Raw genomic sequence first — 53,261 nt, 5'->3', positions numbered from 1 at the left:
GGCCGAGGCGGAGCGCCGGCTTCCGGCTCTCCTGTCCGTACCGGCAACCCTGCACTTCCTCTCCTGCGAGCCGCTGCTGGGCCCCGTAGACCTCTACCGTGTCGCCGAGGGGAACGGGTGGATGCGCGACGCCCTGGTCGGGATGCGCTGGCATCCCGGCGCGACGGCGGACGTGCGTCAGGGCTGCCGATCCGAGGGGCACGCCCGTGTTGGCTGGGTGATCGCCGGCGGGGAGAGCGGGCACAGGGCCCGCCCAATCGAGCCCGCCTGGGCTCAGGCACTCCGCGACCGGTGCGACGCGGCGGGCGTGCCCTTCCACTTTAAGCAGTGGGGCGGCCCCAACCCGAAGGCGGCGGGCCACCTTCTGGACGGTGCTGAGCGCTTGGCGGTGCCGGCATGACCGTCTACGTCGACGATATGCGGGCGCGGCTGGGGAAGATGATCCTCTGCCACATGATCGCGGATACGGATGAGGAGCTGCACGCCATGGCAGCCCGCATCGGCGTCTCCCGGCGCTGGCACCAGGCGCCGCCCCAACACGACAGCCACTACGACGTTGCCCTCAGCAAGCGCGCCCTGGCCGTGGAGGCCGGGGCCGTCGAGGTCCCCATGCGCGAGCTGGTGGACATGCTGATCGAGCGTCGCAGGACGGGCCGCCTGACACGCCAGAGCGAGCGGGTGAGCGCAGCATGAATGCGTGCCGCATCCGGCTTTCGCGCCGTCCGAACTGGAGCATGCCGCCCCAGAGCATGTCCGTCGCCCGCCCGCACCGCTGGGGCAATCGCTACAACGTCGGCCTGGTCTTCACGGCGGCCGAGGCCGTCAGCCTGCACCGGCAGGACGTGGAGGAGCGCCTCCGCGGTCCCTTTGCCGCGCGCTTTGCCGGCGAGCTCGAGCAGCTCCGGGGCAGAAATCTCGGCTGCTGGTGCGCCCTCTGCCCCGACCACCAAGCCGGGAAGCCGTTCGGTGTCGCCTGCGCCGCCTGCGCGCCCTGTCATGCCGACACATTGGGGGAGCTCGCGAACGCCCCCCTCACCTGCGAGGCCGTCCATGCCTGACTTCTCTGCCCAGATGAGGGACAGCACCGCCGAAGAGCGGGACCTGATGGGCCAGTTCATCCCCATCCTGGCCAGCAGCCCCTCACCCACCGTGACCAGTGTGGTGCTCGCCAAGCTGCTGGGGACTTCGATCGGGGGCTTCTACGAGAACCAGCATCAGGACAGGGTCGCTGAGCAGCTATTCGACGTGACCCGGGAGGCTATGCGGAAGATGCGAGAGGCCGTTCCAAGCCTGGTCGCCATGCACACCGCCCTGAGAGCGGCCGGTCTCTCCGACGAGGATATCGCCCGCCTCTTTAAGCCCCATGGTGGCCAGCGTGGCTGACGCTATCCCCGAGGGCGCCCTGGAGAGCAGCCTTGCCATCGTGGGTCGCAGCGGCAGCGGGAAGAGCTACGCCGCCCGCGGCGCGGCCGAGCGGCTCCTCGATCTGGGCCGGCAGCTGGTGGTGCTGGACCCCACGGGCGTGTGGTGGGGGCTCCGTGCCGCCGCCGACGGCAAGAAACGCGGCTTCTCCGTCGTCATCCTCGGCGGCGACCATGGCGACCTGCCCCTCCCCCACACCGCAGGGGACGCCCTGGCCCGCCAGGTGGTGCAGGGCAGCCTCTCCTTGGTGCTGGACACCAGCGGCTTCACCATGGGGCAGCGCCGCGTCTTCTACGCGGCCTTCCTCGAGCGCCTCTACGCCGACAACCGGCAGGTGCTCCACCTGGTGGTGGACGAGGCGGACGAGCTCGCCCCGCAGAACCCGCAGCCGGACCAGACCGTGGTGCTGCACCGCCTGGACCAGATCGTCCGCCGCGGCCGGGTAAAGGGCTTCCGGGTGATGCTCATCACCCAACGGCCCGCGGTGCTGAACAAGAACGTGCTCAGCCAGGCGGGCGCGCTGCTGGCGCTGAAGCTCCCCTCCCCGCAGGACCGGAAGGCAATTGCGGGGTGGATTGAGGGGCAGGCGGACCGGGCCGAGGCGAAGGCGCTGATCGACAGCCTCCCCAGTCTGCCTGTCGGGGAGGGCTGGGTCTGGTGGCCGGAGGGTGACCGCGCCCCCCGGCGGGTCCGCTTCCCGAGGATCCGCACCTTCGATTCGGGGCGTACCCCTGCCCCAGGCGAGGCGGCGCCGGCGGCGCGCGTGTCCGGCGCAGAACTGGACCTCTCCGGGCTGCGTGCGGCGCTGCAGGCCGCGGAGGAGGTGCCGAAGCCCTCTCCCAGCAGGCCAGATTTGACCGCTGCCGCGGCGTCTCGGCAGGTCCAGGACCTTGAGGCGCGTGTCAGGGAGCTGCAGGCGATCGTGGATTGGCAGGAAGCCACCCTCGATGGCCTCAGGCGGCTGCTGGCGCAGCCCGTGCCCGCTCCGGCCCTCATCTCTCCGCCGGCGCCCGCACCGGCCCCGAGGGGGGCCAGGAAGCCGGGTACGCATGCGCCGGACGCCCCGCCAGCTGATGGCTCGCTGCGCCGCCCCGCGCTGCGCCTGCTGGAGGTCCTCGCGTCCCGTCATCCAGCTCGGATCACGGAGCCCCAGTGGGCGGCGCTGGCCGGGCTGAGGCGCAGCGGGGGCAACTGGCGCAACCTCGTGTCGCAACTCCGCGTCGCCGGCGTGCTGACGGAGGAGGGCCGCACCTTCGGCGTCAGCTCCGCCGGCTTCGCTCTTCTTCCGGGAGGCGGGCCGCCCCGGCCGAAGGCGCCGACGGAGATCCGCGCCATGTGGGCCCGGGCTCTCGGCGGGACGGCGGCGCGGATGATGGAGGCTCTCCTGAAGGCCGGCGCCGCCGGGCTTACCAGGCTGGGCTTGGCCGAAGCGACCGGCATCGAGATCTCCGGCGGGAACTTCCGCAATAACCTAAGCAAGCTGCGCACGGCGGAGCTACTGGTGGAGGAGGCGGACAGCCTCTGGCTGGTGAAGGAGCTGCGCGATGCCTGACGGCGACCGCATGCCGCACTGGCCGCCCCTGATGAGCGAGCAGTTGGCGGCCGACTACTGCGGGCAGATGTCGGTCGGGCTCTTCCGGAGCGTGGTGGTACCAGAATGCCCGGCCGTCCCTCTCTCCATGCGTCGCGTGGCCTGGGCGAAGGAGGACCTGGACCGCTGGATTGCTCGGCGGCGCGGCGTCGTGGCAGCGTCCGAGGAGAAGAACCCCTGGGACCCCGAGTGACCGTTTTCCGGCTGAAGCACGTCCAGCGGTTCAAGGATCGTCACGGGAAGGTCCGCCACTACCTGCGCCTCCCCGGGGTCTCTCGAACCCCCCTCCCCGGCCTACCCGGGTCGGAGGAGTTCATGGCGGCCTACAACCGAGGCCTGGCCGAAGCGAAGACGCGACAGCCAGTCGGCGCGGCCAAGGTGCTCCCGGGCAGCCTCGATGCTCTCGCGGTCATCCTCTACGATTCGCAGGACTTCCGCGCGCTGCGCCTGAGCACCCAGGCTACCTACCGTCGCATTATCGAGAGCCTCAGGGAGAAGCACGGCGCTAAGCCCGTGAGGCTGATGGAGCCGCGCCACATCAAGCCCATCATGCTGGAGGCGAACGGACCGACGGCGGCGAACCACCGGCTGAAGGTGCTGCGCCTCCTCCTCCGATTCGCGGTCGAGCTCGGCTGGCTGAAGATGGACCCCACCCGCGACGTGAAGCGGGTGAAGCACAAGACCAAGGGCTACCCCGCCTGGACCCAGGAGATGGTGGACGCCTACCGGGCCCACTGGCCGAGCGGGTCCATGCAGCGCCTAGCCCTCGAGCTCCTCTTCCACACCGGGCAGCGCAAGTCGGACGTGGTGCTCATGGGGCCTAAGCACCTCCGGAGCGGCGTGCTGAGCCTCACCCAGGTGAAGACGTCGGAGGACGTCGCCATGCCCCTGCACGCCGAGGCCGCGATCGAGATCGCACTCCTGCCGCTCGGGGACCGGGAGACCTTCCTCCAGACCGCCTATGGCAATTCGATCTCGGTCAAGGGCTTCTGGGCATGGTTCCGGAAGGCCTGCGACGCCGCCGGCATCCCGAAGGGCTACAGCGCCCACGGGATCCGCAAGAGCATGGCGGCGCGGGCGGCGGAGCGCGGCGGGTCCGTGAAGGAGATTGCCGCTTTCACCGGGCACAGGACCCTGGGCGAGATCCAGCGCTACACCGAAAGCGCCGATCGGGTCCGCATGGCGAAGCGGATGGCGGCGAAGATGAAGGGCAAATCGCGGAGCCGGGCTGTCAAACCCACTCGGGAGAAACTGTCAAACCCGGCGAAAAAGGCCTGAAATACGGGAATTATTAAGTCAGGTGGCGCACCCTGAGGGACTTGAACCCCCAACCAACCGGGTAGAAGCCGGTTGCTCTATCCAGTTGAGCTAAGGGTGCTTCACCGGGCGGACCGGCGGCTCAGTGAGTCCAGTTGGACAGCCGGTCCGTGCGGAAGTTGTCGGCATAGGCCTTTGGGCGGATGGCCGGGCGCTGGCGGCGGGCCTCCACCTCGTAGGTGATATCCTCCGCCTTCGCGTAGGCCTCCGCGTCCTCCAGCGTGTCGAAGCGCAGGCGCACCTGGCGGCCGGTGTCGCCGGAGCCGTACCAGCCGGTCTGCGGGTCGATCAGCTTCCGCTCGCTGAGGGCGAACTCGAGCACCCACTCATCCGTGCGGCCCTGGCCGGACTGCATGGCGCTCTTCGGCGGCGAGTAGATGCGGGCGAATCTCATGCCAGGCACTCCGGAGGGCGGGTCACGCCAGAAGGGTGAAGCCAGAAGGGTCTCGTCAATTCGGGGCGGCGGGATTCGAACCCACGGCCTCCTGTACCCAAAACAGGCGCGCTACCAGGCTGCGCCACACCCCGCGAGACCGCCGCAACCTATGGTCGCCCGGCCGCGGAAGCAATGGCCGGCGTCCGCTTCAGGCGACCGCGATGACCTCCGCCCCGCCCATATAGGGGCGCAGCACTGGCGGAATGGCGATGGAGCCGTCCGCCCGCTGATGGGTTTCCATCACCGCGACCAGGGCGCGCCCCACCGCGACGCCGGAGCCGTTGAGGGTGTGAAGGAAGACGTTGCCCTTCCCCTCCCTCGGCTTCATGCGGGCGTTCATCCGGCGGGCCTGGAAGTCCCGGCAGTTGGAGCAGGAGGAGATCTCCCGCCAGGCGCCCTGGCCGGGCAGCCAGACCTCCAGGTCGTAGGTCTTCGCGGCACCGAAGCCGGTATCTCCCGCGCAGAGGAGAATTCGCCGCCAAGTCAGGCCAAGTTCCGTCAGCACCCGCTCCGCGCAACGGGTCATGCGCTCCTGCTCCTCGGCGGAGGCGTCCGGGGCGGTGATGGAGACCATCTCCACCTTGGAGAACTGGTGCTGCCGGATCATGCCCCGCGTGTCCCGCCCGGCCGAGCCCGCCTCGGACCGGAAGCAGGGAGAGAGGGCGGCCAGGCGGATCGGCAGCGCCGCCTCCGGCACGATCTCGTCCCGCACCGTGTTTGTCAGGGGCACCTCGGCGGTCGGAATCAGCCAGCGGTCGTCGGTGGTGCGGAACAGGTCGTCGGCAAACTTCGGGAGCTGGCCGGTGCCGTACATGGTGGCGTCGTTCACCAGCAGGGGTACCACCGTCTCGGCGTAGCCGTGCTCGTCCACCTGCAGGTTCAGCATCCACTGGCCGATGGCGCGCTCCAGCCGGGCCAGGGGGCCGCGCAGCACGGTGAAGCGGCTGCCCGCCAACTTCACGGCGGTAGCGAAGTCCAAGCCGCCGAGCGCCTCGCCGAGCTCGAAGTGCTGCTTCGGGGCGAAGGGCAGGTCCGGGATCTCGCCGTGCTGGTGCAACACCACGTTCGCGGACTCGTCGGCGCCTTCCGGCACATCGGCGTCCAGGATGTTCGGCAGGGCTTCCAGGATGCGGGCCTGGGCCGCCTCGGCCGATGCCGCCTCGGCGTCCAGCCCCTCCATCCGGGCGCGCAGCCCCGTCGCCTCGGCCTCGAGCGCGGCGGTGTCGGCGCCGGCCTTCTTCCCCTGCCCGATCTCCCGCGCCAGGGCGTTGCGGCGGGCCTGGGCCTCCTGCGCCGTGGTCTGGGCGGCGCGGCGGCCGGCGTCCAGCTCCAGCAGCGCCGCGGAGACCGGGGCCAGCCCCCGGCGGGCGAGCGCGGCGTCGAACGCGGCCGGATCGGCGCGGACGGCCCGGATATCGTGCATGGGGGTCGCCTTACGTGACGGGAGGCTTGGGCTTCGGCGTCATCCAGACCGCCGCCAGGATGGACAGCTCGTAGAGCACGATCAGCGGCACGGCGAGGCCGATCTGGCTGATGACGTCGGGCGGCGTCATGACCGCCGCCGCGACGAACATGCCGACGATGGCGTAGCGCCGGCCCCTGCGCAGCTGATCCACGCTCACGATCCCCACCCGCGCCATGAGCGTCAGCAGCACCGGCAGCTGGAAGGCGATGCCGAAGGCCAGGATCATGTGCATGACGAGGGAGAGGTATTCCGACACCTTCGCCTCGAGTTGCACGGGCAGCCCGCCGGCCCCCGTCGGCGTCTCGAAGGAGATGAAGAACTGCCATGCCAGGGGGAAGATGAAGTAGTAGGCGAGCGCCGCGCCCGCGACGAAGAGCACGGGGGAGGCGACGAGGAAGGGCGTGATGACCTTCTTCTCGGACCTGTAAAGGCCGGGGGCGATGAACAGCCAGAGCTGCGTCGCCCACATCGGGAAGCTGAAGAAAATCGCCCCGAAGAAGGCCACCTTCAGGTAGGTGAAGAAGGCCTCGTAGAGGGCGGTGAAGATCATCCGCCGCTCGCCGCCGCCCTGCTGCACCAGGATCTCGGCCAGGGGCCGGGCGAGGAAGCCGTAGATCTGAGTGGAGAAGTAGTAGCAGACCGCGAAGGCGATCCCGAACGCGCCGATCGACCACAGAAGCCGCGTGCGCAGCTCAAGCAGGTGGTCGATCAACGGCATGGGCTTGTCGTCGATGATGTCGTCCGGTTCGCGAGGCACTGGCGGTCGGGCTTTTCTCGGTCAGGCGGTGTGGACGGCGGGGCGGGGCGGCGTCTCGCCCGCAGGGCCCGGCCCCGAGGTCGGCTGAGCGGCCGGCTGAGCGACCGGGCCGGGCGGCGGAACGGGGTCCGGGGCGGCCGATGCAGCCGCGGGCTCCGGCAGGGGCGAGAGGCCGGAGGCCTGCACCACCTGTCCGTCGGCCGGGATCGGCCCCGGCGGGGTGGCTTCCGGCGTGTCGGCGGCGGCGAGGGTGGCGGTCACCTCGGGCGCCGGGGCCGTGGCGTCGGCCGGCGGCGGCGCGTCCGGCAGCGTCGCCCCCGTGCCTGCGGCGGGCGCCGCGTCGGAGGTGGGCGGCGGCGGCGCGCGGAACGGGTCCTCCCGCATGGTGCGGGTCAGCGAGCCGTCCTCGTCCACCGCCTTCTCGATGGTGGACTTCAGGTCGAAGTTGCGGATGTCGCGGATCTGGTCGCGCACGTCCTCCAGCTTCGCCTCGCGCACCACCTCGTCCAGGTGGCCCTGGAACTCGCCGGCCATGCGGCGCAGCTTCTGGATGCCGCGGGCGACGCCGCGGACGGCGTCTGGAAGGTCCTTTGGACCGATCACCACCACCGCGACGACGGCGATCAGGGCGATCTCGGACCAGGCGAGGTCGAACATGTCTCTCCGATCACCCGGGGCAGGATACCGGCGAACCGGTCCCTCGCGGGGGCCGCCTCCGTTAGCAGAACTCGCCCGCGGGACAAATGGGGCGGTCCGCCGAAGATGGGCCCGCCGGGGCCCGGATGGAAGCCGCGACGCGCTCCGTTACGGAGCGGGCGTCCCGGCGGGGGCCTCGGCCTCCTCGGCCGGTGCCTCGTCCCCGGTGGCGGGGGCGACCTCGATGGCGGCGTCGGGCGGCGCTGCGGGCATGGCGAGCGGCAGGCCGGGATCGGGCATCAGCTCCTCCCGCTTCGGCAGGTCCCGCAGGGAGGCGAGGCCGAACTGCTCCAGGAACTTCGGCGTGGTGCCCCACAGGGTCGGGCGGCCCGGCGCCTCCTTCTTGCCGCGCGGCGCGATCAGCGCGTTCTCCAGCAGGATCTCCAGCGTGGTCTGGGACAGGGCGGTGCCGCGGATCTCCTCGATCTCGCCGCGCGTCACGGGCTGGTGCCAGGCGATGATGGCCAGGGCCTCCATGGCCACGCGCGGCAGGCGGCGCGGCACCTCCACCACCCGGGTCAGGACCGGGGCCAGGTCCTCGGCGGTGCGGAAGGCGTAGCCGCCGGCCACGTTCACCAGGACCACCCCCCTCCCCTCATAGGCGCCAGCCAGCGCGGCCAGGGTCTCGGCGGCGCCGATGCCTGGTGGCAGCAGCGGCGCGAGGCGGGCGGCGGTGACGGGGGTGGCGGAGGCGAAGACGAGGGCCTCGGCGAGTCGGACGGCCTCGGGCGGGACCGGGGCGGACGACTCCGCCGTGACGTCCTGCTCCGCGATCGGGGGCTCCTCTCCCTCGGCGCCATCCGAGGCGGTCGGCGCAGGGTCCGGCGACCCGGCCGCCGCTTCCGGGCCCTCGCTTGGTGCGGGCTCGCTTAGGTCGTTGTCAGTCGGCCCAAGGTCAGGATCAGGGTCAGGCGGCATCGGTTGTCTCGGCGCCGGGGCGCAGCAGGATCGGGGCGAAGGGGGCGTCCTGGCGAAGCTCGGCCAGGCCGGTCTTCGCCATCTCCAGCCCGGCGATGAGGGTGCTCGCCAGGGCGGCGCGGCGCTCCACCGGGTCCATCTCGGCCTCCGGCAGGAAGCGGGAGAGCTCGGCCCAGCCGGGCGTGGCGCCGACCAGCCCGCGCAGGCGCGCCAGGGCGTCCTGCACCGTCCAGAGCCGGCGCGGGCGCGGGCGGTAGGGCCGGCGGGCGGCGGCGCGGCGCAGGATGTCCCCGTAAGCGCGGAGAAGCGCGGGCATGTCGGCGGCGAGCGCGGAGCGGTCCTCCAGCACGAGGCTCTCCGGCGCGCCGCGGCCCATCACGTCGCGGCCGAGGAAGGGGCGGCGAAGAAGCCAGCCGGAGGCCTCGCGCATCCGCTCCAGCTCCCGCAGCCGGTCGGCCAGGGCCTCGGCCAGAGCCTCCGCGTCCTCCTCCCCGGCGGGATCGTCCGGCAGGAGAAGGCGGGACTTCAGCCAGGCGAGCCAGGCGGCCATCACCAGCCAGTCCGCCGCGATCTCCAGCCGTACCCGCCGCGCGCCCTCGATGACGGCGAGGTACTGGTCCACGAGGGAGAGGATGGAGATCTTCGCGATGTCCACCTTCTGCGCCCGGGCGAGGTCCAGCAGCAGGTCCAGCGGCCCCTCAAACCCCTCCAGCGTGACGACGAGGGCCGGCTCGGCCGCGCCGCTCATCCCGCGTGCCCGGTGATGTCGAGGATGCCGCGCGCGACGGGGAAGACCACCCGCGAGACGAGGCTGCGGAGCGGGTCGAACTCCGGCACCAGCATCGGCAGGAGGAAGATGAGGCCGAGCACGATGAAGAGCCCGAACCGCTCCAGCCGCAGGTAGGGCACCCCGATCGCGGGCGGCAGCAGCCCGCCGAGGATACGGCCGCCATCCAGCGGCGGGATCGGCAGCAGGTTGAAGGCGGCCAGGACGAGGTTGCCGATGAGGGAGAGGAGGAGAAATCCCTCCACCCAGTCCAGCACGTTGTCCGTGCCCACCCCTCGGAGGGGGTGCAGCAGGATCGCGGCGACGAAAGCGATGGCCACGTTCATCGCGGGCCCGGCGGCGGCCACCAGCACCATGCCGAAGCGCGGGTTGCGCAGGCGGCGGATGTCCACGGGCACGGGCTTGGCCCAGCCGAACATCACCTCGACCCGCCCGACGGCGAGAAGCTGGGAGAGGAGAAGCAGGCCGGGCACGATCAGCGTGCCCACCGGGTCCACGTGCCGCAGCGGATTGAGGGAAAGGCGGCCCAGTTGCGCCGCCGTGTCGTCGCCCAGGGCGCGGGCGGCGTAGCCGTGGGCGGCCTCGTGCAGGGTGATGGCGAGGATCGCGGCGAGCGCGGCCGCCGCGAAATCCGGGAGCCAATCCATTGCGGGGTCCGTCCGGGGCTGCGCCGCGCCGTCAGGCGTCGGTCAGGGCGTGTGGGGCGGCGGGGGCCGGCTGCCCGCCCATGTTCAAGTGGGCCGCGGCGCGGGCCGGCGGGCGGGAGGCGAGCATCGCCGCCCGCGCCGCCGCCATCCGCTCCTCGGCCCGCTCGGAGAGGGGCGGGCAGTCCCGCAGCAGGGCCGCCGTATCGTCCAGCACGCCGTTGCAGTGGAGCACGAGGTCGCAGCCCGCGCTGATGGAGGCCGCGGCGAGGTCCGGGCCGAAGCCGCCGAGCGCGCCCATCATCAGGTCGTCCGAGACGAGCGGGCCGTCGAATCCGATCTCGCCGCGGATGGTGCGGCCGATTACCGCGGAGGAGAGGGTGGCGGGCAGCATCGGGTCCAGCGCCGGGTAGGTGACGTGCGCCGTCATCGCCCAGAGGTGCCGCCCGGCATCGCGGGCGCAGACGGCGCGGAAGGGGGCGATGTCCGCCTCCAGCGCCGCCCCGTCTGCCTCCACCCGGGGCAGCGACTCGTGGCTGTCGGCGGTGGCGCGGCCGTGGCCGGGGATGTGCTTGACCACGGGGATGCAGCCGGCGGCCATCAGCCCCTCGATCCAGGCCTCGCCGAGCCGGGCGACCTCGGCCGGGTCGGCGGAGAAGGAGCGGTCGCCGATCACCCCGTGCGCGCCGGGCAGCCGCAGGTCCAGGCAGGGAGCGCAGACCACGTCCAGCCCCATGGCGGCGCAGTGGGCACCGAGGAGCGCGGCATTCGCGGCGGCCCGCGCCTCCGGCCCGCCCTCGAAGGTGGCGGGCGGCGGGTAGGAGGGCCAGTAGGGCGGGCGCAGCCGGGCCACCCTGCCCCCTTCCTGGTCCACCAGGATCGGCGCCTCGCCGCCCAGGATGTCGCGCACGGCGGAGGTGAGATTGGAGAGCTGGGAGGGGTTGTTCACGTTCCGGCGGAACAGGATCACCCCCGCCGGGGGAGTGGCGCGCAGCAGCGCCGCCTCCTCCGGCGTGAGCGAGAGGCCGGAGAGGCCGGTAATGGCCGCGCGCGCCCTCATCCGCCGATCACGGCGCAGGGCGCGCCCTTGGCCTTGGCCGAGGTGCAGAGGGCCTGCGCGGCCTTGTCGTCGGGCAGCCCACCGGTGCGGATGCGCCACATGGGCGGCAGGTCGCCGCGGTCCACGCGGGTGATCTGCGGCTGGCGGCCGGCGAGCTCGGGGATGCGGCCCTGCAGCCGGGCCCACTCGCCCTGCGCCGCCTCCTCCGAGGTGACGGCGCCGAGCTGGACGACGAAGCGGCCGCCGGCGCGGGCCGGCGCGCCCGCCGGCATGGGCGGCGGGGTGATCGGCGGGGTGGCCGGGGCCTGCGCCTGCTGCGGCGCGGGCTGCGGTCCAGGGGAAGGCTGCTGGGCCGGCTGCTGCGCCGGCGCAGCCGGGCGCGAGGCGAGCTGCTGGCCGATACTGGGGTTGAGGAGCGGCGGCCGGGACGGCGCCGTCTCCGGCTGGGCTGCGGGGGCTGCGGTGGGCTGCCGCGCGGCCTGGGCCGCCTGGGCCTGCGCTGCCTGGGCCTGCGCCTGGGCTGCCTGGGCAGCGGCAGCCTGCGCCGCGGCCGCCTGGGCGGCCTGCTCCGCCTGCTGCGCGCGGATCGCCGCCTGGCGCAGCGCGTTGACGTCCGGCCGCTCCGCCTCCGGGGAGAGCCTCGCCGGCGCACCGGGTGCCGCGCCGTTCCGGCGCTGGCTCTCGAAGATCCGCTCGTCCTGGTTCGCCACGCGCAGCCCGCCGGGGTCGTCCGGCCTGATGCGGATCGGCCGCGCGTCGGCCTCGATGGTCGGCACGGCGCGGTTCACGGCGCGGGAGATCCCCCAGACCGCACCGCCCCCCACCGCCGCCGCCGCGAGCACGCCGCCCGAAAGGGCCAGCATGCGCCAGGGCACCTGAAATCCGGTCCGCTGATGACGGACCCGGTAGCTCGGAACAGTCAGATCGCTCACCGCATCTCCTCGACGGGCGTCACCCCCATCACCGCGAGGCCCGAGCGGATGACCGTGGCCGTGGCCGCGACGAGGGCGAGCCTCGCGCGGGTGGCCTCGGGCTCATCCTCTCGGATGAAGCGCAAGGTCGTGTCCTCGCGCCCCTTGTTCCAGAGTAGATGAAAGTCGGCCGCCAAGTCATGGAGAAAGAACGCGATCCGGTGCGGTTCCCGCGCCAGGGCCGCGCCCTCCACCGTGCGGGGCCAGGCGCTCAGCCGGCGGATCAGCGCCAGCTCCGTCGGGTCGTCCAGCGCCTCCAGCGGTGCCCCCGCCAGGTCGGCCGCCGTGGGGTCCCCGGCCTGGCGCAGGACGGAGCGGCAGCGGGCATGGGCGTACTGCACGTAGAAGACCGGGTTGTCCCGGCTCTGCTGCACCACCGCGTCCAGGTCGAACTCCATCTGGGCGTCGGCCTTGCGGGTCAGCATGGTGAAGCGCACGGCGTCGCGGCCCACCTCCTCGATCAGGTCGCGCAGCGTCACATAGGTGCCGGCGCGCTTGGACATGCGCACGGGCTGGCCGCCCTTCACCACCTTCACGATCTGCGTCAGCACCACGTCGAAGGAGACGGGCCTGTCGCCGGAAAGGGCGGCGACCGCGGCCTTCATGCGCGGCACGTAGCCGCCATGATCCGCGCCCCAGACCTGCACCAGCTCGTCGAAGCCGCGCGCGATCTTGTCGGCGTGGTTGCCGATGTCGTTCGCGAAGTAGGTGTTGCTGCCGTCGCTCTTGCGGAGCGGGCGGTCCACGTCGTCGCCGAACTCGGTGGAGCGGAACAGCGTCTGCTCGCGCGCCTCCCAATCGTCCGGCAGCTTGCCCTTGGGCGGCTCCAGCACGCCCTCGTAGACGAGGCCGCGGGCGGTGAGCGCGGCGATAGCCTTGTCCGCCTCGCCGCTCCTCACGAGGGACGCCTCGCTGATGAAGACGTCGTGCGTCACGCCGAGCGCGGCGAGGTCCTCGCGGATCTCGTCCATCATCGCGGCCACGGTGAACCCGCGCACCGTATCCAGCCAGAGGGAGGAATCGGCCGGCACGCCGCCGGGCGCCAGCGCGTCCCCGTGCGCCTGCTGCAGCGCGTGGCCGACGGGGACGAGGTACTCGCCCCGGTACTGCAGCCCGCCGGGGATGGCGGCGGAGAACTCCTCCTCCGTCATCGGCGTGCCGAGGGCCTGGAGGTAGCGCCAGTAAGCCGCCCAGGCGAGCGCCTGTACCTGCGCTCCGGCATCGTTGATGTAGTACTCCTTCGTGACGTCCCAGCCCGCCTTCTCCAGCAGGTTCGCCAGCGCGTCCCCCACCACGGCGCCGCGGCAGTGGCCGACATGCATGGGGCCGGTCGGGTTGGCCGAGACGTACTCCACGTTCGCGCGCCGCCGCCCGCCCGTCGCGCCGTTCCCAAAGGCCTCGCCCGCGCGCAGCACGGCCGGAACCTGGGCACGGATCGCCGATTCGGTCAGGCGCAGGTTCACGAAGCCCGGGCCGGCGGGCGCGGCCTCCGCAATGTCCTCCCGCGCCACCAGCCGGGCGGCGAGGTCCTGCGCCACCTTTTGAGGCGCCATGCGGGCGGGCTTGGCCACCAGCAGGGCCGCGTTGGTGGCCATGTCCCCGTGGGTGGGATCGCGCGGCGGCTCCACCAGCACGCGGGCGAGCACGGCCTCGTCCAGCCCGGGGATCAGGGCGCGGAGCTCGGCCACGACCGCCTCGCGGATCGTGCGGAAGATGTCGTCTGTCATGGGTCTGGTCAGCCGGGAGTGTGGGGGTCCGTCAGGCGACGGTGCTCTTCGAGCGCGAACTTGTCGGTCATGCCCGCCAACCAGTCGCAGACCGTGCGGGCGGCCTCGGGAGAGCCCGCATCGCCCGCGCGGCGCGCCCAGGAGGGGGGCAGCATGTCGGGCTGGCCGTGCAGCAGGGAGAACATGACCTGCAGCACGCGCTTGGACTTCAGCGTGGTGCGGTTCACGCGCCAGTGCCGGTACATGCGGTCGAACAGGAAGTCGCGCGTCTCCTGGTTCAGGGCGCGCATCCGCTCGGAGAAGAAGACCATCGGCCGTTCCGCACGGCGGATGTCGGAGACGTCCTTCGGGTTCAGGGCCGCGATCCGGCGGCGCGCCTCCTCCGTCACGTCCACGATCATCAGGTTGATCACGCGCCGGATGATCTCGCTGCCAAGCCGGTCCGGCGGGGTGTCTGCGGGGACGGAAGCCATGGCCAGGTCGCGCGCCTCCGCCACCAGCGGCAGGCGGCAGGCTTCCTCGAGCGTGAAGATGCCGGCGCGCAGTCCGTCGTCCAGGTCGTGGTTGTTGTAGGCGATGTCGTCCGCGATCGCCGCCGCCTGGGCCTCGGCGCTCGCGTGGCAGTGCAGCTCCAGGTCATGCCGGGCGGAGTACTCGGCGATGTAGGGCGGCGGGCGGCGCAGGGGGCCGTTGTGCTTCGCCAGCCCCTCCAGCGTCTCCCAGGTCAGGTTCAGCCCGTCGAAGCCGGCGTAGCGGTGCTCCAGCAGGGTCACGGCCTTCAGGGACTGGGCGTTGTGGTCGTAGCCGCCGAAGGCGCGCATCACGCCGTTCAGCGCCTCCTCACCCGCATGGCCGAAGGGGGGGTGGCCGAGGTCGTGGGCCAGGGCCAGGGCTTCCGCCAGGTCCTCGTCCAGGTGCAGCTGCCGCGCCAGGGAGCGGGCAATCTGCGCCACCTCGATCGAGTGGGTCAGCCGCGTCCGGAAGGCATCGCCCTCATGGTAGATGAAGACCTGGGTCTTGTACTGCAGCCGCCGGAAGGCCGTGGAATGGATGATCCGGTCCCGGTCCCGCTGGTAGGGGGACCGGCCCCCTCCCCCGTCCTCGGGGTGGAGGCGCCCGCGCGAGGCGCCGGGCTGGACCGCCCAGGGCGCCAGATCCGTGCGCGCGAAGCCCGGCCGCGCCGGATCCGGGCGGGCCTGCTCGTGCGGGCCGCGCGCGGCGGCAGGGGTCTGGGGGGCGTCCATGGCGTGCGGCGGGCCGTAGCACCCGCCCCGCGCGGGCGGCAAGGCTGGCGCGCGTTGGAACGGGCGGGGGAAGCGCCTATCTTGGGGGTGAATCGCCAGCTTTCCCCGAGGTTTCCATGCCCGACGGCAGCCCCCAGCCCGTGCCTTTCTCCGTCAGCCCCTCCGCTCTGGCGCAGGTGGCCGAGATCGCGGCCGCCCAGGGGCGCCCGGGGGCCGGGCTGCGCCTGGCGGTGGAGGCCGGGGGGTGTTCCGGCTTCCAGTACAAGTTCGACCTCGCCGACGCGCCGGAGGCGGAGGATCTGGTGGTGGACGGGCGGGTCTTCATCGACCCCGTCTCGCTGGACCTCTTGCGCGGGGCGGAGCTGGACTGGGCGGACGAGCTGATCGGCGCGCATTTCCGGGTGCGGAACCCCGTCGCGGCCTCCGGCTGCGGCTGCGGCGTCTCCTTCTCGGTCTGACCGCCCTTTGCGCCTCTGCACCTTCAACGTGAACTCGGCGCGGAAGCGGATGCCGCATCTGCGCCGCCTGATCGAGCGGCACGCGCCGGACCTGATCTTCCTGCAAGAGCTGAAGTGCCGGACGGAGGAGTTTCCGGGCATGGAGGTGGCCGACCTGGGCTACCGCGTCCACGCCGTGGGGCAGCCAGGCGGGCGGAACGGCGTGGCGGTGGTGGCCCGCATCCCCTTCGAGGTGGTGGACGAGGCGCTGCCGGACGGGGATGACGATACCCATGCCCGTTTCGTCGAGGTGCGCGCGGCCGGGGCCAACATCGCCGGCATCTACCTGCCCAACGGCAATTCCGGCGGGGATGCCGGTTACGCGTACAAGCTGGCCTGGATGGCCCGGCTGCGGGAACGGGTGGCGGAGAGGCTGGGTTCCTTCACCCCCTATGCCGTGCTGGGTGACTTCAACGTCTGCCCGACCGACGCCGACTTCTTCCCGGGCTCCATGCCACCGACCGACGCGCTGGTCCGGCCGGAGACCCGCGCGGCCTTCCGGGCCATCACCCATCTCGGCATGACAGACGCGCTGCGGGCCCTGCACCCCACGGACGCGCCCTGGACCTACTGGGATTACGGCCCGGCTTTCGAGGCGAACAGGGGTCTGCGGATCGACCATGCCCTGCTCTCCGCCGAGCTGGCGGAACGGCTGACCGGGGCCTTCGTGGACCTTGCGGCGCGGTCGGAGGAGACCCCCTCCGACCACGCGCCGGTGCTGTTCGATCTCGCCGAGTAGGGGCGGACTAGGAGCGCCGGAAGGTCACGACCAGCACGTCCCGGTGGCCGGGGCGCGCCGGGTCGATCGGGTGGATCGGGGTCACCCCGTGCTTCACCCGGTTGTCGTCCAGCAGCACGGCGTCCATCGGTTCGGAAAGGGTGAAGCTCGCCGCCTCGCGCCCGTCGATCTCGATGCCGGTGACGCCGCCCGCCACGTTCTCGCGCCCGACCATCATCACCATCACGAAGTCCACGCCGTCCGAGTGCATCCCCTCCGGCGTGGGCTTGCCCGCCTCCTCCGTCCGTGCCTCGATGCGGAACTGGTGGATCTCGACGTGCCAAGCCGTCTCGGGCGAGAGGCGGTCGAAGACGCCCCGCGCGCCCTCCACCAGGGTGCGGAGGACCGGGCCGGACCAGACCTCGTCGGCCACCGGCTCGAACCAGCGGTCGATGCCGCCGTTCAGGGCGTTGTGGCGCGTGGCCTGGAAGTGCGGGCCGTGCGGGGCACGGACCGCAGGCTCGCCGGGCGCGGCGCGGAGGATGGCGTGGCGGCGCAGGCGGTAGCGGCCGCCATCGGCCATGTAGGCGTCGGGGCGCAGATCGTCCCAACTGGCGGCGAAAGCGGACCAGCTGCCGGCCGGCATCAGGGAGCCGGCAGGATCGAAGAGGCGGCGGGCCTCCCCGGCAGACAGGGAGACGTAGCCGATCCCGGCGACGGCGGGGGCGGGGGCGCTCATGGCCGTGCCGCCTCCATCACCTGCCGCATGCGGGCCACCGCCGGGCCGAGTCCGTCGAAGAGGGCCTGCCCCATCAGGAAGTGGCCGATGTTCAGCTCCACCACCTCCGGGATGACGGCCAGCAGCGGCGCCGTCGCGTAATCCAGCCCGTGGCCCGCGTGGCACTCCATCCCCAGCGCGGCCACCTGCGCGGCGGCGGTGCGAAGCCGGGTGAGTTCGGAGTCCCGCCGGGGCCCCGGCGTGGCCTCGCAGAAGGTGCCGGTGTGCAGCTCGACGGCCTTGGTGCCAAGGCGGGCGGCGGTCTCGATCTGCCGGGGTTCGGGATCGAGGAAGAGCGAGACGCGGATCCCCGCTGCCACGAGCGCGGAGACCACGGGCGCCAGCGCGGCCTCCTGCCCCGCCACGTCCAGCCCGCCCTCGGTGGTCAGTTCTGCCCGCTTCTCCGGCACGAGGCAGCAGGCATGGGGGCGCAGGGCGAGCGCGATGGCCTGCATCTCCTCCGTCGCGGCCATCTCCAGGTTGATCGGGGCCGTGATGCCGGCCTTCATGGCCACGCAATCCGCATCCCGGATGTGCCGCCGGTCCTCGCGCAGGTGGATGGTGATGCTGTCGGCGCCGTTCGCCAGGGCCAGGCGGGCGGCGGCGACGGGGTCGGGATGCACCCCGCCGCGGGCGTTGCGGAGCGTGGCGACGTGATCGACGTTGATGCCAAGGCGGATGGGGCTCATGCGGCTGCCTCTGGAGAGCGGCGCGCGGCCATGTCGGCCGCGAGGCGGAGGGCGGCGATCAGGCTGCCCGGATCGGCGATGCCCTGGCCCGCGATGCCGAAGGCGGTGCCGTGATCCGGGGAGGTGCGGATGATCGGCAGGCCGAGGGTGACGTTCACGCCGCCATCCATGTCCAGCGTCTTGATCGGGATCAGCGCTTGGTCGTGATAGAGGCAGAGGGCGGCGTCGTAGCCCGTGCGCGCGCGCGCCGTGAACATGGTGTCCGGCGGCAGGGGGCCAAAGGCGTCCACGCCCTGGGCGCGCAGGGCATCGATCGCCGGGACGACGAGGCGTGGTTCCTCGTCGCCCATCGCGCCCTCCTCGCCGGCATGGGGGTTCAGCCCGGCGACGGCGATGCGCGGGCTCTCGATGCCGAAGCCCTCCCGCAGCCCGCGGTGCAGGGCGAGGCCGGTGCGGATGATCTCCGCCGTGCTCAGCGTGTCCAGGGCGCGGCGGAGGGAGACGTGGATGGTCACGGGCACCACCCGAAGCATGGGGGAGGCGAGCAGCATCACCGGCGGCTCGGCCGTGCCGGTCAGGGCCCCCAGGAACTCGGTATGGCCGGGAAAGGCGAAACCGGTGCGGTAGAGGGTCGCCTTGCTGATGGGGTTGGTCACGACTCCCCCCACCCTCCCCGCCTGCGCCATGGCAACGGCCCGCTCGATGGAGCCGAGCACCGCCGGAGCGTTGGCCGGGTCCGGCGTGCCGGGCACGCTGGGCATGGGCAGGCGGATCGTCATCACGGGAAGGCGGTCGGCGAAGACCGCCGCCGCCTCCTCCGGGCCGGAGACCGGGGCGACCGGCACGTCCCAGCCCAGCCGCGCGGCCAGGGCCACAAGGCGCGCGGGGTCATCCAGCGCCAGGAAGGCGGGGCCGGAGGGGCGCAGCCGCGCCCAGGCGGCCAGGGTCAGCTCCCCGCCGATCCCGGCGGGGTCTCCCATGGTCAGGGCGAGAGGCGACTTGTTCATTCCCACGAGACTGGCACGGCGCGGCCGGTTGCCGCACCGCGCCACCAGATCATGGCTGCCCCGTGCCGATCAAATGTCGGCGTAGACGTGGGTCTCCGCCTCGCCGCCCGGGTGCGTCACGGCGCCGAGATGGGCCGGGCCGACGAGCTGGGCGTACTTCCACAGCGCGCCGGAGTTGTAGTCCGTGGACCGGGGCTTCCACTCGGCCCTGCGACGGGCCAGCTCCTCCTCGGAGAGGTCCACGTCGATCGTGCCCTTGCCGGCGTCGATCACGATGCGGTCGCCGTCGCGGAGCAGCGCGATCGGGCCTCCCACGGCCGCCTCCGGCCCGACATGGCCGATGCAGAAGCCGCGCGTGGCGCCGGAGAAGCGGCCATCGGTGATCAGGGCCACGTCCGCCCCCGCGCCCTGGCCGTAGAGGGCGGCGGTGGTGGAGAGCATCTCCCGCATGCCCGGGCCGCCCTTCGGCCCCTCGTAGCGGATGATGATCACGTCGCCCTTCTTGTAGGCGCGGGCCTCCACGGCGGCGAAGGCGTCCTCCTCGCAGTCGAAGCAGAGCGCGGTGCCCTCGAAGCGCAGCTCCTTCATACCGGCGATCTTCACGATGCCGCCGTCCGGGGCGAGGTTGCCCTTCAGCCCGACGACGCCGCCCGTCTCCGACAATGGGTTGGACACCGGGCGGATCACGTCCTGATCCTTCGGGAAGATCACCTCGCGGTGGTTCTCGCCCAGGGTCTTGCCGGTCACGGTCATGCAGTCGCCGCGCAGAAGCCCGGCATCGAGCAGCGCCTTCACGATCACGGGGATGCCGCCGACCTTGTAGACGTCGAAGGCCACGTAGCGGCCGCCCGGCTTCAGGTCGCCGATATACGGCGCCTTCCGCATGATCTCCGCCACGTCGTGCAGGGTGAACCTGATCCCCGCCTCATGCGCCATGGCCGGCAGGTGCAGCCCGGCATTGGTGGAGCCACCCGTGGCGCCCACGATCAGGGCCGCGTTGTAGAGGCTGTCCATCGTGACGATGTCGCGCGGGCGGATGTTCTTCCGCAGCAGCTCCATCACGGCCTTGCCGGATTCCACGGCCCACTTGTCCCGGTCCTCATAGGGCGCCGGGGCGCCGGCGGACCCGGGGAGCGCGAGGCCGATCGCCTCGGACACGGTGGCCATGGTGTTCGCCGTGAACTGGCCGCCGCAGGCGCCGGCGCTGGGGCAGGCCACGCATTCCAGCTCGTGCAGCTCCTCGTCGGACATGCGGCCGGCGGCGTGCATGCCCACCGCCTCGAACACGTCCACCACCGTCACGTCGCGGCCCTTGTAGGTCCCGGGCAGGATGGAGCCGCCGTACATGAACACGCTCGGCACGTTCAGGCGCAGCATCGCCATCATCATGCCGGGCAAGGACTTATCGCATCCGGCCATGCCGACCAGCGCATCGTAGCAGTGGCCGCGCATCGTCAGCTCCACCGTGTCCGCGATGGCGTCGCGGCTGGCGAGGGACGATTTCATGCCCTGGTGGCCCATGGCGATGCCGTCAGTCACCGTGATGGTGGTGAACTCGCGCGGGGAGCCGTGGGCCTCCCTCACGCCGGCCTTCACGCTCTGCGCCTGCCGGCTGAGGGCGATGTTGCAGGGCGCGGCCTCATTCCAGCAGGTGGCGACGCCGACCAGCGGCTGGGCAATCTCCTTCTCCGTCATGCCCATGGCGTAGTAGTAGGAGCGGTGCGGCGCGCGCTCGGGACCGACCGTCACATGGCGGCTGGGAAGGCGGGACTTGTCCCAGGTGTTGTCCGGCATGGCATTTTCCTCTTCGACGGGCTGTATCCCGCAACATTCTGTTCGTCGCAACCGCGCCGCGCGCAATCCAGCTCCGCCGAGGCACGGCGCCGGACCCTATCCCGGCCGCGCCAGCGCGGCCCGGACACGGTCGCCCATGCCGCGCCACAACGCCATCTCGCGCCGCGCATCGGCGAGGGCCCGGTGGGCGGGATCGGCCGCCCGGGCCTCCTCCGCCGCCTCGGCCAGAACCGTCTCGAGGAGCCTGTCATCGGCCCCGCGCCCACCTTCGGCCAGGGCCTGGATCGCGCTGTCCCGCCGGGCTTCCTCGGTGTCCCGCAGCCGCAGCGCGTGCCTCGGCAGCCCGGCGGCGCGCAGCAGCCGGCTGAGCCACTGGCCGTCCCAGGAGGGGGCCGAGGCGAAAAGGGCGTGGCCGTCCAGCCGCTCCACCATGCGTCGGGCCACCGCGTCGTGTGGCTCGCCCTCCCGCGCCAGGGTCTCGCGGGACAGGCCGTGGATCCGCTCCGCGGAGGGATCCCACTCCTCCCACTCCGGGGCGGGACGGATGAGATGCGCCTCCTCCTCCCCGCTCTCGAAGACCCAGCCGACCTCGATCGGGAATCCGCGTTTCCCCAGGCCGCTCGCCTCGAAATCGAGGAAGACGATCACCGACGCCTCAGCGGTACAGCACGTAGCGGTAGACGTAGAAGCCCGAGAGCAGCAGGGCGACGACGCAGCCGATCGTCACCGCCTGCCGGTCCGTGATCGGCGGCTCCCGGTTCAGCTGCGGCAGGCGGGACCGGCACCACAGGATGGGCACGGCCACCAGCACGGTGAGAGCGAAGAAGTCGAAGAAGCGCATCAGGCCGCGATTCGCGACAGGGCCGCGGCCAGGCGCGCCGCCTCGGCCTCGGCGCCGGCGAGGCGCTCCCGCGTCTCCTCCACCACCTCCTCCCTGGCGCGGCTGGTGAAGTCCGGGTTCGCCAGCTTCTGCGCGATCTTGCGCGCCTCTGCCTCCACCTTGGCGTGCTCCTTCGAGAGGCGCGCGCGCTCCGCGGCGAGGTCCACCACGCCCTCCAGCGGCAGCATCACCGTCGCCTCTCCCACCACGGCCTGGGCCACGCCCGCCGGGGCCGCGCCCTCGTGCGACACCACCTCGGTGGCGCGGGCCATGCGGCGGATCGGCTCGATCCAGCGTGCGGCGCGGTCCATCGTCTCGGCGGAGGCGCCCTGCAGCAGCAGCGGCACGGTGACGGAGGGCGGCACGTTCACCTCTGCCCGCACGGTGCGGACCTCCGAGATGAAGCCCACCAGCCATTCCAGCTCGGCCCGGGCCGTGTCGGCGCCCACCACGGCGACCGGCTCGGGCCAGGAGGTGCGGATGAGGCTGCCCTCCGGCCCGTAGCCGAAGCGGTCCCAGAGCTCCTCCGTGACGTAGGGCATCACGGGGTGGGCCAGCCGCAGGATCAGGCCCAGCACGTGCTGCGCCGCGCCCTTGGCCTCGTCCTTCTCCGGCCCGTCCGGCCCGGTCAGGGCGGGCTTGGCGAGTTCCAGGAACCAGTCGCAGAAGCTTCCCCAGGTGAAGCGGTAGAGGGCGGCGGCGTAGTCATCCAGCCGGTAGCTCTCCAGCGCCGCCGTCGCCTCCGCGATGGCCGCGTTCCCCGCGTCGATGATCCACCGGGCCAGCGGCGTGGTGGCCTTCATCGGGTCGAAGACGCGGTCCGGCGCGATCCCGTTCATCTCGCAGAAGCGGGCGGCGTTCCACAGCTTCGTGACGAAGGCGCGGTTGCTCTCGACCTTCTGCCGGCCCAGCCGCACGTCGCGCCCCGGGCCCGCGAAGGAGGCCAGGGTGAAGCGCAGGGCGTCGGCGCCGTAGGCATCCGCCAGCTCCAGCGGGTCCATGACGTTGCCCTTGGACTTGGACATCTTCTGCCCGCGCTCGTCCCGCACGAGTCCGTGGATGTTCACGGTCCTGAACGGAACGTCGCCCATGAAGTGGATGCCCAGCATCATCATCCGGGCGACCCAGAAGAAGATGATGTCGAACCCCGTCACCAGCACGTCGCCGGGGTAGTAGCGGGCCAGCTCGGGCGTCTGCCGCGGCCAGCCGAGGGTGGAGAAGGGCCAGAGGCCGGAGGAGAACCAGGTGTCCAGCACGTCCGGGTCGCGGGTCAGCTCCCGCTCCTCGCCGTAATGGGCGCGGGCGGCGGCCTTGGCCTCCGCCTCGGTCCGCTCGACGAAGATGTGCCCGTCCGGCCCGTACCAGGCCGGGATCTGGTGGCCCCACCAGAGCTGGCGGGAGACGCACCAGGGCTGGATGTCCCGCATCCAGGCGAAGAAGGTGTTCTCCCACTGGCGCGGCACGAAGACGGTCTTGCCCGTCTCCACCGCCTGGATGGCGGGCTTCGCCAGGGTCGCGGCGTCCACGTACCACTGCCAGGTCAGGCGCGGCTCGATCGGCACGCCGGAGCGGTCGCCGTGGGGCACGGCGTGGGCGTGCGGCTCGATCTTCTCGATCAGCTCCAGCCGCTCCAGCTCCGCCAGGATCGCCTTGCGCGCCTCGAAGCGCTCCATCCCCGCCAGCGAGGACAGGAAGGCCGGGTCGGCGATGCCGGGCTCCGCCCTCGCCTCGCCCTCGATCTCGGCGAGGAGGACCCGCCCCTCGGCGTCCAGCACGCTCGGGGAGGGCAGGTCGTGGCGCCGGCCCACCTCGAAATCGTTGAAGTCGTGCGCGGGCGTGATCTTCACGGCGCCCGAGCCCTTCTCCGGGTCGGAGTAGGAATCGGCCACCACGGGGATGCGCCGCCCGACGATCGGCAGGATCACGGACTTACCGACGAGGTCGCGGAAGCGCTCATCCTCCGGGTTCACGGCCACCGCCGTATCGCCCAGCATCGTCTCCGGCCGCGTCGTGGCCACAACGAGGAAGCGGCCGGGCTGGCCCTCGACCGGGTAGCGCAGGTGCCAGAGGCTGCCCTTCACCTCCTTGCTCTCCACCTCGAGGTCGGAGATGGCGGTCTGGAACTTCACATCCCAGTTCACCAGGCGCCGGTCGCGGTACATCAGCCCCTGGCGGTGCAGGGTCACGAAGACCTCCCGCACGGCCTCGGACAGGCCCTCATCCATGGTGAAGCGCTCGCGCGACCAGTCCAGGCTGGCGCCCATGCGGCGGAGCTGGCGGGTGATGGTGCCGCCGCTCTCGCCCTTCCACTGCCAGACCCGGTCCAGGAAGGCTTCCCGCCCCATCTCGCGCCGGTCCACCCCCTCCGCGGCCAGGAGGCGCTCCACCACCATTTGCGTCGCGATGCCCGCGTGGTCCGTGCCGGGCTGCCACAGCGCGTCCCGGCCCTGCATGCGGCGGAAGCGGATCAGCGTGTCCTGGATCGTCACGTCCAGGGCGTGGCCGACGTGCAGGCTGCCCGTCACGTTCGGCGGGGGGATCATGATGGTGAAGGGCGCGGCGTTCGAGGCCGGATTGGCCGCGAAGGCGCCGGACCCCTCCCATCCCTCGTAGAGGCGCGGCTCGAAGCCGGCGGGCGAGAGCGTCTTGTCGAGCATGGGCGGAGGCGTGGCGCAGCGCCCGCCCCCGCGTCAAGGCCCGATCGGCGCCCCCCTGCCCTGCCCTTTCGGACTGGTCCCGGCCTCAGCCCAGGGACCGGCTGACCACCCGCTCGATCTCCGCTCTCACCAGCCGTTCCACCAGGGCGGGCAGGTGGGCGTCCATCCAGGCTTTCAGCACCGGCCGGACCTCCTCCCGCACTACGTCCTCGATCGAAGGACCACCGCGATACACCGGTGCGGCGCGCTCCGCCGCCACGGTGCGGGCGAGCTGCCCAATCAGGGCCGCGGCGGCCGCGGCCGTCGCGGGCGCCACCAAGCCTTCGCCCAGCCCCTCCGGCACCTCGGGATCCGGCGTCGGCGGGGGCATCGGGGCCGCCGCCGGCGCGGGCGGCTCGGGCGGTGCCTCCAGCGGCGCCGTGGCGGGCGCCGGCGCCGGCGCCGCGGCGGGCGGGGCCACCAGCATCGCCTCCGTCAGCTCCAGCGGTTCCGGCTCCAGTTCCGGCGCGGGCTGCGGCGCCGCAACCGGCGCAGGGTTCGGCCGGCCGGCGGGCGCTGCCTCCGGGGGAGGCGCGGGCTCCTCCTCGTTCAGGATCTTGCGGATGGAGGCGAGGATGTCCTCCATCGACGGATCCTGGCCGGGTGGGGCGGCGCCGGACATGCGGGGCTCCTACTGCTGGACGGGCTGTGGCGCGGTGTAATCGCCGAGCCCGGCCCAGCGGTCGCGCACCGCCCTGTAATAGGCCTCCGTGTCGTAGAGCGCGACGGGAAGGCGCAGGTCCCGCGCCGTCAGCCGCCCCACCGCCTGGGCGAGGGAGTGGCTGGCGGTGACCACGTTCGTGAGCGCGCGCACGAGGGAGACGCGGGCGTTCAGCAGCTCCTGCTCGGCGTTCAGCACGTCCAGGGTGGTCCGGCTGCCCACCACCGCCTCGCGCTGCACGCCGTCCAGCGCGATCTCGGAGGCGCGGATCTGGGCGCGCACGCTGTCCACCGTGGCGCGGGTGCTCTGCAGGGTCTCCCAGGCCTGGACGGCCTGGGCAGAGGCGGTGCGGCGCTGGTCGTCCACCACCTGCCGCAGCCGGGCCGCGTCCTGCCGGGCCTGCCGCACCAGCGCGTACTCCGCGCCGCCCTGGTAGATCGGCACGGTCACGGTGGCGACGATCTGCTCGCCCGTGCTGCGAAAGCCGGGCAGAGTCTGGTTGTCGCTGCGCAGCGCCTGGCCCTGCAGGCTGGCCTGGGGCAGCAGGGCGCCGAGCTGGACGTCGATGAAGTCGCGCGCCGCCGCCTCGTCGAACAGGGCGGCGACCACGGCGGGGTTGTTCAGCGCCGCCACCTGGGCCGCGTCCTGGTTGGTGCGCGCCGCGGGCGAGAGGGGCTGGGGCGCGGTGAGCCGGGCGGGGGCGGAGCCGATCACGCGCTGGAAGACGGCGCGGGCGTTCTGGAGCTGCCCCTCCGAATCGGCGCGGGACGCGCGGGCGCCGGCCAGGCGGCTCTCCGCCTGCGCCACGTCCGTGCGGGTGATCTCGCCCACCCGAAAGCGCTCGTTCGTCGCATCCAGCTGGCGCTGCAGCACCTGGGCGTTGTTCAGGTTGAGGCGGACCTCCTCCTGGAACCGGATAACGTTCACGTAGCCGGAGACGGCGTCCTGCAGCACTTGCTGCTCAGTCGCCAGAAGGCGGGCGCGCTGCGCCATGACCTGGTTCTCGGCCCGCCGCGTGGCGGCCACGGTGCGGCCGCCGCGATAGAGCGGCTGGGTGACGGTGGCCTGGACGGAGCCGATGGCGCGCTCCGTATCCGTGGTCACGCCAACGCGCTGGCCGAAGTTGTTGGCGGCGAGCTGGCGGGTGCTGCCCGTCCCGTAGCCGGCGCTGCCGGTGACGGAGACGGTGGGGCGCCAGCCCGCCAGGGCCTGCGGCACGTTCTCGTCCACCACGCGCAGCTGGGCGCGCGCCGTGGCGAGGGTGGGGTTGTTGGCGTAGGTCTGGGCCAGCGCCTCCTGCAGGGTCTGGCCCCGTGCCGCCGCGGGGGCGAGGGCGGGCGCCGCGAGCACGGCGAGGCCGAGCGCCGGGGCTAGCCAGGCGCGCGGCGCGCGGCGCCCCGCCCGGTCAGGCGCGTGGGCGGGCCCTTGGGCGGGCTCGCGGCCGGGCGCGCCTGCGGCAGGTTCCCGGCGGCGCGGGGCATGGCTGCGGATCATCGGCTGCTTTCCCTCATGGCCGCCCGCGCCCCCCGGGCACCAGGCCTGCCACCCTGTCCTGGTTCCCATGTAACCGCCCCCCTTCGCGGCAGGGCAGGATGGCGGGGGAACCCTTTCCGCCTCCTGAACCCTGCGGGGCCGCCCCTTCAGGCCAGCACGAAGCCCGGCTTCGGCGCGAAGGCCGGGATGGCCGTGCCGCGCAGGTCGAAGGCCTCCTCGATCCGCAGCCCGCCCCCCGCGCGGCGGCCGAGGATGGCCGAGCCCGGCTCGCCCGGCGCCATGCGGATGGCGACCACGCGGCCGCCTTCCGTTAGCTGCTCGACGAGGGCCGGCGGCACGGCGGGCACGCCACCGTCGAGGAAGATCAGGTCGTAGGGGCCGCCGGCGGGGAAGCCCGCCGTGGCGGCGCCCGCCTCCTGGCGCAGCGATCCCGGCGGCAGGCCAGCGGCGGCGATCGCGGCGGCGCCGAGGCCCGAGAGCCCTGGATCCTGCTCCAGCGCGATGACCTGCGCGCCCATGTGCGCCAGCAGGGCGGCGGCGTAGCCGGTGCCGGCGGCGGGGACCAGCACCCGCTCCCCCACCCGCGGCGCGGCGAGCTGGAGCAGCCGCGCGACGGTCATGGGCTGCGCCAGCGCGCGGCCGTTCCCCAGCGGCAGGTCCTCGTCCGACAGGGCGCGCGCGCGCATCGCCTCCGGCGCGAAGAGCTCGCGCGGGACCTCCTGCATCGCCAGGAAGATCCGCGGATCCGTCACCCGGTTGGGCTTCACCTGCCCGTCCACCATGCGCCTGCGCGCCTCGGCGAAGTCCATGCCGCCCGCTGCCCCATCAACTGAACCGATCGGTTTTATAGGCGCGTCGCCCCCGGCTTGGAAGCGCGCTCACGGTCCCGCGCGCGGGATGGTGCCCTGCTGTGGCCAAAGAGCTTGGGAAGGAATGGACGACGCCGACGCGGGTTGACCGGAGGGGCCGGGAAGGCGATATGCGGCGGGCGTGCCGGCCTGATGGCAGAATGGTGATGCAACGGACTGCAAATCCGTGAATGTGGGTTCGATTCCCGCTCAGGCCTCCACCGCCTTCCCCTGTGGCGCTTCCTTCGGGAAGGCCTCTTGCAAAGGGGGGAAGGAGGCGGTATCCGGCGCGCCCCGCTGCCCCTCACCAGGGGGTGGAGAACGGGTCTGATCCCCGATAGCTCAGCTGGTAGAGCACGCGACTGTTAATCGCTAGGTCGTTGGTTCGAGTCCAACTCGGGGAGCCATTTCAGGAGGGGGAGGCGCCGCACGGCGCCTCCCCCTCCGCCGTTTCAGGCATTCGGTACCGCATCCCGCCGCGTCTCCTCCACCAGCACCTGAACGCGCCCGGCCGCGTAGCAGGCGAGGGTGAAATCCACCGGCCGTCCCTGCATGTCGATGTTCACCGCCTCGCTCGCCAGAACGGGGCGGGCGCGGGACTGGCGCAGGCGCGCCGCCTCCTCGCCAGTCGGCAGGCGCGCGGTGATCCGGGTGCTGGCGCGGCGGTAGTCGGCCACGCCGCAGGCGGCCAGCGCGGCGGTGATGGAGGGGGCGGCGCGCAGCGCGGCCTCGGCCCCGGCGAAGCGTGGCAGCGGCAGATGGTGGGTGCCGAGCACGAGCGGCCGCTCGTCCGCGAGGCCGAGCCGCTCCACCCGCAGCACGGGCAGGCCGCGCCCGATCCCGAGCGCGGCGGCCACCGCGGGCGCCGCCGGCATGGCGGCCAGGCGCAGGATCCGGCTGTCCGGCTGCCGCCGCTGCGTCCGGATGGTCTCGAAGAGGCGGGTGCGGCCGTGCAGCGGGTAGTCCATCACCTCACCCGCGACGAAGCTGCCCCTTCCCTGCTCCGTGCGGATCAGGCCGCGACGGGCGAGCGACTCCAGCGCGCGCCGGACGGTGTGGCGGTTCACCCCGAAGCGCGCCGCCAGCACGCCCTCGCTCGGCAGGCGGTCCTCCGGCGCGTGCTCCCCGGCGGCGATGGCCGCCTCCAGCGAGGCCGCGATCTGCCGCCACAGGACCATCGCTCCGGCGCGGGCCCCTCTCGTCCAGTTCCCCTCCTCTGATCCGCCTTGCGCCATGCCGCCCTCCCCTGCGCGATCCTGCGCGCCCTTCTCCTGTCTAGACAAGTAGGCAGGGTTGTGGACTTGCCCTGGCGCGCGGCTCGGGCAGAAGGGGGGCATGAACCAAGAGACGATCCTGACCAACGCCCGGCTGGTGCTGCCCGACCGGGTGCAGGAAGGCACCCTTCTGCTGCGTGACGGGCTGATCGCCGAGGTGGCGCCGGGCCGCAGCGCCGCGCCCGGCGCGATCGACCTCGGGGGCGACCACCTCATCCCCGGCGTGGTGGACGTGCACACGGACAACCTGGAGCGCCAGGTCCTGCCCCGCAGCATGGCGCGCTGGCCCTCCGTCTCCGCCTTCCTGGCGCATGACGGGCAGGTGGCGGTGGCGGGCGTGACCACGGTGCTGGACGCGCTCTGCCTCGGCGATCTCGGCTTCGACGAGAGCCGGCTCCAGACGGCGCGGGACGGCATCCGCGACCTCGGCGACCTCACCGCGGCCGGCGTGCTGAAAACGGAGCACTTCCTGCACCTGCGCTGCGAGCTGCCGGCGACGGACATGCTGCCGATGCTGGAGGAGTTCCACGACGACCCGCACCTGCGGATGGTCAGCCTGATGGACCACACCCCCGGCGTCGGCCAGTACGTGAATGCCGAGCACTACAAGAGGATGCGCGTGAAGGCCGGGCGCACCCCGGAGGAGGTGGACAACCGCATCGCCGAACTGACGGCGCAGCGGGAGCGCTTCGCGGAGGCGCACCGGCGTGCGGTGCTGGCGCTGTTCGAGGGGCGCGGAATTCCGGTGGCCATGCACGACGACTGGGATGCGGCGGTGGTGGCCCGCAATGCGGCCGACGGGATCGAGATCAGCGAATTTCCCGTGAATTTGGAGGCGGCCCGCGCGGCCCGGGCGCACGGCATGGCCGTGATCGCGGGCGCGCCGAACCTCGTGCGCGGGGGCAGCCACTCCGGGAACGTCGCCGTGGCGGACCTCGCGCGGGAGGGGCTGGTGGACATCATCGCCTCCGACTATGTGCCGCCCGCCATGATCGAGGCCGCCTGGCGGTTGACGGAGGTGGCGGGGATGTCGCTTCCCGCGGCTGTGGCGACGGTGACGGATAATCCCGCCCGGTCGCTTCACCTGGACGACCGCGGCCGGATCGCCCCGGGCCTGCGCGCGGACCTGGTGCGGGTGCGGGAGTTCGGCGGCATGCCCGTGGTGCAGGCCGTCTGGCGTGGCGGGGCGCGGATCGCTTGAGCGGCGCCGGAACCGGGCCGATGCGCGCCGCCCTCTACTGGGCACCGGAACTGGACGACCCGCTGCACCGGCTGGGCAGCACGTGGCTGGGGCGGGATGCGGAGACGGGCGCCGTCATCCCCCAGCCGGCGCTGGCCGGGATGGACCTGCCGGCGCTGACGGCCGATCCGCGCGGCTACGGGCTGCACGCCACGCTGAAGCCGCCCTTCCGGCTGGCCGGATCCTTCCCGGCGATGCGGGAGGAGGCGGCGGCACTGGCCGCGGGCACCGCGCCCTTCGATCTGCCGCCGCTGGAGCTGGCCTCCCTCGGCGGCTTCCTGGCGCTGCGTGAATCGGCCCCCTGCCCTGCCCTGCAGGGCCTCGCCGATGCCTGCGTGGCGACGCTGGACGCCCACCGCGCCCCGCCGACCGAGGCCGAGACCGCCCGCCGCCGGCCGGAGCGGCTGGACGCGGCCGGGCGCTACAACCTGCACCGCTGGGGCTACCCGCAGGTGTTCGGAGAGTGGCGCTTCCACGTCACGCTTACACAGAGGCTGACGCCGGAGCAGGACGCGGCGATCCGCCCGGTGCTGCTCGCCCATCTGGGCGAGGTCCCGGCCCGGCCCCGGCGCGTGACCTCCCTGTGTCTCTTCACCCAGGCGGCGCCGGGCGCACCCTTCCTGATCGCGGAGCGCCTGCCGCTCGGCGGCTGACCCCCTTTCGCCGGGCCCGGTCCGGCGGCAAGAGTGGGGCCAGAGAACGAGGGGGGAGCGCGATGCAGGCCGGCACCGACGAGCACCAGGAGCTGCGCGACGCCGTCCGCGCCCTCTGCGCAGAATTCCCGGCCGAGTACCACCGCAGGGTCGACCGGGAGCGCGGCTACCCCGAGGCCTTCGTGGACGCGCTGACGAAGGCGGGCTGGCTCGCGGCGCTGATCCCCGAGGAGTACGGCGGCTCCGGGCTGGGGCTGACCGAGGCCTCCATCATCATGGAGGAGATCAACCGCTCCGGCGGCAATTCCGGTGCCTGCCACGGGCAGATGTACAACATGGGCACGCTGCTGCGGCACGGATCGGCCGAGCAGAAGGCGCGCTACCTGCCGAAGATCGCGACCGGCGAACTGCGGCTGCAATCCATGGGCGTGACGGAGCCGACCACCGGCACCGACACCACGAAGATCAAGACCACGGCGGTGCGGCAGGGCAATGACCGCTACGTGGTGAACGGCCAGAAGGTCTGGATCTCCCGCGTCCAGCACTCCGAGCTGATGATCCTGCTCGCCCGCACCACGCCGCTGGCGGAGGTGAAGAAGAAGTCCGAGGGGATGTCCATCTTCCTCGTGGACCTGCGGGACGCGATCGGCAAAGGCATGACCGTGCGCCCGATCGAGAACATGGTGAACCACGAGACGAACGAGATCTTCTTCGACAACCTGGAGATCCCGGCCGAGAACCTGATCGGCGAGGAGGGGCGCGGGTTCAAGTACATCCTGGACGGGTTGAACGCGGAGCGCACGCTGATCGCGGCGGAGTGCATCGGCGACGGCTACTGGTTCATCGACAAGGTGGTGCCCTACGCGAAAGAGCGCACGGTGTTCGGCCGCCCCATCGGCCAGAATCAGGGCGTGCAGTTCCCCATCGCCGAGAGCTACATCGAGATCGAGGCCGCCAACCTGATGCGCTTCGAGGCCTGCCGGCTCTTCGACGCGAACCAGCCCTGCGGCGCGCAGGCGAACATGGCGAAGTACCTGGCGGCGAAGGCGAGCTGGGAGGCGGCCAATGCCTGCCTCCAGTTCCACGGCGGCTTCGGCTTCGCGCACGAGTACGACGTGGAGCGCAAGTTCCGGGAGACGCGGCTCTACCAGGTGGCGCCGATCAGCACGAACCTCATCCTCTCCTACGTGGCCGAGCACATCCTCGGCCTGCCCCGGAGCTTTTAGGCATGGCGGGGTCTCGGCCGCTCGAAGGGCTCCTCGTCATCGCCATGGAGCAGGCGGTGGCGGCGCCGCTCTGCTCGGCGAGGCTGGCGGATGCCGGGGCGCGGGTGATCAAGATCGAGCGCGCGGAGGGCGATTTCGCGCGCGGCTACGACGCCTCCGCCAAGGGTTCGTCCAGCTACTTCGTCTGGCTGAACCGCGGGAAGGAGAGCCTCGTCCTCGACATCAAGCGGGCGGAGGACCTCTCCCTGCTGCGGCGCCTCGCCGCCCGGGCGGACGTGTTCATCCAGAACCTTGCCCCCGGCGCCGCGGCGCGCGGCGGCTTCGGCAGTGCGGAGCTGCGCGCCGCCCATCCGCGCCTGATCACCGTCGACATCTCCGGCTACGGCGAGAGCGGGGAGTACGCCGCCATGAAGGCCTACGACCTGCTGGTCCAGGCCGAGAGCGGGCTGGCGAGCGTCACCGGCCGGCCGGAAGGGCCGGGACGGGTCGGCGTCTCCGTCTGCGACATCGCCTGCGGGATGAACGCCCACGCCGCCGTGCTGGAGGCGCTGATCGAGCGCGGCGTCACCGGGCGGGGTAAGGGCATCGCCGTCTCCCTCTTCGACGGGATGGCGGATATGATGAACGTGCCGCTGGTCTACTACGAGGGCACGGGGCGGGAGCCGCAGCGGGTCGGCCTCGCCCACCCCTCCATCTGCCCCTACAGCGCCTTCGAGACGGCCGACGGCGTCCCCGTGCTCATTTCCATCCAGAACGAGCGGGAATGGACGGATTTCTGCGCCCATTTCCTGCTGGAGCCGGAGCTGCCGGGGCGGAAGGGCTTCCGCAGCAACGTCGAGCGGGTCGCGAACCGGCCGGCGGTGGACGCGCACATCGCCGCGGTCTTCGCCGCCCTCACGCGGGATGAGTGCGCGGCGCGGCTGCGCGCGGCGCGCACGGCCTACGGCCTCGTCAACGACGTGGCAGGGCTGGCGCGGCACCCGGCCCTGCGGCGCATCGTCCTCGATACGCCCGGAGGCCCCGTCCCGGTCGCGGCGCCCGCCGCGCTCTTCAGCGACGGGGCGCGGGATCTCGGCCCCGTGCCCGCCATCGGCCAGCACAGCGACAGCATCCGCGCGGAGTTCGCATGACCCCCACCGCCCCGCTCTTCGTCCCCGGCCACCGGCCGGAACGCTTCGCCAAGGCCGCCGCCTCCGGCGCCGATGCCGTGATCATCGACCTCGAGGACGCCGTTCCGCCGGAGGAGAAGGCGGCGGCCCGCGCGAACGCCGCGGCGGCGCAGCTGGAAGGCATCCCCGTCCTTGTCCGGATCAACCCGGCCGGCACGCCCTGGCACGCGGAGGACCTTGTCGCCCTGGCCGAGTCCGACCTAGCGGGCATCCTGCTGCCGAAGGCGGAGAACCCCGTCACCATCGAGGGCATGCGCCGGATGATCGGGGCGATGGACGTGATCGCACTCATCGAATCTGCCCGCGGCCTCGCCGCCGCGCGGGAGATCGCGGCGGGGGGCGTCGCGGGGCTCGGCTTTGGCTCCCTCGACTACGCCGCCGACCTCGGCTGCGCCCACACGCGGCAGGCCCTGCTCCTCGCCCGGTCCGAGCTGGTCCTCGCCTCCCGCCTCGCCGGGATCGGGGCGCCGATCGACGGGGTGACGGCCGCGATCGGCGACGACGCCCTGACTGAGGACGATGCCCGCCACGCGGCGGAGCTGGGCTTCGGCGGCAAGCTGCTAATCCACCCCCGGCAGGTGGCGCCGGCGCTGCGGGGCTTCGCGCCCTCCGCCGCGGAGGTGGAGTGGGCAGGGAAGGTCATGGCGGCCGGGGGTGGCGGCGCCGTCTCGGTGGATGGAATGATGATCGACGCGCCGGTGCGGATGCGCGCGGAGCGCATCCTCGCCCGCGCGCGCTAGCACCGCGACGCGCAAGGCCCTGGCCTTCCCCCGCCGGGCGTGTTGATCTCGGCGCAGGGGAAGCGTCGCCGACCGAAGGAGACCGCGGATGCATCGCCGCACGCTGATGAAGGCCACCGGCCTCGCCCTTTCCACCGCGGCCGCGCCGGCCATCACGCGCGCGCAATCCGCCAGCACGCTGCGCTTCATCCCGCAGCAGGACCTCATCGTCCTCGATCCCGTCACCACCACGGCCTACATCAGCCGCAACCACGGCTACATGGTGTACGACACGCTCTACGGGATGGATGACAAGTACCAGCCCGTGCCGCAGATGGTGGAGGGCCACCGGACCGAGGAGGACGGCCGGCTCTGGACCCTGACGCTCCGCGAGGAGCTGCGCTTCCACGACGGGGAGCGCGTACTGGCCCGGGACTGCGTGGCCTCGATCCGGCGCTGGGCCGCGCGCGATCCGATGGGCGGCACGCTGATGGCCGCGACGGACGAGCTCTCCGCCCCCGATGACCGGACCATCCGCTTCCGCCTGAAGCGCCCCTTCCCGCTCCTGCCGCTGGCGCTGGGGAAGGCCGCGACGCCGGTCTGCGCCATGATGCCGGCGCGGCTAGCGGAGACGGACCCTTTCCGGCCCGTGTCCGAGATCACGGGCAGCGGCCCCTTCCGCTTCAAGGCCGATGAGCGCGTGCCCGGTTCGCTCAATGTCTACACGAAGTTTGAGGGCTATGTGCCCCGCCCGAGCGGCACCCCCACCTGGACCGCCGGCCCGAAGGTGGTGAACTTCGACCGGGTCGAGTGGCACACCATCCCCGATCCCTCAACCGCCACCACGGCGCTGATCAGCGGGGAGCGGGACTGGCTGGAATACGCCTACCACGACCAGCTGCCGCTGATGCGGCGGAACCGGAACGTGCGGGTCTCCGTCTCCGACCCGACCGGCTTCGTTTCCATGATGCAGGTGAACCACCTGCAGGCGCCTTTCAACAACCCGGCGATCCGGCGCGCGCTCTGGGGCGCCATCGACCAGACCTCGGCCGTGCAGGCGGTGGTGGGGCCGACCGATCCCGCCATGTACCGCGTGCCCCTCGGCTTCTTCTGCCCGGGCACGCCCCTGGCGACGGAGGCCGGGCTGGAACCGCTGAACGGCCGGCGCGACCTGGCGAAGGTGAAGCGCGACCTCGCCGCTGCCGGCTACAAGGGCGAGACGGTTCTGCTGATGACCCCCTCCAACTCGCAGGCGCTGATCGCGCACGGCGCTGTCATGGAGGACATGTTCCGGCAGGTCGGCATGAACGTGGAGACCTACACGGTCGAGTTCAACGCCATGCTCCAGCGGCGCAACCGCAAGGGGCCGGTCTCCGACGGCGGGTGGAGCGCCTTCGTGACCACCTGGGTCGGCGCGGACTGGCTGCACCCGGGCGGCCACTTCGCCCTGCGCGGCGCGGGCGAGGCCGGCTACGCGGGCTGGGCGACGATCCCGCGCCTGGAGGAGCTTCGGAACAGCTGGTTCGACGCGGCGGACGAGGCCGCGCAGAAGGCGATCACGCGGGATATGCAGCTGGAGGCGATGAAGGAGGTTCCCTTCTACCCGCTCGGCCAGCACCTGCAGCCGACGGCTTGGCGCACCGACATCACGGGCGTCCTGCCGGGCTTCGCCACGTTCTGGAACGTGAAGCGGGGCTGACCCCCTGTCCCGGGCGGGCCTTCCAGCCCGCCCGGCGGCGATCAGGCCTTCGCGGCGGCCGCGCGGATCTGCGTGATCGTCTGGCGGTTGGTGATCTGCTCCGCGCTCATCCGCACCTCGATGATCGCGGGCTTCCCGCTGGCGCGGGCGCGCTGGTAGGCCGGCACCAGCTCGTCCGTCTCGGTCACCACCTCGCCATGGCCGCCAAAGGCCTCGACGAAGCGCGCGAAGTCCGGGTTCTTCAGCAGCGTGCCGGAGACGCGGCCGGGGTAGTGGCGCTCCTGGTACATGCGGATCGTGCCGTACTGCCCGTTGTTCACCACGATGACGATCGGCGCCACCTCCGCCTGAAAGGCGGTGGCGATCTCCTGCCCCGTCATCAGGAAGCCGCCGTCGCCGACGAAGCTGATCACTTGCCGGCCGCGATAGGTGATGGCGGCGCCGATGCCGGAGGGCACGGAGTAGCCCATGGCGCCGTTGGTCGGGCCCAGGAACTCCTGCTTCTCCCGCACGGACATGAAGCGCTGCGGCCAGGTGGCGAAGTTGCCGGCATCCACGGTGAAGACCGTGTCCTCCGGCAGCTCCTTCTCCAGCGCCTGCAGGGCGCGGGCGAAGTTCAGCGGCCCTTCGTACTCCGGCGCGGCGACGCTCGCCTCCCGCCCGGCGCGAAGCTTCTTCGTCCACTCGCCCCAGGGGCGCGGCTTTCCGGGCGCGCCGGCCTTCAGCGCCACGGAGAAGGCGTTAAGGTCGGCGGTGATGCCGAGGACCGGGCGGAACACGCGGCCGATCTCGGCCGGATCCGGGTGAACCTGCACGATCGGGCTCGTCTCGCCCTCCGGGAACAGGGTGTAGCCCTGACTCGTCGCCTCGCCGAGCCGCGTGCCGACAGCGATGACGAGGTCCGATTCCTTCACCCGCGCGACGAGGCCGGGATCGGAGCCGACGCCGAGGTCGCCGGCGAAGTTCGGCGAGGTGCCGTCGAAAAGGCCGAGGCGGCGGAAGCCGACGGCCACCGGCAGGTCATGCGCGATGGCGAAGTCGCGGATCGCCGCCTTGCCCTCCTCGGACCAGCCGGTGCCGCCGAGGACGAGCACGGGCTGCTTCGCCCCGTCCAGCAGCTCCAGCAGGCGCGGGATGGCGTGGGGCGCGGGGAAGGCCGGCAGGACGGGCGCGGGCCCGATGTCCTGCACGTCCACCATCTGCTTCTGCATCTCCTCGCTGATCGCCACCACCACGGGGCCGGGGCGGCCGCTGCGCGCCACGTCGAAGGCGCGGGCCATCAGCTCCGGCACCCGGCGGGCGTCGTCGATCTGGGTCACCCACTTGGCCAGCGGGGAGAACATCCGGCGGTAGTCCACCTCCTGGAAGGTGTCCCGGTCCGTCTCGGCGAAGGGGATCTGGCCGACGATGAGGACCAGCGGCGTGCTGTCCTGCATCGCCACGTGCACGCCGATGCTGGCGTGGCAGGCGCCGGGGCCGCGGGTCACGATCGCCACGCCGGGATTGCCCGTGAGCTTGCCGTGCGCCTCGGCCATGTGGACGGCGCCCGCCTCGAAGCGGCAGGTGGTCAGCTCAATGCGGTTCTGGACGTTGTAGAGCCCGTCCAGCAGGTCGAGGAAGGACTCGCCGGGCACGTGGAAGGCGTGGGTCACGCCCTGCGCCACCAGCGCATCCGCCAGAAGCTGCCCGCCCGTGCGTCCGCGGGCCGTGCCCTTCGTGCTGCCGTCCATCGTGTCCTGTCCCCTACCCCCTCCGACCCTCGCCGGAGGGGGCGGAGACTAGGACGGGGCGCGTGGGCCGCCAACCGCCGGTGGGTGGGTTCCTTCTCGGCAAAGGGCCTGGACGCTTGCGGAGGACGCCGTTCCTCCATGCCAGTTCCGGCCCGGCTGCGGGCAAAGGACCGCGCGGCGCAGCCCGGCGCCAGGGCTTTCCCGGGAGAGGCTTGGAACCCCGCCCGCGCGGCGGCATCCTGCGCGCCGGACGGGAGCAGGGCCGGATGAGAGCGATCTTCGTGATGATCAAGTGCGAGATGGGGGCGGCCTACCGTGTGGCGCGGGAGATGGCGGACACGGTCCCCGAGCTCTCGGAGATGCACTCGACGAGCGGGCAGTACGACCTTCTCGGGAAGTTCTACCTGGAGCCTGAGCAGGATATCGGCCTCTTCGTCGTGGAGCGGATCCAGACCGTGCCGGGGATCAAGGACACCTACACGCTCCAGACCTTCAACGCCTTCTCCGGACCGCGGGGCTGAACGGCGGGCGGCGACCCGGGAGAAGGTTGCCGCCACGAAATCACCTTCGTCCCGCCGCGCGCCGCCACCGGGCCGCCGCGCGGATGCCACCAGGGGAGCCGATATCTGGCGGCATCGGAGGTCCCCCCAGATGATGCCCCGCCTGAAGCCCCGCTTCCTTCCCGCCCTCGCCCTCGCCGCGGCCCTGGCCACGGCCGGATGCCAGAACCCGGACGGCACGACCGACTGGGGCAGCACCCTCGCCCTCGGCGCCGGGGCGGCCCTGGTGGCAGGGCTGGCAGTCGCTTCCACGAATGATGACGGGTACCGCCGACATTCCCCGCGCCGTGGCGAACGTTCCTACGGCGGCCCCGGCCGCTCCTACGCCGGCGGTCACGGGAGGAACTGGCGGTGAAGGCGCGTCTCGCGGCGCTCGCGGTGGCCGGGCTGGCGCTCGGCGGCTGCTACGGCCCCTACGGGGAGCCGAACGTTGCGGGCTCGGCGCTGGTCGGCGCCGGGCTGGGCGCGGCGGCGGGGGCGGCGATCGCCTCCTCCGGGCCGGGCTACTACGGCCACGGCTACGGGTACGGTCCGCGCTACGCCTACGCGCCGCGCGGTTACGGCTACGGCGGCTACTACGGCCGCCCCTACGGTTACCGGCGCTGGTAGCCCGGAGAGCGCCGCCGTTGATGCCGGCGGCGCCAGTGAGGAGACCTGCGGGGAGCGTCGGCGTCACGGACAGGTGTCCGTGGCGGTCCGTCGCCTCCACCCGGAAGTCGCGTCAGGCGCCCCCGGTCCGCACCGCCCCCTCAGTCGAAGCCGAGGAAGCCCGGCATGGAGGCGATGGGCGGCGCCTTCCGCAGCGCCCCGATATCGGCCTGAGGGCGGGAGAGCAGCGCGTCGCCCGCGCAGGCCGACTCGATCGCTGCCGCCGCGCGCAGCACCAGCGCGTCGCCCCCGCGCGGCCCGACGATCTGCAGGCCGAAGGGCATCCCCAGCGCGTCCCGTCCCATGGGGATGGAAATGGCGGGGTGGCCCGTCAGCGTCACGATGTAGGCCATGGCGAGCCAGTGGAAGTAGGTGCGGGTCGGCTGCCCGTCGATCTCGCGCGGGAAGAGCTCCGTCCAGGGGCGGGGGGAGATCGTGATGGCAGGGGCGATGATCAGGTCGGTCCCGGCCTCGAAGAAGCGCTGCCAGCGCTGGTACAGCTGCGTCTGCAGCACCCCCGCGCGCGCCACGTCGGCCGCGGAATAGCCCAGCCCCTCCTCCACGTTCGCCCGCACATTGGGCCCGACGAGGTCGGGCGTCTTCGCGACCTTCTCCTGGTGCGCGGCGAGGAAGTTGAGGGCGCGCAGGATCTCGAAGGCCTCGTTGGCACCGCGGCAGTCCGGCGTCCCTTCCTCGATCCGGGCGAAGAGGGGCTCCAGGGCCGCCACGCGCTCACGGAACGCCGAGCGGACGGTCTTCTCCACCAGCGCCAGGCCGAAATCCTCGGTCGCCGCGACGCGGAGGGAGGAGAGGTCGAGCGGCGCGAGCGGGGTCCAGCGCTCCGGCCGCGCCCGCACCGCCTCGCCGGGCAGGGTGTAGGAGAGCGGGTCGCGCACGTCGTCCCCGGCCATGGCTGCGAGGAGAAGCGCGGTGTCCGCCGCGTTGTTCGCCATCGGCCCGAGGACCGAAAGGTTCTGCCAGCCCAGCCCCTTGCGCTCCGTGGAGACGAGGCCCGGGCTCGGGCGGAAGCCGACAATGCCGTTGAAGGCCGCCGGGTTCCGCAGGGACCCGCCCGTGTCGGAGCCCGAGCAGATCGCGAACATCCCCGCCGCCAGGGCGGCGCCGGAGCCGCCGGAGGAACCGGCCGCCGACCTGGTGGGATCGTGCGGGTTGCCGGTGGCGCCGTAGACGGCGTTGCGCGTGTTGGCGCCGGCGCCGAATTCCGGCGTGTTCGTCTTCGCCGTGATCACCGCGCCCGCCGCGCGGATGCGGGCCACGGAGGAGAGGTCCTCCTTCGGCACGTTGTCCTTGAAAAGCGGACTGCCGAAGGTGGTGACGAGCCCCTCCGTGTCCTCCAGGTCCTTGATGCCGATCGGCAGGCCATGGAGGAGGCCGAGCCGGTCGCCCCGCATCACCGCATCCTCGGCGTCCTTCGCCCAGCCCCGCGCCCGCTCGTCGACGGCGACGACGGCGTTGATGGCGGGGTTCACCTCCTCGATCCGCTTCAGGGTGGAGTCGAGAAGCTCCACCGGGGACAGCTTCTTCGCCCCGATCAGGCGGCGGGCTTCGAGGGCGGTGAGGTCGCAGGGCTCGGTCATCGGCGGTCCGGGGGATCAGGGGCTGTAGGGGAAGGGCCGTGGCAGGTGCCGCGGCCCGTGGGAAGCGCCGGCCGGGCTCAGTAGCCCATCGCGCAGCCGTCCTTGCGCGGGTCGGAGCCGCCGATGAGCACGCCCTTCTCGCGGTCGATCAGGATGGCCTGGCCGCCGCCATGGGGCTTCTTGATCGGCTTGGGCTGGTGGCCCAGCGCGGCCAGGGCGTCGCGCAGCGCGGGCGGCAGGCCGTTCTCGATCTCCACGTCGCGGTGGTTGGCGCCGACGCTGGGGAAGACGCGCGTCAGGTCCAGCGCCTCCTGCACGTCCAGGCCGAACTGGAAGTGGTTCGTCAGGAACCAGGTCTGGCCCATGGGCTGGAAGTGCCCGCCCATCACGCCGTAGGGCATGATCGCCTTGCCGTCCTTCATCACCATGCCCGGGATGATGGTGTGCATGGGGCGCTTGCGCGGGGCGATGCAGTTCGGGTGCCCTTCCTGCAGGCGGAAGCCGTAGCCGCGGTTCTGCAGCATCACGCCGCAGCCCTCCGCCAGGATGCCGGAGCCGAAGCCCTCGAAGAGGGAGTTGATGAAGGAGCAGGCGTTGCCGTCGCTGTCCACCACGGTCAGGTAGACGGTGTCCTTGTGCTTCTCCCAGTCCGCATCGCCGGCCGGGGGCAGGTCCACCATCGCGCGGTCGTCGCTGATCATGCCCCGGAGCTTGTCCAGGTAGCCATCCGACAGCAGGCGATCCAGCGGCACCCGGGCCTGGGCGGGATCGGCGAGGAAGGCGTCGCGGTCGCGATAGACCAGGCGCGCGGCCTCCAGGTGGCGGTGCATCCGCACCGCGTCCAGCGGGCCGGCCGGCTCGGGGAAGCCCTCCAGGATGCCCAGCAGCATCAGCACCAGCAGGCCGGAGCCGTTGGGCGGGCACTGGAACACCTCCATGTCCCGCCACTTGCGGGAGATGGGATCGACGAACTCCGCGGCGGTCATCCCCTCCGCGAAGTCCTCCTCCGTGTGCAGGCCGCCGGCGGCGCGCAGGGTCTTCACCATGTCGGCCGCGATGGCGCCGGTGTAGAAGGCGCGAGCCCCGTCTTTGGCGATGGCGCGCAGCGTCGCGCCGAGTTCCGGCTGCACGAAGCGGTCGCCGAACCGGAACGGCCCGCCATCCTTCAGGAAGCGCCGCGCCGTCTGCGGCTGGAGGGAGAGCTTGCCGACATTGTCCTCCCAGTCCGCCGAGACGCGGGAGGAGACGGCGAAGCCCTGTTCCGCGTAGCCGATGGCGGGCTGCAGGATCTTGTCCATCCCGAGCCGCCCGTGCGCCTTGTTCAGCGCCTCCCAGGCGGAGATCGCGCCGGGGACCGTCACGGAATGGACGGAGGTGGCGGACATCGCCGTCAGCCCGGCGGCCCGCAGCGCCTCCGGCGTCGCGGCGGCCGGGGCGCGGCCGGAGCCGTTGATGGCGACCACGCCGCCCGAGGCCGGGGCGTAGAGGCAGAAGCAGTCGCCGCCGATGCCGGTGGATTGCGGCTCCGCCACCGCCAGCACGGCGGCCGCGGCGATCGCGCCGTCCATGGCGTTGCCGCCCGCCCGCATCGTCTCCAGCGCGGCCAGGGTCGCCGCGGGCATGGAGGTGGCGGCCATGGCGTTCAGCGCCATGGCCGGGCTGCGGCCGGGAAGGTGAAGGTCGCGCATGGTCGTTCCTCGGGACTGGTCCTGCTCCCCTCCCGAATACGCCCCCCGCCCCGCGGGAGGAAGCCGGGGCGGGCACCGAACCGGGCCGATGCGCGGCCTGCGGGGCCCGCCCCACCTTCCAAGCGCCCGCCCCCTCCGCTAATGGCGCGGGATGGAAGACGCGCCGAACGCCTCCCCCGCCGCGAGCCCCCTTGCCAGCGTCGCGGATTTCGACCGGATCGACATCCGCGCCGGCACGGTGGTGGACGCCCAGCCCTTCCCGGAGGCCCGCAAGCCCTCCATCAAGCTCTGGATCGACTTCGGCGGGGAGATCGGCACCCGCCGCTCCTCCGCCCAGATCACGGTTCACTACGCGCCGGAGGCGCTGATCGGCCGGCAGGTGCTGGCAGTCGTGAACTTCCCCCCGCGACGCATTGCCGGCTTCGCCAGCGAGGTGCTGACCCTCGGCCTGCCGGATGAGGCCGGGGCGGTGGTGCTGCTGCGCCCCGACCTGCCCGTGCCGGACGGCGCCCGGATGTTCTGACCCGGCACTTCTGAGAGGACCGAAGGAATGGCCCCGCCCCGCTACTACACCGTCACCTGGGACCAGCTGCACCGCGACGCCAAGGCCCTCGCCTGGCGCCTGCACGGCAAGGGGCCCGAGGGAGGCGGCTTCAAGGGCATCGTCGCCATCACCCGCGGCGGCCTGATCCCCGCCGCCATCGTCGCGCGGGAGCTGGACTGCCGCCTGATCGAGAGCGTCTCCGTCATCACCTACGGCAAGGACGGGGAGGAGCAGAACCGGGGCGAGCCGACCGTGGCAAAGTCGCCGGTGGCGGCCGGGGATGGCACGGGCTGGCTGGTCCTGGACGACCTGGTGGACACCGGCACCACCGCCCGGGTGGTGCGGGGCATGCTGCCCGGCGCCCATTTCGCCACCATCTACGCCAAGCCCGCCGGCCGCCCCCTCGTGGACAGCTTTGTCACCGAGGTGAGCCAGGACACCTGGATCCTCTTCCCCTGGGACACGGAGCCGCAGTTCGTGGCCCCCATCGCGCGCTCCGCGGCTGCCGGCGGGTGATCCGCCTGGCGTAACGGTCGTCTGGCGGAACCAAGCCGGGCGAAGCATGGTGCGGGCCGGGGAAACTGCCCCGCCCCCTCCGGGGCGGAGCCCTTCAGGGGATCATCGCATGACGGCCACGCCGCGGCCCATTGCCGCCATCCTGGACAGCCGCGTCCTCGGCGTGCTCGCCCGGATTCTCCTCACCTTCCCCTACTGGGGCAGCGGGCTGGCGAAGCTGATCGACTTCTCCGGCGCTCAGGCCGAGATGGGGATGTTCGGCCTGCACCCGACCGCGCCCTTCGCCGTCGCCGTCATCATCACCCAGCTCGTCGGGTCCGGGCTCGTCATCCACGGGCGCCACGCCTGGATCGGCGCCGGCGCACTGGCCGTCTTCACCGCACTGACCATCCCCATCGTCCACCATTTCTGGAGCCTGGAGGGCGTGCGGGGCCTGGTCGCCTTCCACACGGCGACCGAGCACGTCGGCATGATCGGCGGGCTGATACTCGGCGCGATCCAGGCGCACTGGGCGAGCCGGCGGGCCTGAGGCGGTTGCGATGCGACGCCTCATAGCGGCGGGCCTCCTTCTCTCCTCCGTGGCCTCAGCCGAGCCGGGCCGTCCCGTCGGGAACCAGGACGCGGCGCTCTCGGCACTGCTCGTGCGCCTCGGGGTCACGCCGTCGGATGCCGTGGTGCGGCACGCGGCCTGGAATGCTCCCTATGGTGCCTGGTGCTTCCAGCTCGAGGTCCGCTCGGGACCGTTCAGCGGCCGGCAGCTCTCATCCGCGGTCAGCAGGCGCGGCACGGTCGAGGTCTTGAGCCGGGGCTGTGCGCCGCGGCCCCCCGTAACCGCGCGGCTCCCCACCTCCTCGATGGAGGAGCTGGTCCAGCAGCTCGTCATCAACCTTGCCGCGGTCCAGAACTATCCGCTTCCCGCGAAGGAGCGGCGAGTCGAAGGGATGAGCCGGGTCCACGTCACCGTCCGGCGGGAGGACGGGGCGGTCCTCCGCGCCTGCGTGGTCAGCAGCTCCGGCGATGCCGATCTTGACCGGCAAGCCCTGCACATGGCCCGCACGGTGACCGTTCCCCTTTTCCCGCCCGCGAAGACGACCGGGACCGAGACATTTATCGTCCCGATCCGCTTCGCGCTTTCAAGACGGCCGGCATCAGCTGAGGGCGCAGCACCGGATAGGGATCCCGGCCCTACCCCGCCACCCCTGGAGCCCGAAGGGGGCTGCGGGCCGACGGTATCGCGCCTCTGGGGTGGGCCGCCCGTCGGTTGAGGCGACGCCCGGCGCCGCGCCAGCGGAGCCGGGCCGCTAGACCGGAACCGTCTCGTCCCGCGCCACCAGAACCTTGTCCACGCGGCGCCCGTCCATGTCCACGATCTCGAAGCGCCAGCCGCCGAAGACGATCCGGTCCCCTTCCTTCGGCACGCGCCGGAGCAGGGCGAGCATGAGGCCGGCAACCGTATGGTAGCTACCGGCCTGAGGTAGCACCGGCAGGTCCAGCCGGGCGCGGAGCTCGTCGCTCGGCATCATGCCGTCCAGCAGCAGGCTGCCGTCGTGGCGCTCCACCGCGGGGCCGGCCGCGGGCAGCGGGTCGGGCGCGCCGAGCTCGCCCACGATCGCCTCCAGCAGGTCGGAGGCGGTGACCACCCCCTCGAAGGACCCGTACTCGTCCATGACGAGGGCGAGGCCGAGCGGGTCCTGGCGGATCTTCTCCAGCGCGTCCAGCGCGGGCAGGTTGTCCGGCAGGACCATGGGCTTGCGGAGCGCGGCCGCGACGGAGAGCGGCTGGCGGGACAGCATCTGGTCCAGCAGGTCCTTCGCCGCGACGACGCCCACCACGTTGTCCACCCGGCCATCCGCCACGATGAAGCGGTTGACCGTCTCGCCCTTCAGCTTCTCGGACACCTCGTCCGGCGTCGCCTTGCGGTCGAGCCAGACGATCTCGGTCCGGGGGGTCATCAGGGCGCGGATGGGCTTGTCCGCCAGGCGGAGCACGCGCTCGATCATGTGCCGCTCCTCCGTCTCCAGCGCGCCGGCCTCCGCGCCCTCGGCCACAACCGCCTTCACCTCCTCTTCCGTGACAGACTGCTCGACCGTGTTGTTCGCGCCGAGGAGGCGCAGGACGAGCGAGGAGGAGGTGGAGAGCAGCCAGACGACCGGGGACGAGACGCGGGACAGGGCGAGCATCGGCCGGGCGACGAAGGTGGCGATGCTCTCCGGGTTCCGCAGAGCGATCTGCTTCGGCACGAGCTCGCCGAGGATGAGGGAGAGATAGGTGATCAGCACCACCACGACGAAGATCGCCGCCTCCTCGCCGTACGGTGCGACCCCGGGGATGGCGTTCAGCACGGGTCCGAGGGTGGAGGAGAGGCGGGCACCGCCGAAGGTTCCGGCGACGACGCCGATGAGGGTGATGCCGACCTGGACGGTGGGCAGGAAGCGCTGCGGGTCGTCCGCCAGGGCCAGGGCGGCGCGGGCCCCGGCCGAACCACCCCTCTCCAGCGCCTGAAGCCGGGCTCGGCGGGAGGAGACGATCGCCAGCTCGCTGCTGCTGAACACGCCGTTCAGCAGGACCAGCAGGATGAGGATGCCGATTTCCAGGAGCGCCGACATGGGGGTTGGGAGGATCCTTCTGGGCCGTTCGTCGTGGCGGGAGGGCTGTTTAGCCCCACCGGCCGGATTGACCGAATGACGGGGGCGAGTCGCAACGCCCGAGACGGGCCGACACGGTTTGTTGCGCCGCAATCTTGCCCAGATTGGGCCGGAAGGGCGCCGCAGCCAGGGGGTTTGATGCAACGGAGCGCATCAGGCGCCAGGACCATTTCAGCCCGGATCGGCCGGGCGGTGGCCGGGTGCCCCGCGCCGGAGCCCTGACGCGATGACCGCGCACGTTGCCCCGCGCCTTCCCCGCAACCCAGAAGCCCTCTCCAGCCCCGCCCCCGCCCGCCCCGGCTTCCTGGCCCGGCACGGCGTGACGCTGGTGGTGCTGGCCCTGGTCGCGGCCGCCCATCTCGGTGCCTGGTGGGCCATGAACCGCCCGGTGGCCATGCCGGACTTCCGCGGCCAGGTGAACGGCCTGGCCTTCGCCCCCTACCAGCGCGGCCAGGGGGCGGAAGGCGGCCCGACGCCGACGCCGGAGCAGATCGAATCGGACCTGCGCCGGGTGGCGCCGCTGACCCGGCACATCCGTACCTACTCCGCCCATGGCGGGATGGAGCGGATCCCCGATATCGCCTGGTCGACCGGGCTGGACCTGAAGATCACCCTCGGCTCCTGGCTGGATCGCCGGCTGGACCGGAACGCGGCCGAGCTCCGCCGCCTGATCCAGATCGCGCGAGAGAGCCGGAACGTTGAGCGCGTCCTCGTCGGCAACGAGGCGGTGCTGCGCGGCGATGTCACCCCGGCGCAGATGGTGGGCTACGTCCAGCAGGTGCGCCGGCAGGTCCGCCAGCCCGTCTCCACCGCCGAACCCTGGCACGTCTGGATGGACCACCCGGAGCTCGGCGACGCGGTGGACTACATCACTATCCACCTCCTCCCCTACTGGGAAGGGCTGCCGGTGGATGACGCGCTGCGCTTCATCATGGAGAAGTTCGACGCCGTGCAGGCGCGCTTCCCCGGCAAGAAGGTGGTGATCGGCGAGGTGGGCTGGCCCAGCGACGGCGTGGCCCAGGGCGCCGCCCGCGCCAGCCGCGTGAACCAGGCCCTGTTCCTGCGCAGCTTCTTCAACATCGCCGAGGGGCGCGGCCTGGACTACTTCGTGATGGAGGCCTTCGACCAGCCCTGGAAGGTGTCTTTCGAGGGACGTGCCGCCGGGCACTGGGGCATGTTCGACCTGGATCGCCGCGGGAAGTGGCCGCTGGTGGGTTCCGTGCAGGAGACGCCGGCCTGGTTCAACTGGGCACTGGGCGCGAGCCTCATCGCCTCGCTCGCCACCTTCTTCTTCCTGGCGCGCCGCCCCGATATCCGCTGGCAGGGCAAGCTGATGCTGGCCGGGCTGTCCCAGGGCTTCGTGGCGCTGGGCACCCTCGTCGTGCTGGCGATGAGTGAGACCTACATGTCCGCCACGGCCGGCGTGGTCTGGTCGCTGCTGGTCTTCGGGCAGGTGCTGCTGCTGGGCCTGCTGCTGTCGGACGGCTTCGAGCTGGCCGAGACCCTGTTCGGCCGCGTCTCCAAGCGCCGCTGGCCCGCGCTGCCCGCACCTGATGGCACCGCGCTGCCGAAGGTCTCCATCCACCTGCCGATCTGCAACGAGCCGCCGCACATGGTGCGCGAGACGCTCGATGCCCTGGCGGAGCTAGACTACCCGGACTTCGAGGTCCTGGTCATCGACAACAACACGACCGACCCGGCGCTGTGGGAGCCGGTGGCCGAGCACTGCGCGCGGCTGGGCGCCCGGTTCCGCTTCTACCACCTCGGGAAGTGGCCGGGCTTCAAGGGCGGCGCCCTGAACTTCGCCCTGCGCGAGACGGCGCCGGACGCCGCGGTGGTCGGCGTGATCGACAGCGACTACCTGGTGCGCCCGGACTGGCTGCGCCGCATGGCGCCCTTCTTCAACCGCCCGGAGGTGGGCTTCACGCAGAGCCCGCAGGACTACCGCGACGGGAATGGCGGCCTGTTCAAGCGCCTGATGTTCTGGGAGTACGCCGGCTTCTTCAAGGCGGGCATGGTCACGCGCAACGAGCGCAACGCCATCATCCAGCACGGCACGATGACGCTGATCCGCAAGTCCGCGCTGGAAGGGGCCGGCGGCTGGGCGGAGTGGTGCATCTGCGAGGACAGCGAGCTCGGCCTGAAGCTGATGCGCCAGGGCTGGGAGGCGGTGTACTGCCCGGACTCCATGGGCCGCGGCGTGATGCCGGACGACTTCTCCGCCTACCGCAAGCAGCGGCACCGCTGGGCCTTCGGCGCGGTGCAGATCGTGAAGCACCACTGGAAGGCGCTGCTCAACCCGTTCGACCGCAGCCTGACCCAGGGCCAGCGCTTCCACTTCGTCATGGGCTGGTTCCCCTGGCTGGGCGACGCGCTGGGGCTGGCCTTCGTGGTGGGCGGGCTGGTCTGGTCCGTGGGCCTGACGCTCATCCCGCTGACACGCATCCACAAGACGGTAGAGATCTTCGGCCACGAGGTCGCGACGGAGGGTCTGCGCACCGCCCTGGTCTCCGTCGGCCTCTCGGACGAGTTCCCGATCACCCTTTTCATGATCCCCAGCCTCGCGCTGTTCGCCTTCAAGTTCGCGCAGATCTGGCTGCTCTACCGCGCCCGCGTCTCCTGCAGCCCCATGGACCGGCTGGGCGCGGCGCTGGGCGGGCTCGCGCTATCCCACACCATTGGCAAGGCGGTGTGGCAGGGCTTCTGGAAAAAGCGGGCTCACTTCGCCCGCACGCCGAAGATGGAGAACGCGCCGGCGCTGGTGCAGGGGCTCATGACGGCCCGGCAGGAGGCGGTGTTCATGCTGCTGTTGTGGCTGGCCGCCGCCGGCGTGACGCTGGCGCATCGCGGCGGCACCTGGGAGGCGGTCCTCTGGACCGTCATCCTGCTGGTGCAGTCCATCCCCTACGCGGCGGCCGTCTCCATGGCGCTGATCGCGGCGATGCCGGCGAAGGTGGCGGCGGTGCTGCCGGGCGCGGTGTCCGCGCAGTCCTCCGCCGGCCAAGTGGTGGCCCGGACCGAGGTGAAGTAGCCACCCCGGCCGATGTGGCGCGGCCCGTCGGGGAGATCCCGGCGGGCCGCCTCCGTTTCCGGGGTGCAGAAGTGAATTTGGTTAACGCAGAATGAAGGTGCGAGCGCCGCCCGCGCCGCGTTAAGCCTCCGGTTACCTTCTTCCGGAGCGCCCGGCATGGCCGAGATCCTTCCCCTGAACCGCAACCCCGTGGAGCGGCTGGAATCCGCCCTTCGCCTTCTCGCCGTGTCGCAGGACGCGCAGCGGGACGCGATGAACAGCTTCCGCGAGAGCCTCTACGAGCTGCGCGACAGCACCGCGCGGCTGCAGGCCAGCGTGCATGGGTGGCACCGCCGCGTGGGCGAGTGCGGGCGCGAGCTGGCGAGGGCAAAGGACGCGGTACGGACGCTGGGCGAGACCGCCGCGCGCATGTAGGCGCTCAGAGCGGCCGGATGTGGGTCGCGGAGCGCAGCACGGCCGGCACGAAGCCGCAGGCCTCGTAGAAGCCGCGCGCCCCGGCGGGCGAGCGCACGCGGAGGAGCCGGAACCCGTGCTCCGCGGCCGCCCCGGCCGCGGCCTCCACCAGGGACCGGCCGACGCCGCGGCCGCGATGGGCCGAGGCGACGTAGAGGCGGCGCAAGCGGGCCGTGCCCGCATCCCCCGCATAGGGATCGAGGCTGAGGCCGACGATCCCGGCCAGCGCATCGCGCCGCCAGGCAGCGAACAGGCCCTCCCCCGGGCGCTCGAACCGCAGCGTGCCGCCGTTCCAGTCCTCCTCCAGCACCTGAAGCATGCGCCAGCCCTCGGCCAGCGCGGCGTCGCGCAGCGCGGCGAAGCCGGTGGGCAGGCACTCGAGACGGGCGACGCGGGCGCTCATCCGCCCGGCTTCACGGGCCGTGGTGGACGACGTGGAGCTTGTTGCCCTCGGGGTCGCGCATGTAGGCGCCGTAGTAGTGCGGGTCGTAGCGGGTTCGCAGGCCCGGCGCCCCCTCATCCGTGCCGCCATGGGCCAGGGCGGCGGCGTGAGCCGCGTCCACCGCCTCGCGGCTGGGCGCCATGAAGGCCACCATGTTGCCGTTGCCATGGCCCGGCGGGTTCCCATCGAAGGGCTCCTGCACGTCGAAGGTGGGGTGGCGCGTGCCGGGGGCACGATAACCGAATCCGCGCGGCCCCTCCGACCAGTCCGGGCTGCGCTCCAGCCCCAGCGGCAGCAGCACCGCGTCGTAGAAGCGCTCCAGCGCCTCGAGGTCCTTCGCGCCGACCATCACGTGGCTGAACATCGGATTCATCGTTTCACCTCCTGGGCGTCACCTCGTTGGCGCCGGGGCGCAGGCGGAGACCCGGGCGGAGGTGGCGGAAGGGGAGCGTGGCGGGGTCCGCCACAACCGGGCCGGGTGCTGCGGCGACAATGACGCGTTCAGCGAGCGGCTGGAAGTCCGCCCGGAAGTGAACCGAGGATTTGACCACGACGATCCCCTCCTGCGCCGGTTCCACCCCGATGTGGCGGAACAGGGCCAGGTCGTAGGCCTGCATCTTCCGGCTGGTGACGATGGCGCGCACGCCGCCGATGGCGATCAGCGCCGTGGGCCCGAGATCGGCGGGGTTGCCGCCCGCCATGGCGCCCGTGCAGGTGAAGCGGCCGTTGGAGAGGCGCAGCACGCGCGCCGTTACCTCCAGCGGCGACCCGTCGCTCCTGCCGCCGAGCTTGAGGGAGACCGTCGCCCCCTCCCCTGCCCTGTGGCAGGCGGCCGCGCTCTCCGGGTCGTTGATGGAGCCGACCACGGCCTTGCGGGCGTTCTGCCGGACCAGTTCCGCCAGCAGGCCGGTGGTGTCGCCATGGCCGCCGCCGCCGGGATTGTCCTGCGTATCGGCGATGACCACGGGGCGGGAGGCGTTGACCTTGATCGCCTCGGCCACCGCGCGCTCGGCGGGCAGGATCTCGCCGGCGAAGTCGCGCTCCCGGCGGTTCAGCAGCGCCAGGAACTCGTCCGCGGCCGCATCCGCCGCGCCCTGATCCGACGCGAAGGCGGCCACGGCCATGCCGCAACCCGGGAAGTCGGCGTAGGGGAAGCCGAAGCAGAAGGCGAGCTCCGAGACGCCGTGGCGCGTCGCGATCCGCTCGCGCTCCGCATAGACCTCGCTCATCGGCGGAACCAGGGTGCACTGGCTGGTGATGGGCAGCCAGAAATCGGCCTGGCGGTAGGCGCGCGCGAAGGGGCGGCCGCGCTTCATCCGCTCCACCAGCAGGCGGATCGCGCGGGCGCCGGCCTGCTTCATGTCCACGTGCGGGTAGGTGCGGTACGGGGCGAGCGCGTCGGCCCGCCCGACCATCTCGGCGGTGAGGTTGCAGTGCGGGTCCAGGCTGCAGGCGATGGGGATCTCCGGCCCCGCGAGGGCGCGGACGCGGCGCAGCAGCTCGCCCTCGGCGTCCGGAAACTCCTCGGCCACCATGGCGCCGTGCAGGTCGAGGTAGATGCCGTCCAGCGGCCCCCTCGCCAGCGCGTCGGACAGCTCGGACAGGATAAAGGCGCAGACGCGCTCGAAGGCCTCGGCCTGCACCGGGCCGGCGGGGTTCGCGAAGGCCCAGGCCAGGGGCACGATCTCGATGCCGCTGCGCTCGGCCGCCTGGATGGCGCCGGCGGCGGGCACGCCCGTGCCCCGCAGGTTGTCCACCAGCCCGCCGCCGCGCTGGGGTGTCGGCCAGCCGCCGGGGTTGAGGAAGTCGTCCCAGCGCGTGGGCACCGGGGCGAAGGAGTGGCTCTCGTGCTGGAAGCCGCCGACCGCGATCCGCACCGGCCTAGCCCCGCACCAGGCCGGCGGTGGCCAGCACGGCGTCCGCCATCACCACCAGCCCGGCCTCCGCCCATTCCGGCGTGATGCTCTCGGCCTCGTTGTGGCTGATGCCGCCGTGGCAGGGGCAGAAGATCATCACCGTGGGCACCTGGCGCGCGACATAGACGGCATCATGCCCGATCCCCGTGGGCATGTCGCGGAAAGGGATGCCGCGGGCCGTCGCCGCATCGCGCAGGCGCTGCGCCAGGGTGGGATCGAAGGGGGTCTGGGGCGAGGTCCAGAAGGCGGCGACATCGACGGTGACGCCGCGGGAGGCGGACACCTCCGCCGCCTTCCCCCGCAGCGCGGCCGCCATGGCCTCCAGCGCCGCTTCGTCGCCGTGGCGCAGGTCCACGCTGAAACGGGTGACGGAGGGGACGACGTTGCGGCTGGAGGGCTCCACCGCGATCCGGCCCACGGTGGCGCGGGCGTCGCCCCCGGAGCCCAGCGCGATGGCCTCCAGCGCCTGGATCAGAACCGAGGCCGCGACAAGCGAATCGCGCCGGTGCGCCATGGTCCCGCCGGCATGGGAATCCTCGCCCGTCACTGTCACGTCGAACCATTGCTGCGCCAGGGCGTGGGTGACGATTCCGACATCCAGCCCCTCCCGCTCCAGGACGGGGCCCTGCTCGATGTGCAGCTCGAAATAGGCCTCCAGGTCGCGCAGCGCCGCGGGGTCCGCCTCGCCCTTCCACCCGATTGCCTCCAGCGCGTCCCCGAAGCGGACGCCCTCCGGGTCGCGCTTGTCCAGCACCTCCGCCTCGGTGAAGGCGCCGATCGCGGCGCCGCTGCCCATCATGGGCGGGGAGAAGCGGGCGCCCTCCTCGTTCGTCCAGTTGAGGAGGAGAAGGGGCGCCTCCGTCTCCGCGCCGGACTCGTGCAGGGCGCGCATCACCTCCAGCCCCGCCAATACGCCGAGCACGCCGTCGAACTTCCCGCCCGTGGGCTGGGTGTCGAGGTGACTGCCCATGGCAACGGGCTTGCGGGAGGGATCGCGGCCGGGGCGCAGCAGGGCCATGTTGCCCAGCCGGTCGGTGGTCAGCGTCAGCCCGACCTCCGCACCCCAGCGCGCCAGCAAGGCGCGGCCCTCCCCGTCCAGCGGTGTCAGGGTCTGGCGGTTGCAGCCGCCCTTCGGGGTGGCGCCGATCCGCGCCATCTCCATCAGCGAGTCCCAGAGCCGCGCGCCGGAGAGGGGCAGGTTGCTCATGCCGCCTTCTCCACCCCGCACCACTCGGCCATCAGCAGGGCGATGCTGCGGGTGATGTCGTGCATGGAGGAGAGGGAGACGCTCTCGTCGATGCCGTGGATCTCCTGCGCCTCCGGCCCGAAGCAGGCGACCGGCGTGTCCTGGTAGAGGGTGAAGAAGCGGCCATCCGTCAGACCGGTGGCGGGGTAGTGGCGCAGCTCGCTCCCGCTCGCCTCGGCGTAGGCGCGCTGGGCCAGCCGGGCGATCTCGCTCTCCATGTCGAAGGCGCAGGCATCGGCCATGAAGCCCTTAAATTCCAGCTTCACCTGCGTGCCGCGCAGCCCCGGATCGGCCGCCGCCTCCGCCACGATCCGCTCAATGTCCGCCTTGGTCTGCGCCGCCGAGTAGCCGAGCATGACGCCGACCCGCAGCCCGATCCGTGCGCGGGTGGGGACGGAGGAGTTCCACTCCCCGCCCTCCACCGTGCCGAGGTTGACGTTCACGGGGTGGTTCACGCCGCGGAAGGCGGCGTGGACGTTCTCGGCGCGGTTGCGCTCGTTCTCGTAGTCCTTGAACCGCGCCGCGATCCGCATCGCGCCCTCGATGGCGTTGATGCCCGCGTGCATGTCCCGCACATGGGTCGGGCGGCCGGTCACCGTCACCCAGGCCCAGACCACGCCGACCTCGGCCGAGTACATCGCGGCCATGCCCGGACCGGGCTCGGGGATCACCACCGCGTCGGTCCTGGGCATGGCGAGCATCGTGGCCAGCGCCCCGTTGCCGCTGCACTCCTCCTCGATCACCGCCTGCATCTGCACGGGGGCGGCGGGCTGAAGCCCGGCCAGCTTCAGCGCCTGGAAGGCGGTGAGGTAGGAGACGATGCCCGCCTTCATGTCGCCGGCGCCGCGCCCGTACATGCGGCCGTCCCGCACGGAGGGCTCGTAGGGCGGGGTGATCCAGAGGTCGGCCGCGCCTTCCGGCACCACGTCGACATGGCCCTGCAGCGCGAGGCTGCGGCCCCTCACCTCACGGGGCGTGTGGATGGCCGCCACGTTGTCGCGCCCGGCATAGGAGATGAGCGGCGGGGAGAAGCCGGGATGCTCGCGCAGCGCGTCCGGGTCCGTGGGAATTCGGCGGGGGGCGAGGCCGAGCGACTCATAGTTCTGCGCCATCAGGTCGAGGGCGCCCGCCTCCTTCCCCAGCGTGGACTCGCAGCGCACGAGGTCC

Annotated in this window: 55 protein-coding genes and 4 tRNA genes (2 of these 59 running past the window's edge); 26 read left to right on the top strand and 33 right to left on the bottom strand. The window is 72.3% G+C overall.

Annotated elements, in window-relative coordinates:
* The 7 genes from VQH23_RS20915 to VQH23_RS20885 form a co-directional block, all read left to right on the top strand.
* Positions 1–400: the 3' end of a phage Gp37/Gp68 family protein gene (locus tag VQH23_RS20915; RefSeq protein WP_338662598.1), read on the top strand. The gene continues 431 nt to the left of window position 1, outside the view; only the last 400 of its 831 coding nucleotides appear in the window; its start codon lies beyond the left edge, outside the window; the stop codon is at positions 398–400.
* A complete protein-coding gene (locus VQH23_RS20910) occupies positions 397–693 on the top strand; it encodes a DUF4031 domain-containing protein (RefSeq protein ID WP_338662597.1) in 297 nt (98 codons plus the stop codon). Before VQH23_RS20915 ends, VQH23_RS20910 begins: the two co-directional genes overlap by 4 nt.
* A complete protein-coding gene (locus tag VQH23_RS20905) occupies positions 690–1,058 on the top strand; it encodes a DUF4326 domain-containing protein (RefSeq protein WP_338662596.1) in 369 nt (122 codons plus the stop codon). The genes VQH23_RS20910 and VQH23_RS20905 overlap by 4 nt, the downstream gene beginning before the upstream one ends.
* Before the next feature lie 13 nt (positions 1,059–1,071).
* Positions 1,072–1,383, top strand: a complete 312-nt coding sequence (locus tag VQH23_RS20900; RefSeq protein WP_338662595.1) for a hypothetical protein — start codon at positions 1,072–1,074, stop codon at positions 1,381–1,383.
* Positions 1,376–2,974, top strand: a complete 1,599-nt coding sequence (locus VQH23_RS20895) for a helicase HerA-like domain-containing protein (protein WP_338662594.1) — start codon at positions 1,376–1,378, stop codon at positions 2,972–2,974. Before VQH23_RS20900 ends, VQH23_RS20895 begins: the two co-directional genes overlap by 8 nt.
* Positions 2,967–3,206 carry a transcriptional regulator gene (locus VQH23_RS20890; RefSeq protein ID WP_338662593.1) on the top strand — a complete coding sequence of 80 codons (240 nt, stop codon included), beginning with the start codon at positions 2,967–2,969 and terminating at the stop codon, positions 3,204–3,206. The genes VQH23_RS20895 and VQH23_RS20890 overlap by 8 nt, the downstream gene beginning before the upstream one ends.
* Before the next feature lie 122 nt (positions 3,207–3,328).
* Positions 3,329–4,291 (top strand): tyrosine-type recombinase/integrase, encoded by a 963-nt coding sequence (locus tag VQH23_RS20885; protein WP_338662592.1) that lies wholly within the window; start codon positions 3,329–3,331, stop codon positions 4,289–4,291.
* Between the two features lie 23 nt (positions 4,292–4,314).
* Here the strand turns inward: VQH23_RS20885 and VQH23_RS20880 are convergent.
* From VQH23_RS20880 to VQH23_RS20820, 13 genes are all read right to left on the bottom strand, one after another.
* Positions 4,315–4,391, bottom strand: a tRNA-Arg gene (locus tag VQH23_RS20880).
* Between the two features lie 21 nt (positions 4,392–4,412).
* Entirely contained in the window at positions 4,413–4,724 is a 312-nt protein-coding gene (locus VQH23_RS20875; protein ID WP_338662591.1) for an ETC complex I subunit, read from the bottom strand.
* Between the two features lie 60 nt (positions 4,725–4,784).
* A tRNA-Pro gene (locus VQH23_RS20870) sits at positions 4,785–4,858 on the bottom strand.
* A 56-nt stretch (positions 4,859–4,914) separates the two neighbouring features.
* Positions 4,915–6,189 carry a serine--tRNA ligase gene (gene serS, locus VQH23_RS20865; RefSeq protein WP_338662590.1) on the bottom strand — a complete coding sequence of 425 codons (1,275 nt, stop codon included), beginning with the start codon at positions 6,187–6,189 and terminating at the stop codon, positions 4,915–4,917.
* Between the two features lie 10 nt (positions 6,190–6,199).
* A complete protein-coding gene (gene tatC / locus VQH23_RS20860; protein ID WP_408904350.1) occupies positions 6,200–6,949 on the bottom strand; it encodes a twin-arginine translocase subunit TatC in 750 nt (249 codons plus the stop codon).
* A 60-nt stretch (positions 6,950–7,009) separates the two neighbouring features.
* The gene (gene tatB / locus VQH23_RS20855; RefSeq protein WP_338662588.1) at positions 7,010–7,645 is read right to left on the bottom strand and encodes a Sec-independent protein translocase protein TatB; all 636 of its coding nucleotides are present in this window, start codon (positions 7,643–7,645) and stop codon (positions 7,010–7,012) included.
* A 147-nt stretch (positions 7,646–7,792) separates the two neighbouring features.
* Positions 7,793–8,602: an SMC-Scp complex subunit ScpB gene (gene scpB, locus VQH23_RS20850; RefSeq protein WP_338662587.1), complete on the bottom strand. Its 810-nt coding sequence runs from the start codon at positions 8,600–8,602 to the stop codon at positions 7,793–7,795.
* On the bottom strand, positions 8,592–9,350 hold the full coding sequence (locus VQH23_RS20845) for a ScpA family protein (protein ID WP_338662586.1): 759 nt from the start codon (positions 9,348–9,350) through the stop codon (positions 8,592–8,594). The genes scpB and VQH23_RS20845 overlap by 11 nt, the downstream gene beginning before the upstream one ends.
* The gene (locus tag VQH23_RS20840) at positions 9,347–10,036 is read right to left on the bottom strand and encodes a site-2 protease family protein (RefSeq protein WP_338662585.1); all 690 of its coding nucleotides are present in this window, start codon (positions 10,034–10,036) and stop codon (positions 9,347–9,349) included. Before VQH23_RS20840 ends, VQH23_RS20845 begins: the two co-directional genes overlap by 4 nt.
* 31 nt (positions 10,037–10,067) lie before the next feature.
* The gene (locus tag VQH23_RS20835) at positions 10,068–11,093 is read right to left on the bottom strand and encodes a glycoside hydrolase family 3 N-terminal domain-containing protein (RefSeq protein WP_338662584.1); all 1,026 of its coding nucleotides are present in this window, start codon (positions 11,091–11,093) and stop codon (positions 10,068–10,070) included.
* Positions 11,090–12,025 carry an SPOR domain-containing protein gene (locus tag VQH23_RS20830; protein ID WP_338662583.1) on the bottom strand — a complete coding sequence of 312 codons (936 nt, stop codon included), beginning with the start codon at positions 12,023–12,025 and terminating at the stop codon, positions 11,090–11,092. The genes VQH23_RS20835 and VQH23_RS20830 overlap by 4 nt, the downstream gene beginning before the upstream one ends.
* On the bottom strand, positions 12,022–13,791 hold the full coding sequence (gene argS / locus VQH23_RS20825) for an arginine--tRNA ligase (RefSeq protein ID WP_338662582.1): 1,770 nt from the start codon (positions 13,789–13,791) through the stop codon (positions 12,022–12,024). The genes VQH23_RS20830 and argS overlap by 4 nt, the downstream gene beginning before the upstream one ends.
* Positions 13,792–13,799: 8 nt before the next feature.
* A complete protein-coding gene (locus VQH23_RS20820; RefSeq protein ID WP_338662581.1) occupies positions 13,800–15,035 on the bottom strand; it encodes a deoxyguanosinetriphosphate triphosphohydrolase in 1,236 nt (411 codons plus the stop codon).
* A 116-nt stretch (positions 15,036–15,151) separates the two neighbouring features.
* Here VQH23_RS20820 and VQH23_RS20815 point away from each other — a divergent pair, with 116 nt between their 5' ends.
* Together VQH23_RS20815 and VQH23_RS20810 are read left to right on the top strand one after the other, a co-directional pair.
* Entirely contained in the window at positions 15,152–15,493 is a 342-nt protein-coding gene (locus VQH23_RS20815) for an iron-sulfur cluster assembly accessory protein (RefSeq protein WP_338662580.1), read from the top strand.
* A 7-nt stretch (positions 15,494–15,500) separates the two neighbouring features.
* Entirely contained in the window at positions 15,501–16,271 is a 771-nt protein-coding gene (locus tag VQH23_RS20810) for an exodeoxyribonuclease III (protein ID WP_338662579.1), read from the top strand.
* Between the two features lie 7 nt (positions 16,272–16,278).
* On the opposite strand, the gene VQH23_RS20805 is transcribed toward VQH23_RS20810, so the two are convergent.
* The 10 genes from VQH23_RS20805 to VQH23_RS20760 all read right to left on the bottom strand — a co-directional run bounded on the left by VQH23_RS20805 (position 16,279) and on the right by VQH23_RS20760 (position 27,058).
* Entirely contained in the window at positions 16,279–16,989 is a 711-nt protein-coding gene (locus VQH23_RS20805) for a 2OG-Fe dioxygenase family protein (RefSeq protein WP_338662578.1), read from the bottom strand.
* A complete protein-coding gene (locus tag VQH23_RS20800; protein ID WP_338662577.1) occupies positions 16,986–17,717 on the bottom strand; it encodes a pyridoxine 5'-phosphate synthase in 732 nt (243 codons plus the stop codon). Before VQH23_RS20800 ends, VQH23_RS20805 begins: the two co-directional genes overlap by 4 nt.
* Positions 17,714–18,724 carry a 4-hydroxythreonine-4-phosphate dehydrogenase PdxA gene (gene pdxA / locus VQH23_RS20795; protein ID WP_338662576.1) on the bottom strand — a complete coding sequence of 337 codons (1,011 nt, stop codon included), beginning with the start codon at positions 18,722–18,724 and terminating at the stop codon, positions 17,714–17,716. Before pdxA ends, VQH23_RS20800 begins: the two co-directional genes overlap by 4 nt.
* A gap of 69 nt (positions 18,725–18,793) precedes the next feature.
* The gene (gene ilvD / locus VQH23_RS20790; RefSeq protein ID WP_338662575.1) at positions 18,794–20,518 is read right to left on the bottom strand and encodes a dihydroxy-acid dehydratase; all 1,725 of its coding nucleotides are present in this window, start codon (positions 20,516–20,518) and stop codon (positions 18,794–18,796) included.
* Positions 20,519–20,614: 96 nt separating this feature from the next.
* Positions 20,615–21,166, bottom strand: coding sequence for a transcriptional regulator (locus VQH23_RS20785; protein WP_338662574.1), 552 nt, complete (start codon positions 21,164–21,166; stop codon positions 20,615–20,617).
* A gap of 7 nt (positions 21,167–21,173) precedes the next feature.
* A complete protein-coding gene (locus VQH23_RS20780) occupies positions 21,174–21,359 on the bottom strand; it encodes a hypothetical protein (protein ID WP_338662573.1) in 186 nt (61 codons plus the stop codon).
* Positions 21,359–24,055 carry a valine--tRNA ligase gene (locus VQH23_RS20775; RefSeq protein WP_338662572.1) on the bottom strand — a complete coding sequence of 899 codons (2,697 nt, stop codon included), beginning with the start codon at positions 24,053–24,055 and terminating at the stop codon, positions 21,359–21,361. The genes VQH23_RS20780 and VQH23_RS20775 overlap by 1 nt, the downstream gene beginning before the upstream one ends.
* A gap of 85 nt (positions 24,056–24,140) precedes the next feature.
* A complete protein-coding gene (locus VQH23_RS20770) occupies positions 24,141–24,716 on the bottom strand; it encodes a DUF2497 domain-containing protein (RefSeq protein WP_338662571.1) in 576 nt (191 codons plus the stop codon).
* 9 nt (positions 24,717–24,725) lie between these two features.
* The gene (locus VQH23_RS20765) at positions 24,726–26,249 is read right to left on the bottom strand and encodes a TolC family outer membrane protein (RefSeq protein ID WP_338662570.1); all 1,524 of its coding nucleotides are present in this window, start codon (positions 26,247–26,249) and stop codon (positions 24,726–24,728) included.
* Between the two features lie 146 nt (positions 26,250–26,395).
* Positions 26,396–27,058, bottom strand: a complete 663-nt coding sequence (locus VQH23_RS20760; protein WP_338662569.1) for a protein-L-isoaspartate O-methyltransferase — start codon at positions 27,056–27,058, stop codon at positions 26,396–26,398.
* A 186-nt stretch (positions 27,059–27,244) separates the two neighbouring features.
* Here VQH23_RS20760 and VQH23_RS20755 point away from each other — a divergent pair.
* Both VQH23_RS20755 and VQH23_RS20750 read left to right on the top strand, forming a co-directional pair.
* A tRNA-Cys gene (locus VQH23_RS20755) sits at positions 27,245–27,318 on the top strand.
* A gap of 110 nt (positions 27,319–27,428) precedes the next feature.
* A tRNA-Asn gene (locus VQH23_RS20750) sits at positions 27,429–27,504 on the top strand.
* A gap of 45 nt (positions 27,505–27,549) precedes the next feature.
* On the opposite strand, the gene phnF is transcribed toward VQH23_RS20750, so the two are convergent.
* Positions 27,550–28,332 (bottom strand): phosphonate metabolism transcriptional regulator PhnF, encoded by a 783-nt coding sequence (phnF, locus tag VQH23_RS20745; RefSeq protein WP_338662568.1) that lies wholly within the window; start codon positions 28,330–28,332, stop codon positions 27,550–27,552.
* Between the two features lie 100 nt (positions 28,333–28,432).
* Between phnF and VQH23_RS20740 the strand changes: the two genes are divergently transcribed.
* From VQH23_RS20740 to VQH23_RS20715, 6 genes are all read left to right on the top strand, one after another.
* Positions 28,433–29,572 carry an alpha-D-ribose 1-methylphosphonate 5-triphosphate diphosphatase gene (locus tag VQH23_RS20740; protein ID WP_338662567.1) on the top strand — a complete coding sequence of 380 codons (1,140 nt, stop codon included), beginning with the start codon at positions 28,433–28,435 and terminating at the stop codon, positions 29,570–29,572.
* A gap of 20 nt (positions 29,573–29,592) precedes the next feature.
* Entirely contained in the window at positions 29,593–30,264 is a 672-nt protein-coding gene (locus VQH23_RS20735; RefSeq protein WP_338662566.1) for a DUF1045 domain-containing protein, read from the top strand.
* A gap of 62 nt (positions 30,265–30,326) precedes the next feature.
* Positions 30,327–31,490 carry an acyl-CoA dehydrogenase family protein gene (locus VQH23_RS20730; protein ID WP_338662565.1) on the top strand — a complete coding sequence of 388 codons (1,164 nt, stop codon included), beginning with the start codon at positions 30,327–30,329 and terminating at the stop codon, positions 31,488–31,490.
* Between the two features lie 2 nt (positions 31,491–31,492).
* On the top strand, positions 31,493–32,620 hold the full coding sequence (locus VQH23_RS20725) for a CaiB/BaiF CoA-transferase family protein (RefSeq protein ID WP_338662564.1): 1,128 nt from the start codon (positions 31,493–31,495) through the stop codon (positions 32,618–32,620).
* The gene (locus tag VQH23_RS20720; RefSeq protein ID WP_338662563.1) at positions 32,617–33,399 is read left to right on the top strand and encodes a CoA ester lyase; all 783 of its coding nucleotides are present in this window, start codon (positions 32,617–32,619) and stop codon (positions 33,397–33,399) included. Before VQH23_RS20725 ends, VQH23_RS20720 begins: the two co-directional genes overlap by 4 nt.
* 88 nt (positions 33,400–33,487) lie before the next feature.
* Positions 33,488–35,077, top strand: a complete 1,590-nt coding sequence (locus tag VQH23_RS20715; protein WP_338662562.1) for an ABC transporter substrate-binding protein — start codon at positions 33,488–33,490, stop codon at positions 35,075–35,077.
* Positions 35,078–35,118: 41 nt separating this feature from the next.
* Here the strand turns inward: VQH23_RS20715 and VQH23_RS20710 are convergent, their stop codons facing one another.
* On the bottom strand, positions 35,119–36,807 hold the full coding sequence (locus VQH23_RS20710; RefSeq protein WP_338662561.1) for a thiamine pyrophosphate-dependent enzyme: 1,689 nt from the start codon (positions 36,805–36,807) through the stop codon (positions 35,119–35,121).
* Positions 36,808–37,073: 266 nt separating this feature from the next.
* Here VQH23_RS20710 and VQH23_RS20705 point away from each other — a divergent pair, with 266 nt between their 5' ends.
* The 3 genes from VQH23_RS20705 (at position 37,074) to VQH23_RS20695 (ending at position 37,976) form a co-directional block, all read left to right on the top strand.
* Entirely contained in the window at positions 37,074–37,328 is a 255-nt protein-coding gene (locus VQH23_RS20705) for an Lrp/AsnC family transcriptional regulator (protein WP_209372627.1), read from the top strand.
* A gap of 130 nt (positions 37,329–37,458) precedes the next feature.
* On the top strand, positions 37,459–37,722 hold the full coding sequence (locus VQH23_RS20700; protein ID WP_338662560.1) for a hypothetical protein: 264 nt from the start codon (positions 37,459–37,461) through the stop codon (positions 37,720–37,722).
* Complete coding sequence (locus tag VQH23_RS20695; protein WP_338662559.1) at positions 37,719–37,976, top strand: hypothetical protein; 258 nt, start codon at positions 37,719–37,721, stop codon at positions 37,974–37,976. Before VQH23_RS20700 ends, VQH23_RS20695 begins: the two co-directional genes overlap by 4 nt.
* A 140-nt stretch (positions 37,977–38,116) precedes the next feature.
* On the opposite strand, the gene VQH23_RS20690 is transcribed toward VQH23_RS20695, so the two are convergent.
* Both VQH23_RS20690 and VQH23_RS20685 read right to left on the bottom strand, forming a co-directional pair.
* Entirely contained in the window at positions 38,117–39,613 is a 1,497-nt protein-coding gene (locus VQH23_RS20690; protein ID WP_338662558.1) for an amidase family protein, read from the bottom strand.
* A 77-nt stretch (positions 39,614–39,690) separates the two neighbouring features.
* The gene (locus VQH23_RS20685; RefSeq protein ID WP_338662557.1) at positions 39,691–41,301 is read right to left on the bottom strand and encodes a gamma-glutamyltransferase family protein; all 1,611 of its coding nucleotides are present in this window, start codon (positions 41,299–41,301) and stop codon (positions 39,691–39,693) included.
* A 151-nt stretch (positions 41,302–41,452) separates the two neighbouring features.
* On the opposite strand from VQH23_RS20685, the gene VQH23_RS20680 reads away from it, so the two are divergent.
* The 4 genes from VQH23_RS20680 to VQH23_RS20665 all read left to right on the top strand — a co-directional run bounded on the left by VQH23_RS20680 (position 41,453) and on the right by VQH23_RS20665 (position 43,626).
* A complete protein-coding gene (locus tag VQH23_RS20680; protein WP_338662556.1) occupies positions 41,453–41,824 on the top strand; it encodes a tRNA-binding protein in 372 nt (123 codons plus the stop codon).
* Between the two features lie 27 nt (positions 41,825–41,851).
* Entirely contained in the window at positions 41,852–42,361 is a 510-nt protein-coding gene (gpt, locus tag VQH23_RS20675; protein ID WP_338662555.1) for a xanthine phosphoribosyltransferase, read from the top strand.
* 109 nt (positions 42,362–42,470) lie between these two features.
* The gene (locus tag VQH23_RS20670; protein ID WP_338662554.1) at positions 42,471–42,890 is read left to right on the top strand and encodes a DoxX family protein; all 420 of its coding nucleotides are present in this window, start codon (positions 42,471–42,473) and stop codon (positions 42,888–42,890) included.
* Positions 42,891–42,900: 10 nt separating this feature from the next.
* Positions 42,901–43,626, top strand: coding sequence for an energy transducer TonB (locus tag VQH23_RS20665; protein WP_338662553.1), 726 nt, complete (start codon positions 42,901–42,903; stop codon positions 43,624–43,626).
* Between the two features lie 36 nt (positions 43,627–43,662).
* On the opposite strand, the gene VQH23_RS20660 is transcribed toward VQH23_RS20665, so the two are convergent.
* Positions 43,663–44,967: a hemolysin family protein gene (locus VQH23_RS20660; protein ID WP_338662552.1), complete on the bottom strand. Its 1,305-nt coding sequence runs from the start codon at positions 44,965–44,967 to the stop codon at positions 43,663–43,665.
* 265 nt (positions 44,968–45,232) lie between these two features.
* On the opposite strand from VQH23_RS20660, the gene VQH23_RS20655 reads away from it, so the two are divergent.
* Both VQH23_RS20655 and VQH23_RS20650 read left to right on the top strand, forming a co-directional pair.
* Positions 45,233–48,037: a glycosyltransferase gene (locus VQH23_RS20655; RefSeq protein WP_338662551.1), complete on the top strand. Its 2,805-nt coding sequence runs from the start codon at positions 45,233–45,235 to the stop codon at positions 48,035–48,037.
* 156 nt (positions 48,038–48,193) lie between these two features.
* Complete coding sequence (locus VQH23_RS20650; RefSeq protein WP_338662550.1) at positions 48,194–48,451, top strand: hypothetical protein; 258 nt, start codon at positions 48,194–48,196, stop codon at positions 48,449–48,451.
* Positions 48,452–48,455: 4 nt separating this feature from the next.
* Here the strand turns inward: VQH23_RS20650 and VQH23_RS20645 are convergent, their stop codons facing one another.
* The 5 genes in view from VQH23_RS20645 to VQH23_RS20625 are tightly spaced (at most 10 nt apart) and all read right to left on the bottom strand, a layout consistent with a single transcriptional unit that may run on beyond the window.
* A complete protein-coding gene (locus VQH23_RS20645) occupies positions 48,456–48,893 on the bottom strand; it encodes a GNAT family N-acetyltransferase (protein ID WP_338662549.1) in 438 nt (145 codons plus the stop codon).
* A gap of 10 nt (positions 48,894–48,903) precedes the next feature.
* A complete protein-coding gene (locus VQH23_RS20640; RefSeq protein WP_338662548.1) occupies positions 48,904–49,305 on the bottom strand; it encodes a VOC family protein in 402 nt (133 codons plus the stop codon).
* 4 nt (positions 49,306–49,309) lie between these two features.
* A complete protein-coding gene (locus VQH23_RS20635; RefSeq protein WP_338662547.1) occupies positions 49,310–50,809 on the bottom strand; it encodes a M81 family metallopeptidase in 1,500 nt (499 codons plus the stop codon).
* 4 nt (positions 50,810–50,813) lie between these two features.
* Entirely contained in the window at positions 50,814–52,055 is a 1,242-nt protein-coding gene (locus VQH23_RS20630; protein WP_338662546.1) for a Zn-dependent hydrolase, read from the bottom strand.
* On the bottom strand, positions 52,052–53,261 hold the 3' portion of the coding sequence (locus VQH23_RS20625; RefSeq protein ID WP_338662545.1) for an ArgE/DapE family deacylase. Its footprint extends 83 nt past the window's final position; 1,210 of the gene's 1,293 nt are visible here — the last part of the coding sequence; its start codon lies beyond the right edge, outside the window; it ends in the stop codon at positions 52,052–52,054. The genes VQH23_RS20630 and VQH23_RS20625 overlap by 4 nt, the downstream gene beginning before the upstream one ends.

Origin of the sequence: Pararoseomonas sp. SCSIO 73927, assembly GCF_037040815.1 — a bacterium.
In the GTDB taxonomy this organism is placed as follows: Bacteria; Pseudomonadota; Alphaproteobacteria; order Acetobacterales; family Acetobacteraceae; genus Roseomonas.
Note: the sequence above shows the minus strand (reverse complement) of the source record. Positions and strands in the feature narration are given on the sequence as shown.

Excerpts from the sequence above, each read along its gene's own strand:
- VQH23_RS20910 (WP_338662597.1), top strand. The coding sequence starts at position 397 with ATGACCGTCTACGTCGACGATATGCGGGCGCGGCTGGGGAAGATGATC.
- VQH23_RS20905 (WP_338662596.1), top strand. The coding sequence starts at position 690 with ATGAATGCGTGCCGCATCCGGCTTTCGCGCCGTCCGAACTGGAGCATG.
- VQH23_RS20900 (WP_338662595.1), top strand. The coding sequence starts at position 1,072 with ATGAGGGACAGCACCGCCGAAGAGCGGGACCTGATGGGCCAGTTCATC.
- VQH23_RS20890 (WP_338662593.1), top strand. The coding sequence starts at position 2,967 with ATGCCTGACGGCGACCGCATGCCGCACTGGCCGCCCCTGATGAGCGAG.
- VQH23_RS20885 (WP_338662592.1), top strand. The coding sequence starts at position 3,329 with ATGGCGGCCTACAACCGAGGCCTGGCCGAAGCGAAGACGCGACAGCCA.
- VQH23_RS20875 (WP_338662591.1), bottom strand. The coding sequence starts at position 4,724 with ATGAGATTCGCCCGCATCTACTCGCCGCCGAAGAGCGCCATGCAGTCC.
- serS (WP_338662590.1), bottom strand. The coding sequence starts at position 6,189 with ATGCACGATATCCGGGCCGTCCGCGCCGATCCGGCCGCGTTCGACGCC.
- tatC (WP_408904350.1), bottom strand. The coding sequence starts at position 6,949 with ATGCCGTTGATCGACCACCTGCTTGAGCTGCGCACGCGGCTTCTGTGG.
- tatB (WP_338662588.1), bottom strand. The coding sequence starts at position 7,645 with ATGTTCGACCTCGCCTGGTCCGAGATCGCCCTGATCGCCGTCGTCGCG.
- scpB (WP_338662587.1), bottom strand. The coding sequence starts at position 8,602 with ATGCCGCCTGACCCTGATCCTGACCTTGGGCCGACTGACAACGACCTA.
- VQH23_RS20845 (WP_338662586.1), bottom strand. The coding sequence starts at position 9,350 with ATGAGCGGCGCGGCCGAGCCGGCCCTCGTCGTCACGCTGGAGGGGTTT.
- VQH23_RS20840 (WP_338662585.1), bottom strand. The coding sequence starts at position 10,036 with ATGGATTGGCTCCCGGATTTCGCGGCGGCCGCGCTCGCCGCGATCCTC.
- VQH23_RS20835 (WP_338662584.1), bottom strand. The coding sequence starts at position 11,093 with ATGAGGGCGCGCGCGGCCATTACCGGCCTCTCCGGCCTCTCGCTCACG.
- argS (WP_338662582.1), bottom strand. The coding sequence starts at position 13,791 with ATGACAGACGACATCTTCCGCACGATCCGCGAGGCGGTCGTGGCCGAG.
- VQH23_RS20820 (WP_338662581.1), bottom strand. The coding sequence starts at position 15,035 with ATGGACGCCCCCCAGACCCCTGCCGCCGCGCGCGGCCCGCACGAGCAG.
- VQH23_RS20815 (WP_338662580.1), top strand. The coding sequence starts at position 15,152 with ATGCCCGACGGCAGCCCCCAGCCCGTGCCTTTCTCCGTCAGCCCCTCC.
- VQH23_RS20805 (WP_338662578.1), bottom strand. The coding sequence starts at position 16,989 with ATGAGCGCCCCCGCCCCCGCCGTCGCCGGGATCGGCTACGTCTCCCTG.
- VQH23_RS20800 (WP_338662577.1), bottom strand. The coding sequence starts at position 17,717 with ATGAGCCCCATCCGCCTTGGCATCAACGTCGATCACGTCGCCACGCTC.
- pdxA (WP_338662576.1), bottom strand. The coding sequence starts at position 18,724 with ATGAACAAGTCGCCTCTCGCCCTGACCATGGGAGACCCCGCCGGGATC.
- ilvD (WP_338662575.1), bottom strand. The coding sequence starts at position 20,518 with ATGCCGGACAACACCTGGGACAAGTCCCGCCTTCCCAGCCGCCATGTG.
- VQH23_RS20780 (WP_338662573.1), bottom strand. The coding sequence starts at position 21,359 with ATGCGCTTCTTCGACTTCTTCGCTCTCACCGTGCTGGTGGCCGTGCCC.
- VQH23_RS20775 (WP_338662572.1), bottom strand. The coding sequence starts at position 24,055 with ATGCTCGACAAGACGCTCTCGCCCGCCGGCTTCGAGCCGCGCCTCTAC.
- VQH23_RS20770 (WP_338662571.1), bottom strand. The coding sequence starts at position 24,716 with ATGTCCGGCGCCGCCCCACCCGGCCAGGATCCGTCGATGGAGGACATC.
- VQH23_RS20765 (WP_338662570.1), bottom strand. The coding sequence starts at position 26,249 with ATGATCCGCAGCCATGCCCCGCGCCGCCGGGAACCTGCCGCAGGCGCG.
- VQH23_RS20760 (WP_338662569.1), bottom strand. The coding sequence starts at position 27,058 with ATGGACTTCGCCGAGGCGCGCAGGCGCATGGTGGACGGGCAGGTGAAG.
- phnF (WP_338662568.1), bottom strand. The coding sequence starts at position 28,332 with ATGGCGCAAGGCGGATCAGAGGAGGGGAACTGGACGAGAGGGGCCCGC.
- VQH23_RS20740 (WP_338662567.1), top strand. The coding sequence starts at position 28,433 with ATGAACCAAGAGACGATCCTGACCAACGCCCGGCTGGTGCTGCCCGAC.
- VQH23_RS20735 (WP_338662566.1), top strand. The coding sequence starts at position 29,593 with ATGCGCGCCGCCCTCTACTGGGCACCGGAACTGGACGACCCGCTGCAC.
- VQH23_RS20730 (WP_338662565.1), top strand. The coding sequence starts at position 30,327 with ATGCAGGCCGGCACCGACGAGCACCAGGAGCTGCGCGACGCCGTCCGC.
- VQH23_RS20725 (WP_338662564.1), top strand. The coding sequence starts at position 31,493 with ATGGCGGGGTCTCGGCCGCTCGAAGGGCTCCTCGTCATCGCCATGGAG.
- VQH23_RS20720 (WP_338662563.1), top strand. The coding sequence starts at position 32,617 with ATGACCCCCACCGCCCCGCTCTTCGTCCCCGGCCACCGGCCGGAACGC.
- VQH23_RS20715 (WP_338662562.1), top strand. The coding sequence starts at position 33,488 with ATGCATCGCCGCACGCTGATGAAGGCCACCGGCCTCGCCCTTTCCACC.
- VQH23_RS20710 (WP_338662561.1), bottom strand. The coding sequence starts at position 36,807 with ATGGACGGCAGCACGAAGGGCACGGCCCGCGGACGCACGGGCGGGCAG.
- VQH23_RS20705 (WP_209372627.1), top strand. The coding sequence starts at position 37,074 with ATGAGAGCGATCTTCGTGATGATCAAGTGCGAGATGGGGGCGGCCTAC.
- VQH23_RS20700 (WP_338662560.1), top strand. The coding sequence starts at position 37,459 with ATGATGCCCCGCCTGAAGCCCCGCTTCCTTCCCGCCCTCGCCCTCGCC.
- VQH23_RS20690 (WP_338662558.1), bottom strand. The coding sequence starts at position 39,613 with ATGACCGAGCCCTGCGACCTCACCGCCCTCGAAGCCCGCCGCCTGATC.
- VQH23_RS20685 (WP_338662557.1), bottom strand. The coding sequence starts at position 41,301 with ATGCGCGACCTTCACCTTCCCGGCCGCAGCCCGGCCATGGCGCTGAAC.
- VQH23_RS20680 (WP_338662556.1), top strand. The coding sequence starts at position 41,453 with ATGGAAGACGCGCCGAACGCCTCCCCCGCCGCGAGCCCCCTTGCCAGC.
- gpt (WP_338662555.1), top strand. The coding sequence starts at position 41,852 with ATGGCCCCGCCCCGCTACTACACCGTCACCTGGGACCAGCTGCACCGC.
- VQH23_RS20670 (WP_338662554.1), top strand. The coding sequence starts at position 42,471 with ATGACGGCCACGCCGCGGCCCATTGCCGCCATCCTGGACAGCCGCGTC.
- VQH23_RS20665 (WP_338662553.1), top strand. The coding sequence starts at position 42,901 with ATGCGACGCCTCATAGCGGCGGGCCTCCTTCTCTCCTCCGTGGCCTCA.
- VQH23_RS20660 (WP_338662552.1), bottom strand. The coding sequence starts at position 44,967 with ATGTCGGCGCTCCTGGAAATCGGCATCCTCATCCTGCTGGTCCTGCTG.
- VQH23_RS20655 (WP_338662551.1), top strand. The coding sequence starts at position 45,233 with ATGACCGCGCACGTTGCCCCGCGCCTTCCCCGCAACCCAGAAGCCCTC.
- VQH23_RS20650 (WP_338662550.1), top strand. The coding sequence starts at position 48,194 with ATGGCCGAGATCCTTCCCCTGAACCGCAACCCCGTGGAGCGGCTGGAA.
- VQH23_RS20645 (WP_338662549.1), bottom strand. The coding sequence starts at position 48,893 with ATGAGCGCCCGCGTCGCCCGTCTCGAGTGCCTGCCCACCGGCTTCGCC.
- VQH23_RS20640 (WP_338662548.1), bottom strand. The coding sequence starts at position 49,305 with ATGAATCCGATGTTCAGCCACGTGATGGTCGGCGCGAAGGACCTCGAG.
- VQH23_RS20630 (WP_338662546.1), bottom strand. The coding sequence starts at position 52,055 with ATGAGCAACCTGCCCCTCTCCGGCGCGCGGCTCTGGGACTCGCTGATG.